Here is a 57671-nt window from a genome sequence, read left to right on the forward strand (position 1 = left end):
GTCGCCGGTACCGCCAAGAGCGTCACCGACCCGGTGGCCAACATCACCGCGGCCGCCAACTACGCGGCCCACCGCTACGGCTCCATCGACAACGTGAACTCCGCGTACTGAGCCGACGCACCCCAGCACCGGAAGGCCGGTGCCGGCAGCGACAACCGCTGCCGGCACCGGCCTTCCCGCGTCACGGCGGTCAGACGTCGTCCGGTGTGCCGAGGCCGGTCAGGGCGCCCACCGGGTCCAGGTCGGGCGTGCCGCGGGGCCACCAGTCGTCCCGGCCCGGCTCCGACTCGTACGCGTACCACAGGCCGTCGCGGCCCAGCCGGAGCTGGACATGGCCGCGGGGATGGGTGAGGCGGTTGCGCCAGGGCCGGAACGCCGGAAGGTCGGCGGCGAGCAGCAGCGGGCGGGCCCGGTCGAAGCGGCCGGCCGGGGGGTCCCACGGCTCCTCCAGCACGGCCAGCCCGGCGGCCCCGCCCTGGCGCCAGGCCGCGACGGCCCGCGCGAGGTCGGCCGGGGGGCGGCCCACGGCCGTGGCGAGCGTGGCGTAGAGGGTGCGGGTGGTGGCCGTGAGGCCGGAGCCGGGGCGGGCGGCGGCCAGGCGCACCGCGTCCTGCCACAGGGTCAGCTCGCCCACCGGATCGCGTCCGGTGCCGAGCAGCGCGTGGGCGCGGGCGGCGGCGTCGGTCGCGAGCTGGTCCAGCGCGAAGGGGTCGGGACCGCCGGGCGCCGCCGGATAGACCGGGGGCTGCTCGGGGTGCGGGGGCGCCGGCAACGGCGGGGGCAGCGGCGGGAGTTCGCGCGGGGCCAGGACGTCAGCGGCGCGTACGCCCGGCAGGGACTGCGGCTGTCGCCCCTGGGCGGCGCGGGCCGCATGGGCGGCGCTGCGCCGGGACAGCGCGTCGAGCAGGCTTCTCTCGCCCCGGCCGCGCAGCAGGAGCAGCACGAAGGGGTCGGCGTCGAGCAGCCGCGCCGTCTGGTAGCAGAGCGCCGCCGCGTGCTTGCAGGGGTGCCCGGAGTCGGGGCAGCTGCAGCGCGGCACGAGGTCGCCGGGGCCGGGCAGCAGGGGCACCCCGCAGTCGGCGAGGGACTGGGGCAGTTCCTTGTCGAGCAGCGCGGCGATGTGGCCCGGCCGGTCGGCGGCCGCGTCCAGGAAGCGCGCCCAGTCCGCGTCCTCCAGCGTGCGGACCCGCACCTGCACCCGGTACGGGCGGGGTCGGCTGCCGCGGACGTACGCCAGCACGAGCCCCGGTGTCACGGTGATCGCGTCGACATGCCCCTGCTCGGCGTAACCGCGGCCCCGCGCCAGCCTCTTGGGGTCCAGCGCGCCCTGCTCCAGCGCGGCCACCCAGGCATTGCCCCACCAGGTCCCGGCGAACGGCGCGCCCTCAGCGGTGGCCACACGGGGCGCGAACTCCGGGAAGGTGCGCCGCAGTTCGGAGTCGCGGTGCGGGGTGGCCATGGTGGCGGGCAGGTAGGGGGACGCCTGTGCGGGGGCCGTGTGGTGCGGTTCGGTGGGAGTGGCGAGGGTGGCGGGGGGTGTGTGCGGGGACACCGGCTCGTCCCGCGTCGGCCCCGATCCCTCGGGAGTGGGGTCCGGCTCGCGGGGGGCGGTGCCGGGGCGCGGCTCGGCGGGGGGCGTGCTGTCGTCGCTGCCGCTGGTGCCGGTGCCCGGGGGCTCGTCCTCCGGGGTGTCGGACCACGTCGGCATCCGGAAGGCGTTGGCCAGGTAGTGCCGGATCTCCTGGGCAGCCTTGACGCGGGCCGCCGCGGATTCCGGTCCGGGGCCGGTCGCGGGGCGCGGCACCGCGGCGGCGGTGCCACCGGTCGCGCGCGTCCCGCGTCGGGTACGGGGGTCCTGCGACCGCTTGCCGCGCGCCTCGGCCTCGGCCTCGGCCTCGGCACGCAGCGCCTCCCGGCGGGCGGCCCGGAGCGCTTCCCTGGCCACGTCGGCGGGACGCACCCCGGGCCGTCCCGCCCGGGCGCCCCCGGACACGTCTCCCTCACCGGCACGGGCGGCGCCGGGCACGTCTGGCGCCCCAGCACGGGCGGCGCCAGGCACATCTCCCTCTCCCGCACGGCCGGCACCGGGCACATCTCGCGCTCCGGCACGGGCGCCCCCGGGCACGTCCCCCTCTGCCGCACGGCCGGCGCCGGACGCGTCCCGGTCTCCCGCACGGCCGGCCCCAGGCACGACACGGTCCCCCGCGCGGGCGCCCCCGGCGCCCGCATCCGCGGACCGCTCCGTGGCACGGGTCCCGCCTTCGTCGGCGGGCCGCGCGGCGGCACCGAGTGCGCCTTCGTCGGCAGGCTGTGCCCGGGCCTCCGTTGGCCTGCGGTCTGCGGCGGCGGAGTCGCCGGGTCCGTCCGGCGTGCCGGGCGTATCCGACCCGGCGGGCACGGGGGGCATGGCCGTCGCCCGGAGGGCGGCGCGCGCGAGGTCCGCGGGCCTCGGTTCCGCGGTGCCCGTCCCGTCGACCACGCGCCCGGACGCCGCCTGCTCCTCCGCGGTCTCCCGCCCTGCTTCCGCCCGCTCGGCCTCCGCGCGCTGCCGCGCCTCCCGCAGGGCGCGGCGCGCGGCGTCGCCGGGGCGCTGTTCGCCGGTCGTCACGACGGCCTCCGCAGGGAGACGAGGTCGGACAGTTCACGGTCGGTCAGTTCGGTGAGGGCCGCCTCGCCGGAGCCCAGGATGGCGTCGGCCAGGGCGCGCTTGGCGGTGAGCATCTCGGCGATGCGGTCCTCGACCGTGCCCTCGGTGACCAGGCGGTGGACCTGGACCGGCTGGGTCTGGCCGATGCGGTACGCGCGGTCGGTGGCCTGTTCCTCGACCGCCGGGTTCCACCAGCGGTCGAAGTGGATGACATGGCCCGCGCGGGTGAGGTTCAGGCCGGTGCCGGCGGCCTTCAGGGAGAGCACCAGGACGGGGGTCTCGCCGCTCTGGAAGCGGTCGACCATGCGCTCGCGCTCCGGGACCGGGGTGCCGCCGTGCAGCAGGTCGATCGGGATCGCGCGTGCGGACAAATGCGCGGTGATCAGGCGGGCCATGCCGACGTACTGGGTGAAGACGAGCGCCGAGCCGTCCTCGGCGAGGAGGGTGTCCAACAGTTCGTCCAGCAGGGCGAGTTTGCCGGAGCGGGCCAGGAGCCGGTCGGCGTGCGGGTCCTCCTTCAGGTACAGCGCCGGGTGGTCGCAGATCTGCTTCAGGGCGCCCAGCAGCTTCAGCACCAGGCCCCGCCGGGCGATGCCCTCGGCGGTCTCGATGGCCAGCATCGACTCGCGCACCACCGCCTCGTACAGCGCGGCCTGTTCGCGGGTGAGCGGCACCGGGTGGTCCGTCTCGGTCTTGGGCGGCAGCTCGGGGACGATGCCCGGGTCGGACTTCTTGCGGCGCAGCAGGAACGGCCGTACCAGACGGGCCAGGCGCTCGATCGCCTCCTGGTCCTCGCCGTTCTCCACCGCGCGGGCGTGCCGGGCGCGGAAGGACTTAAGGGGGCCCAGGAGTCCGGGGGTGGTCCAGTCGAGCAGGGCCCAGAGCTCGGAGAGGTTGTTCTCCACGGGGGTGCCGGTCAGCGCCACTCGCGCGGGGGCCGGGATGGTGCGCAGCGCCTTGGCGGTGGCCGAGAAGGGGTTCTTCACATGCTGGGCCTCGTCGGCGACGACCATGCCCCAGGCCTGTTCGGCCAGGCGGGCCGCGGCGGAGCGCATGGTGCCGTACGTGGTGAGGACGAAGCCGCCGTCGAGGCCGTCCAGCGTCCGGTCGGGGCCGTGGAAGCGGCGGACGGGGACACCGGGGGCGAACCGGGTGATCTCCCGCTGCCAGTTGCCCAGGAGGGACGCGGGGCACACGACCAGGGTCGGCTCGGTGCGGGCGCGTTTCAGGTGCAGGGCGATGAGAGTGACGGTCTTGCCGAGGCCCATGTCGTCGGCGAGGCAGCCGCCGAGGCCGAGGGAGGTCATCAGGTCCAGCCAGGCGAGTCCGCGCAGTTGGTAGTCGCGGAGGGTGGCAGCCAGCCCCGCGGGCGGTTCGGCGGGGTGCAGGCCCGCGGTGAGCCGGTCGCGCAGGGCGGCCAGCGCGCCGACCGGGACGGCCTCGACGGTCTCCCCGTCGACCTCGGCGGTGCCGGTGAGCGCGACGGACAGGGCGTCCACCGGGTCGAGCAGGCCCAGTTCGCGCTTGCGGGCCTTGCGGACGAGGGCCGGGTCGACCAGCACCCAGCGGTCCCGGAGCCGGACGACCGGGCGATGGGCCTCGGCCAGGGCGTCCATCTCGGCCTCGCTGAGCGGATCCCCGCCGAGAGCCAACTGCCAGCGGAACCGGAGCAGTTCCTCGCTCTCGAAGAAGCCGGTGCCGTCGGTCGCCGAACCGGGCGCCGGGCGGACCACCGCGGCGGCCGTCAGGTCGCGGGCGAGGTCCCGCGGCCAGTGCACGGCGACGCCGGCGGCGGCCAGTCGCGGGGCAGCGACGCCGAGCAGCTCGCCCAGCTCCTCCTCGGACAGGGCGAGCACATCGGGCACGTCCTGTCCGGCGAGCCGGTCCAGGGGCGGCCACACGCGGGCCGCGCGCCGCACCGCGAGGGCGGCGTCCACCCGCGAGCGGGGGCCGAACGCCGTGTCGGCCTCCCCCGCCCACAGGGCCGCCGCGTCGGCCACCAGGGTGGGGTCGGCGAGGCTGTGCACCTGCACGATGGCGGCCCCGGCGGCGCGCGCGCCGTCGTGCTCACCGGCATCGAAGACGTCGTAGGCCGACAGGTCCAGGCGGAGCGAGATCCGCACGCCCGCGTCCATGCCGGCGGCGACCTCGGCCGCCCATTCATGGGCCTGGGGCAGCGCCACGGGCTCCCGGGCGGCGAAGGGCCGGCCGGAGGTGTAGGGGGCGGCCGGGGTGCGGGGCAGGGTGTCGGCGACCGCGTCCAGGAAGGAGCGGATCAGGGCCTCCGGCTCGGGCAGCCGGAGCGGGCCCGGGTCCGGGAGCGGTACGGCGTGGCCTTCCGGGGGCAGGGCCGCGGCGACCGCGCGCAGGTGGGCGATGTCGGCGGGCTCCAGGGGGCCGGCCCGCCAGGCGTCGTGGCCGGCCGGGGTCAGGCCCGGCAGCAGGCGGCCGCGGGCCACCAGCCGCAGCGCGTGCAGCGCGGCGGCGCCCCAGCAGGCCGTGGCCGGATGGGCGGCCGGGTCGCGGCGGGCCCGGACCAGCAGCGGCAGGGCCTCGGCGAGCGGGAGGGCCAGCGCGGGCACCTGCCGGCGGCGCACGCCCGCACCGTGGCGTCGTACGACCGTGATCTCGGTGGTGTCGCCCTCGACGGACCCGCCGTCGGGGTTCCAGAAGGCGATGCGGCCCTCGCGCGGGAGGGGCGCCGGAAGGTAGACGGACGCGAGGCGCACCGGGAGCCGGTCCCCGGCCTGCCCGGATCCTCCCGCGCGCTCCGCCACCGCTGCCGTGCCGCCGCTCATACGTCCTGCCATCTCCCGCCCGTGCATCGGATCAGACGTCTTCGACTCTACGGGCGGGGTCTGACAATCGGCCCCGGGACCGCCCAGGGCCCGCGACTACGGGACCGTGCGGGAGACGACGTAGACCATCGGGTTCTTCGGGTCGGACATGTTCACGACCACGTCCTGGGTCGGCGCCGGGTTCTTCTGCCGGTGGGTCAGTCCCCACCAGGGCCCGGTGCCGGTGAAGCGCCAGCCGCTGACCTTCTGGTCGCGGGCGCCGATGGCGATGTCGGTCTTCTTCAGTTCGTCCCGGCGTGCGCCCATGGTCTGCAGGAAGCTGTCCAGGCCGGCGGCGTTGGTGCGGAACTGCACGTAGAGGCGGCTGGTCTTCCAGTTGTTCGTCTCGTAGGAGGCGATGTAGTCGGCCGGGTGCGGGACCGTCACCTGGTAGAGGCGGCGCTGCACGTTGGACGGCCAGCCCGAGGTCAGGCCGGTCGCCGAGTACTTCGCCTCCTTGTCCTTGCCGCTGTTGCGGCTCTGGTTCGCGGAGATCACCAGATAGCCGGCCGGGACGCCGATGAGCAGGCCGATGATCAGCAGGGTGAGCGCGCGGCGCCTGGCCTTGTGCCCGGGGTTCTCGGCGGGGCGGCGCGGCTCGTCCGGCGGGGCGGCCTGGCGCGGCAGGGAGGCGGTCATGCGGTGTCCCGGTTCCGGCGGGCCTCGGTGTACCGCTCGTAGCGTTCGAACCGCTCCACCCGTCGGCGCTTGGCCCGGCGGAACCGGCGGGCGACCAGCCGGGCCAGGTCGGCGGCGCCCACCATGCCGGCCTCGGGGCCGAGCTGGGCGCGGGTGATGCGGGCCTCGGGGCGGTAGCCGCGGCCGGTGAGGTGGCGCTTGAAGGCGTCCCGGGCCGGGCCGATGAGCAGGTCGTCGGCGGCCGAGACCCCGCCGCCGATGACGAAGCAGGAGGGGTCGAGGGCGGCGGCGAGGTTGGCGATGCCGACGCCGAGCCACTGACCGATGTCCTGGAGCAGCTCGACGCACATCGCGTCGCCCTCGCGGGCCAGCTCGGTGATCATCGGGCCGGTGATGTCGCCGATCTGGCCCTTGACGTGCTCGATGATGCCGTAGGCCACCGGGGAGTCGGCGGCGGCCAGCTCCTTGGCCTCGCGGACCAGCGCGTTGCCCGAGCTGTACTGCTCCCAGCAGCCGCGGTTGCCGCACGGGCAGCGGTGGCCGCCGGGAACGACCTGCATATGGCCGAACTCGCCGGCGACGCCGTACTTGCCGCGCTTGACCTGACCGTCCTCCAGGATGGCGCCGCCGATGCCGGTGCCGAGGGTGATCATGACGAGGTGGTCCTCGCCGCGTCCCGCGCCGAAGCGCCACTCCGCCCAGGCGGCGGTGTTGGCGTCGTTGTCCACGAGGACCGGCACGGAGAGGCGGCCGCTCAGGCGGTCGCGCAGCGGTTCGTTGCGCCACGACAGGTGGGGGGCGAACAGGACGCGGTTGCGGTCGGCGTCGACCCAGCCGGCCGCGCCGATGCCGACCGCGTGCACGTCGTGCCGGTCGGACAGGTCCAGGACCAGCTCGACGATGGTGTCCTCGACGACCTTGGGGCTCTTGGACTTGTCCGGGGTCTCCGCGCGGAGCTTCTCCAGGATGTTGCCGTCGGCGTCCACGACGCCCGCCATGACCTTGGTGCCGCCGATGTCGATGCCCACCGTCGGCACACGGGGTGCTGTCAGATGGGAGCGGCGTTCCCTGGTACCGACCGTACGGAGCACGGGGGCCCTGCGGGAGCCGATGGGGGCGGTGAGGTCGCGGTAGGTGCTCATCGTTTGTCGATTCTGCCTCACCGTGGGTGTGGGTCGCGTACGGGACGGGAGAGGGGGGTGCGCGAGCGTCGCCGACCGCGGGTGCGTTGTGGCTCGTCGCACGGTTCCGTGCGCCCCTCAACCACGCTGCAGTTCATGGCGCAGGGCGTCCAGGTCGGATCCTCCCGCCATCTGCCGGGTCAGCTCGTCCAGAGTGATCTCGTCCCGTGTGCAATTGCCCACCATTGTGCCGCGGCGCAGCAGGACGAATCTGTCCCCGACCAGGTACGCGTGATGCGGGTTGTGGGTGATCAAGACAACGCCCAGGCCTTCGTCGCGTGCCGCGGCCACATATTTGAGGACCACACCGGACTGCTTCACCCCCAGTGCCGCCGTCGGCTCGTCCAGGACCAGGACCTTCGCGCCGAAGTGGACCGCGCGGGCGATCGCCACGCACTGGCGCTCGCCGCCGGAGAGGGTGCCGATGGGCTGGTCGACGTCCCTGAGGTCGATGCCCATGCGGAGCAGTGCCTCGCGGCTGGTGCGGCGCATGAGGTCGGTGTCCAGGCGCTTGAAGGGGCCCTTGCCCTTGCGGGGCTCGGAACCGAGGAAGAAGTTGCGCCAGACCGGCATGAGGGGGACGACCGCCAGGTCCTGGTAGACCGTGGCGATGCCGCGGTCGAGGGCCTCGCGCGGGGAGGAGAGGGTCGTCTCCTCCCCCTCGATGCTCAGGGTGCCGCCGTCGTGCCGGTGCAGACCCGCGACGATCTTGATCAGGGTGGACTTGCCGGCTCCGTTGTCGCCGAGGACGCAGGTGATCTCGCCGGGGTGGACCTCCAGCGAGACGCCTTCGAGGGCGCGGACGGTGCCGTAGTGCTTGCTGACGTCGGTCAGCTCGACGAGAGTCACTTGCTGACCTCCGCGCGCTTCTTGACCCAGGCGTTGAGCAGGGTGGCGAGGAGCAGCATCGCTCCGAGGAAGAACTTGAACCAGTCGGGGTTCCACTCGGCGAAGACGATGCCCTTGCTGGTCATGCCGAAGAGCAGGGCGCCCACGGCGGAGCCGATCGCGCTGCCGTAGCCGCCGGTGATCAGGCAGCCGCCGATCACGGCCGCGATGATGTAGATCAGCTCGTTGCCGACGCCCTCGCCGGACTGGACGGCGTCGAAGGAGAAGAGCAGGTGCTGGCCGGAGATCCAGGCGCCGAAGGCCACGCCCATGTAGAGCCCGATCTTGGTCCTGGCGACCGGGACGCCGACCGCGCGGGCCGCGTCCTGGTTGCCGCCGACGGCGAAGATCCAGTTGCCGGCGCGGGTGCGCAGCAGGATCCAGGAGGCCATCGCCACCAGGCCGAGCCACCACAGGATCGTGACCTTGAAGTCGACCCCGCCGATCGTGAGCGTCGAGGCGAAGAGCGCGTGGGCGGAGGGGAAGCCCTCCATGTCCCCGATGGTCTTCGTCGACACCGTGCCGTCGATCAGCTTGGTGAAGCCGAGGTTCATGCCGGTCAGCATCAGGAAGGTGCCCAGCGTCACGATGAAGCTGGGCAGCTTGGTGCGGGTGAGCATGAAGCCGTTGAACGCGCCGATGGCCAGCGTCACGAGGAGGGACACCCCTACGCCGACCCAGGTGTTCGCCGTCATCTGGTAGCTGAACATCGAGGAGACCAGCGCCGAGGACGTCACCAGGACACCGGCCGACAGGTCGAACTCGCCGCCGATCATCAGCAGGGCCACGGGTACGGCCATGATGCCGATGGTCGAGGAGGCGTACAGGATCGTGCTGAGGCTGGCGGCGCGCAGGAAACCGTCGGCGGCGCAGGCGAAGAAGACGAAGACGGCGAGGGCGCCGACCATCGAGCCCAGTTCCGGCCGGGAGAGCAGCTTCTTCGCCGGCGAGCTCTGCAGAACCCTTTCATCAATGGTTGCGCTCATCGCGTGCCCCGCTCGGTGTACGCGGCCAGCGCGGCGGCCTGGTCCTTGGTGATGATCTGCGGACCGGTCAGCACCGGCCGGCCACCGCCGAGGACGTCGCCGTTGTACTTGTAGGCCCACAGCAGGTCGACCGCCTCGTAGCCCTGGAGGTACGGCTGCTGGTCCACGGCGAAGCCCAGGGTGCCGTTCTTCAGCTCGGCGGCGACCTGTGCGTTGAGGTCGAAGGTGTCGATCTCGGCCTTGCTGCCCGCGTCACCCCTGGCCTTCACGGCGGTGTCGGCGTACGGGGCGCCCAAGGTGACGACCGAGTCGATGGAGTCGTCGGCCTGGAGCTTGGCCTCGATGGCGGACTGCACGTCCGGCATGTCGGTGCCGTTGACGTACAGCTTCTGCAGCGTGCCGTGGAAGGTCTTGGCGACGCCGTCGCAGCGCTGCTCGTGGCCCACGTTGCCCTGCTCGTGCAGCACGCACAGGGCCTTCTTCCTCCCGCGCTTGTTCAGCTCGTCGCCGACGGCCTCGCCGGCGATCGTCTCGTCCTGGCCGATGTGGGTGAGGGCGCCGAAGGCCTTGGACTCCGTGGAGCCGGAGTTCACCGTGATCAACGGGATTCCGGCCTTCTCGGCGCGGGCCACGGCTGCCTTCACGGCGTCCGGCTTGGCGAGGGTGACGATGATGCCGTCGACCTTCTTGTCGACCGCCGCGTCCACCAGCTGCGCCTGCTGCTGGGCCTGGTCGTCGTGCGAGTACAGGAAGTTGATGTTGTCCTTGACGGCGGCCTGCTTGGCGCCGCTCTGCACGATGTCCCAGAAGGTGTCGCCGTCTCCCGAGTGGGTGATCATCGCGAAGGTCCAGCGGGGCGTGTTCACCGCCACCCTCCCCTGGGCCGCGGCGGCCTTGCGGGCGTCCTCGGCCCGCTTGCCTCCCGTGCTGCTGCATGCCGCGAGGGACAGCGAAAGTGCCGCTGTCAGCGAGATGACCGCCCAGGTCCTGAACCGTGCCACGAGGCCGTGCCCCTTCTTGCTGTGTTCGTACGTGCGGAAGGGGCCGGTGATCAGCTCAGCGGCCCCAAACGCTCCAGTATCGAACACGGGTGACACTCATGACACAGCGGGGGAGCACGCATCCGTCCTAATGTCCGGACATTACAACGAACGCGGTCGCCGGTCAGGGCCGGACGAGCAGCTGGAACTCGAAGGAGTAACGCGTCGGCCGGTAGGTGTGGTCGCCGAACTCGACCGCGCGGCCGGTGTCGTCGAAGGTGGTGCGCTGCATGGTGAGCAGCGGGGCGCCCTCGTCCTCGGCGAGCCGCTCGGCCTCGGCCGCCGTGGCACCGCGGGCGCCGATGGACTGGCGGGCGCTGTGCAGGGTGATCCCGGCCGAGCGCATCAGCCGGTACAGGCCGGTGGCCTCCAGCTGGGCGGTGTCCAGGTCGAGCAGGCCGGGCGGGAGGTGGTTGATCAGGTACGCCATCGGCTCGCCGTGCGCGAGGCGCAGCCGCTCGATGCGGTGCACGTCGCCGCCCTCGGGCACGCCGAGCGCGGCGGCGACCTCGGCGGAGGCCGGTACGACGGTGTTGACCAGCACCTTGGTCGCGGGGCGCTGACCGGCCGCCTCCAGGTCGTCGTACAGACTGCTCAGCTCCAGCGGGCGCTTGACCTGGCTGTGCACCACCTGCGTGCCGACGCCGCGGCGGCGCACGAGGAGCCCCTTGTCGACGAGGGACTGGATGGCCTGGCGGACGGTCGGCCGGGACAGACCGAGCCGCGCGGCCAGCTCGATCTCGTTGCCCAGCAGGCTCCCCGGAGTGAGGCTGCCGTGCTCGATGGCGGCCTCCAGCTGCTGGGAGAGCTGGAAGTACAACGGCACCGGGGAGCTACGGTCCACATGGAGGTCGAGCGACACGGTGGGGTCCACATCTGGTTTCGGCACGGCCCGAGCGTAGTCCCGTGGCCGGTTGACGGGAAGTTGTGTAGTCCGATTGTCCGGACATACGCATTGACAGGGCACGGGCTCCGCCCTCACTTTGTTTCCATGCGCATCGGGGTCATCGGTACGGGCCGCATCGGCAGCCTCCACGCGAGAACGCTCAGCCGCCACCGGGAGGTCGGGTCGCTGATCCTGACGGACGCGGATCCGGCGCGGGCGCAGGGACTGGCGCACCGGCTGGGTGAGACGGCGGCGCCGGGTGTGGACGAGATCTTCAAGTGGGGCGTGGACGCGGTGGTGATCACCACGGCGACGTCGGCCCACGCCGAACTGATCGGTCGGGCAGCCCGCTCGGGCCTGCCGGTCTTCTGCGAGAAGCCGATCGCGCTCGACCTGCCGGGCACACTGCAGGCGCTCGCCGAGGTGGAGACGGCGGGCACGATTCTGCAGATGGGGTTCCAGCGGCGCTTCGACGCGGGATACGCCGGCGCCCGCGAGGCCGTGCGCTCGGGACGCCTCGGCCGACTGCACACCGTGCGCGCGATGACCTGCGACCAGTCCCCTCCCCCGGCCGACTGGCTGCCGCTGTCCGGCGGGCTGTTCCGGGACACGCTGATCCATGACTTCGACGTGCTGCGGTGGGTGACGGGCCGTGAGGTGGCCGACGTCTACGCCACCGGGTCCGACGCCGGGCCCGCGATGTTCCGCGAGGCCGGGGACGTCGACACGGGCGCGGTGCTGCTCACGCTGGACGACGGCACGCTGGCCACGGCCACGGCGACCCGGCTGAACGGCGCCGGGTACGACGTGCGCATGGAGCTGGCCGGGGAAGCGGACACGGTCGTGGTGGGCCTGGACGACCGTACGCCGCTCGCGTCCACCGAGCCGACCGGGCCGCCGCCCGCGGACAAGCCGTGGCCGGGCTTCCTGGAGCGGTTCGGCCCCGCGTACGAGGCCGAGCTGAACGCCTTCCTGGAGGTGGTGCACGGCGAGCGCCCCAACCCGTGCGACGGCCACGAGGCCCTGCAGGCTCTGCGGGTGGCCGAGGCCTGCGAGCTCTCCCGCCGGGAGCGGCGCCCGGTGTCCCTGGCCGAGATCCCGGACCGGGCACGGCCCTCGTAGCCGATGCCCGGCACGGGTGCCCGGCGGCCGAAGAGCTACCAGCGCACCGGCAGGGTGCGGACACCTCTCATCAGGAGGCCCGGAAGCCACTCGCCGGGTGCGCCGTCGAGGGTGAGGGCGGGGGCGCGGCGCAGGAGGGTGCCGATGGCCGTGCGGCCCTCCAGGCGGGCCAGGGGTGCGCCCAGGCAGTAGTGGACGCCGTGACCGAAGGCGAGATGGCCACGGGGGTCGCGGCGGATGTCGAAGCGGTCCGGCTCGGCGTAGCGGGCGCCGTCACGCTGGGCCGCGGTGAGGCCGATCATCACATGCTCGCCCCGCTCGATCCGGATGCCGCCGATGTCCAGGGGCTCGGCGGCATACCGGAAGGTGGCGGTCTCCACCGGGCCCTCGTAGCGCAGCATCTCCTCGATCGCGCCGTCCAGCAGGCCCATGTCGGCGCGCAGGGCGGCGAGTTGGCCGGGATGGGTGAGCAGCGCCAGGACGCCGTTGCCGATGAGGTTGACCGTGGTCTCGTGGCCGGCGATCAGCAGCACGAAGGCCATGCCGCGCAGTTCTTCCGCCGAAAGCCGGTCGCCGTCCTCGGCGGTGGTGCGGATCAGGTCGCTGAGCAGGTCGTCGGCCGGACCGGCGCACCGCTTGTCCTCGATCAGTTCCGTCAGGTACTCGGCGAGGCTGACCACCGCGTCGTACTCGCGCTGCGAGCTGGTCGGGGCGACCACCTCCGTCGACAGTTTGCGGAACTCGTCGCGGTCCATCTCCGGGACGCCGAGGAGTTCGCAGATGACGGTGATGGGCAGCGGGTAGGCGAGGGAGCCGATGAGGTCGGCGCGGCCGGCCGGGAGCATCTCGTCCAGCAGGTCGTCGGTGACCTGCTGGACGCGCGGGCGCAGCCGCTCGACCCGGCGCATGGTGAAGGCCCGGGCGACGAGGCCGCGCAGGCGGGTGTGCTGCGGCGGGTCGGTGGCCAGCAGGTGCCGGCCGATCAGGTCCTCGTCGAGGAAGGTCACGCCGATCCTGCTGCCGTCCTTGGCCAGACGCGGGTCGGCGAGCGCGGCGCGGGCCTCCTCGTACCCGACGACGAGCCAGGTCTCGTAGCCGTCGTCGGAACCCGGTGGCCGGACGCGGTGGACCGGGCCGCGCTCCAGCAGGCGCGCGTACACCGCGTGCGGGTCGCGGCGCAGTTCGTCGCCGTACTCCCCCAGATCGATCAGCTCCATGACCTTCCCGTCCTCCCCTTGCGGCCCCCGAGGCCAGGACAGCAGCACCCTGTGTCCGGACAACGCCCCGGACGGCCGGTTAGTGCCCGTCGTCCCCGAGGAGCCCGGCGTCGTAGGCGAGCAGGGCGATCTGGACGCGGTTGTCGAGGCCGAGCTTGGCGAGGATGCGGGAGACGTGGGTCTTGACGGTGGCCACGCTCATGAACAGCTCAGTGGCGATCGCCGCGTTGGGCAGGCCGCGGCCGACGGCGACGGCGACCTCGCGTTCGCGGTCGTTGAGGACGGCGAGCCGTTCACGTGCGCGTGCCTGGCGCGCGTCGGCGGCGCCGCCGGCCGCGTGCCGCATCACCTGCCGGGTGACGGCGGGCGACAGCACGGGGTCGCCGGCCGCGACCCGGCGCACGGCGTCGACGATCTCGGTGGGCGGGGTGTCCTTCAGCACGAATCCGGCGGCGCCCGCGCGCAGGGCGTGCAGCACCTGGTCGTCGGCGTGGAAGGTGGTGAGCACCACGACCTGCGGGGCGTCGGCCCGCGCACGCAGCCGCTCGGTCGCGGTGAGCCCGTCCACCGACGGCATCCGGATGTCCATGAGGACGACGTCCGGCCGGGTGCGCGAGACGAGTTCCTCGGCCTCGGCGCCGTCCGCGGCCTCCCCGACGATCTCGATGTCCTCGGCCCCGCCGATCATCAGGGCCAGTCCGGCCCGTACGAGCGGATCGTCGTCGACGAGGAGAAGTCTGATCGGGGTCATGGGCCATACGTAACCACGGTTGGGCGCCCCGCGGTGCCGGGCCTCGGCACCGGGGCGGGGCGGCGCGACCTGATGCCGTGCCGGGGCGGGTACGACGATGACGGCAACCTGGTGCGCGAGGTCACGGTCGGCACCCACCGGCCGACCGTCACCACGGCCACGCCCGGCTGCGGCGGACCGGCGTACGAGGGGTAAGTACGCGGGGCGTGCTCAGCCCGTCGGTGCCGGCCGGTCCCAGGGCAGCCAGGCCCGTACCTCGAAGCCGCCGTCGGCCGTGGTGCCGTGGTCCAGTCGGCCGCCGGTGAGGGTCGCGCGTTCGGTGAGGCCGATCAGGCCCTGGCCCGAACCCGGCACGGGCGTGGGCTCGTTGGTGGGCGGCGGGTTGGTGACCGTGACGGTGAGGCCCTTGCCCGGGGCGCCGGTGAGGTGCAGGGTGACCTCGGCGCCGGGGGCGTGTTTGCGGGCGTTGGTCAGGGCCTCCTGGGCGATGCGGTAGGCGGTGCGGCCGACGGAGGCGGGAACGGCGGCCGGGTCGGCGACGCGGTGCTCCAGGGTGACCTTCATGCCGGCCTCGCGGCACTCGGCGACCAGGTCGTCCAGCGCGGCCAGCGTCGGCCGGCGCCGCTCGCCGGCGGCGTCCTCGGCCTCGTCGGCCCGCAGCACGCCGATGATCTCCCGCAGGTCCTGGAGCGCCTCGTGCGCGCTCTCCCGGATCACCCCGGCGGCCCGGGCGACCTCCTCGCGCGGCGCGTCCGGACGGAACTCCAGCGCACCCGCGTGCACACTCAGCAGCGTGAGCCGATGGGCGAGGACGTCGTGCATCTCCCGGGCGATGGCCTCGCGGGCGAGCCGCTGCGCCTGCTCGGCACGCAGCCGTGCCTCGGTCTCCGCCCGGCGGGCCCGCTCCCGCAGACTGAGCATCAGCAGCCGCTTGGAGCGCACGAACATGCCCCAGCCGATGACGGACACCGCGAACAGCACGGCGAACACGACGGAACCCGCGTAGGGCAGATCCCGGTCCGGGCGCAGCCAGTAGTAGACGGGTACGAGGGCGAGGTCGGCCCCGCCGATCCAGGCGACGTGGCGGAAGGGCCGGTGCACGGCGAGGGTGAACAGGGCGACCATGGCGGCGCCGCCCGCGGTGGAGGACACGAAGCCGACGACGACCATCGCGGCGGCGAGGCCCACGGGCAGGCGTCGGCGCAGCCAGACGGCGCCGCAGGACAGGGCGCCGAGCAGTACGTCGACGGCGGCGAGGCCCCGGGGCGTGTGCTGTTGCCGGAGCAGGACGGTGGCGGTCGCGAGGAACAGGAACACCGCCAGCAGGAAGCAGCAGGTGTCGACGACCCAGTCCCGTGCGGTGCGCCGGAGCCGCCGGCCGGCCGGGCCGGAGTCCGGGTCGAGCCCGTGCAGCAGCGCGGAGGGCAGCATCCACCGGCGCAGCTCCGCCCCGCGCGCCACGGTGTGGTCGAGCCCGTTGTCTGTCACGGTCGACAAATCTACGGTCGGCGCGAGGTGCCTGACGCGCCGTGGACGTGATCGGCTACCAAAGTCGCGGACTCATGGACTTTCGGCGGACGTGGACACAGCAGAGCACACACGCCACGCCTGGTTCGAAACGACGTGTGGGAGCGACGTGGTGACGCCAGGTCGCAAGTTAACTCCGCGAAAACTCATCGGACTGGACGGGAAACTCTCGGAGTTGTCATTGACATGCCACCTTCTACGCGCGTCATCATGGCGGCATGAGATTCCCCCCACGAATCACCCGCATCGGCGCCGCAGCCGCCGTCCTGTCCGCCCTCCTCATCGGCGGCACCGTCACCGCCACCCCGGCGTCCGCCGCAGTCGGCAGCATCTGCTACAGCGACCTGCCCTCCCAGGCGCACGACACGCTCGACCTGATCGCGTCGGACGGCCCGTTCCCGTACTCGCAGGACGGCACCGTCTTCTCCAACCGCGAAGACGTCCTGCCCAGCCAGTCGTCGGGCTACTATCACGAGTACACCGTGATCACGCCGGGCTCCTCCACGCGCGGCGCACGTCGGATCGTCACGGGTGAGGAGTCCCAGGAGGACTACTACACCTCCGACCACTACGCCACGTTCGATCTCATCGACTTCGGTTGCTGAGGTCTGGCCGTCCGTCACCAGAACCGGCTGGAGGCCCGGTCTGCGCTCAGCCGGGCCACCAGCTCATTGCTCTCAGCGGGGCCGATGACGCTACCGGGGCCCTCCGTGGTCATGGGCCCCGGTCAGTGTGCTGCCGTGGGGCCGGGTCAGCTCGACAGTTCCATGAGACGGCTCATCAGGCGCTGTTCCTCCTCGGCGGCCTCGTGCACCAGCTTCGACGCGCTGTGGAGGGATTCCCGCGACGACGCGACCCCCGCCTCGTGCAGAAGCCCGGCCACCCCGGTCCACTTCTCCGACACCTCACGGTACGCGTCCGAGATCTCCCTGAACCCGGCGACACCGGTGAGTTCGGCGGTCTCCGCCAGGAACTCCGCCCACATCATGCGGAACAGGCCCCCGCCCGTTCCCGCGTCCTCCATGATCGTGGCGATCTCGGGAAGGCTGTCCGCGGGCGATTCCAGGTCGTCGAGCCACTGCGGCATGAGGTCGGCGACTTTGTGCATGCCCTTGAACCCGAAGTTGGAAATCGGCGGATTCAAAAAGTCCTCTGCCGCCCTTTTGACGCCTTTTCGGGCGGCTTCCCCCAGGTCAGGAAGGCCGCCCTTCAGACGATCGACGGTGAAGGCGCGGTTACGTGAACTCATCGGGCCGCGTGCGTTTCGCGCGGTCGCGAGGGATTCGCCGGAGGCCCATTTCAGGCCGAGCGGCTGAGTTTCGACCAGGGCGAAACGGTCGTCGTCGTGCCCGACGCAGGCGACATAGTGTGCCGCGAAACGGAAGTCGTCGGTGGAGTAGTCGAGGAAGTAGCGGTCGAGCTTGAGCCCGACAACGGTTCCGGAATCAAGCTCTGCCAGCAGCTGTTCCCTCGCCCGTTTCACCGAGGAGGTCTCGTGAACGGACAGCCGCAAGTTCAGCGCATTCGCGAGATTGGCGGAGAGCGTGTCGGGTTTGACGCGGCCACCGACGAACGGCGTCGGCATCTGCTTCGTCCGCCAGTAGATGAACGACAGGCCACCGGCAAGGCCGAAGACGAGTGACTCCGACAAGTTGATCTCTTGCTGCCGCAACAGATTCACGAGGGTGGTCGACTCGCAGTGTTTGCCGACGAACGGATCTGCCTCTAAAAGCGACACTTGCTCACCTGTCCCTTCCTTCGCGTGGATCGTAGCGCAGCCTCCTTGAGTGCGGTTGCGGGTGGCCAGTACCGGAAGGGATTTCACTCGCTCACATCGCGCGCGACACCAGGAAGTTGCCGAGGAACAGGTGATCCATCTCCGTCTTGAGGAAGCAGGCCAGAGCATCCTCGGGTGAGCAGACGATGGGTTCGCCGGCGACGTTGAACGACGTGTTGATCAGACAGGGAATCCCGGTGAGCTCGGTGAACTCACGCAGCAGTTCGGCGAGCAGCGGATTGCTCTGCTCGGTGACCGTCTGGATCCGCGAGGTGCCGTCGACGTGGCAGGCCCCCTGGATCATCTCCTGGTACTCGGACCGCACCGGAACCACGAAGGTCATGTACGGCGAGGACTTCTTCTTGCCGAGTTCGAAGACGTCGGACGCCAGGTGTTCGAGGACCACGGGGGCGAAGGGCCGGAACTGCTCGCGGTGCTTGATGCGTTCGTTGATGATGTCCTTGATGTCGGGGAACTTCGGATTGGCCAGGATGCTGCGGTTGCCCAGGGCGCGCGGTCCGTACTCAAGACGCCCCTGGAACCACCCGATGACGCATCGCTCCTGCATCAGGGTCGCGGCCTCCCGCGGCACGTCCTCGGCGTCCAGTTCCCGCCAGGTGACTTGGCCGGCGTACTGCCGGAGGGCCGCCTGGATCTCCTGGCCGCCGTAGCTGGGGCCCAGGTACGGCGACGTGCCGACCCGGGGCGGTGTGCCGGCCTGTTGGCTGGCGAACAGAGCCGCCCCGATGGCCACGCCGACGTCGCTGGCGCCAAAGCTGACGTCCATCTCGGTGAAGCGAGAACGCTCCAGCAACTTGCTGTTGTTGACGCAGTTCAGGGCGAGTCCGCCCTCGAAGATCACACGTGGGAGGTCGCTCCGGGCTTCGAGCGTGCGGATCTGGCCGGCGGTCACCGTTTCGAGCATGTGCTGTGCCGCACTGGCCACGCGCACCCGGTAGTCGAAGTCCTCCCGGCATTCCGCGTCTCCGCCGAAAATACGATCGAAGAGTTCGTAGTAGGCGGGTACGGCGTTCGCCGGATAGGGAATCAGGTAGGTGCCGTCGGGGCACACCTCGACCACGTGGGTGAGGAACGGGTTCGGCTCGGGAGGCGCGCCATAGCCGGCCAGCCCCATCACCTTGTACTCGTCGTTGTTCGGGACGAATCCGAGGTATCGCGTCACCACGGAGAAGAGCATCGCCAGCGAGTGCCGCGAGTCGATGGTGACGTCGTCGAATATCTTCGCCTCGCCTTCGCGTACCTCGCCCATGATCGACGACAGCCATTCGGCGCGACCGTCACTGACCAGGAACGCCGCGTCCCCACCGCCCGACAGGTGGTAGCCGGTCATCAGGTGCGCGATGTGGTGCGGGACCCGGACCAGCTTCTCCGGGTTCAAGCTGTGGCCCGTGTGCTCGAGGAAGTCGGCCTGCGTCGCGTCCTCGCTGAACATCGCCGCATGGGTCTCCGCCAGGCGCTGCAAGCGCGCGAACTTCTGTTCCACGGTCGCCGCGCCGTCCTCGGTGATCTCGGCGATCATCTTGTTCACCACGTCCTGGGAGAACTGCCAGGAGAAAGCGAAGGTGTCGACGTCGTCGAAGGAGAGCCCGGCCGATTCCAGGCACCAGCGCATCGCCTTGACCGGGAACTTCGACGTCTTCTTCTCCCGGTTGAGCCGTTCTTCCTCGACGGCGGCGACCAGCTTTCCGTCGATGACGAGGGCGGCGGACGAGTCATGGCCGTACAACAGGTGACGGTCGATGCCGGTGGCGCGAAAGAGGCGCCCGAAGATTTCCGCAGACTTGCCAAATCCGTTGTAGCCCAGAATGATCACGAGGGGCTCCTTTCGCTATGGCCAGATCGTGAGGTAGTCCGATATCACAGCCGACCGCCGGAAACTCGCGTCCAGCACCGCGCCGGTCAGATCAGCACCGCTGAGGTCCGCGCCCTCCAGGTTCGCGCCGACGAGCCGGCAGTCGTTCAGCTCGGCCAGGATGAGGTACGCCTCGCACAGATTGGCGCCTTCGAGATTCGCGCCCCGCAGGTCGGCGGACATCAGGTACGACTCCGTCAGCACGGCGTCGGTGAGGTCCGCGCCGGCGAGTTCGGCGCCCCGCAGGTCGGCGCCGTGCAGCGCCGCCTTGCGCAGGTCGGGCCGGAAGGGGCCCTGCGCCCGGCGCCGGCGGGCATGTTCGTTCCAGCGTTCGGGGCCCTGGAGCAGTACGGACTCGTCCTCGGTGGGCATGTCTCGACCTCGCGGCTACAGGGTGGTGAGCGCGGTGAGCGCCCGCTTCTCGATGTCCATCGCGGACCGCGCCGTGTCCGCCACGGCGTCCACGAGCGTCTTGAGATCGTCGCGCGCGGTGGCGGTTGCCCCAGCTGTCAGCAGGGCGGATCCCAGGTTCGACCACAACCGGCCGCTCTCGAGGAACTGCCCGGCCGCATCGGCGTAGCGTGCGTCGCCGGTGCTGTCGGCCATCCTCGTCAAGTAGCGGCCGATCATCGGGCGGAACAGCCCGCCGCCGGTGCCGAACGACTCGATCTGCCGTCCCAGATGCAGTAGTTGGCGTGCCAGTGCGTCGGTCCGCACCACGTGGCCGGCCAGGTCCACGTCCTCGACCTCGCCGTGCTTGGACTGCGGCCATGACGCCGCCGTCGTGGCCAGCAGCCTCATCCCGGCAATGCCCAGGTGCCGGCTGCCCGGTCTGAGGATCTCGCGGCACAGGTTCCGGACGGCCACCGGCCCGACGAGGTTCAGCTGCGGTGTCCTCCGCGGCGCGCCGAAGACGTACACCTTCCAGTCCGGGTTCAGCGGCGGTGAGTTGCGGCTGGAGCGGGCCGCCTGCAACTCGGCCGCACTCACGGACACGGGCTCGTCGAACGCCGGATCCGACACCTCGAACGCGTCGGCCCCGAGGGGGCGGACCACGTTGACGAAGTACCCGCCGAAGGAGGAGCGCCCGTCCAGACCCCAGTACGGGAGCAGACCGAGGTCCACCCGGGTCATGACAGCCGGCGCCGACTCCAGCAGCTTGGCCAGGCCCACGCCGGACTTCGGCGTGTGCACGGCGACCTCGACGCCCATCAGCCGTGCCGCCCGAAGCGGCAAGATCGCCTGCTTGCCGACGGCGATGTCCGGCGCGTTGCCGTTCGCCGGGAAGAACGAGAAGCCGAAGCCTCCGTCCAGTCCGAACACGACCTCCTCGTCGACCGTGTATCCGCCCGCGGCGAGAAGGGCGCATTGGCAGGCCGTCTCGCAGTGGATGCCCCGACGGTGGACGTAGCGGCCGGTCGCGTTCATTGCGTCACCCCTGTCCCAGTGCCATCAAGGACCGCCGCATCCGCGGGTCCATCTTCTCCACCGCGTACCGGAAGGTGTCGCGGGGCATTTCGGTGTGCCAGGTGCGCAGGAACTCGGCCACCTCGGCGGGATGGACCTCTGCTGTGACCTTGAGCAGCCAGCCGCAACCCTTTTGCACATAGACGTCGTGGTCGTGCATCAGCCGGACGCAGTTGTCGAAGACGTGCGACGGCGGCAGTTCGAAGACCGTCCGGCCCACCTTGCGCCGGACGAACTTCACGACCGCCACGTTCGCGGCACGCCTGGCCCACGGGGAGGTGGACTCGACCCAGCGCCGCGTCCGCGGGATCAGTTCCAGATGCCCGAGGAAGAACGGATACAGCAGTTTCAGGCACATGTCGTCGCACTGCGCCCAGTTGGACACGTAGGTCTGCAGCCAGTGCTCGCAGCGGTCCAGCAACTCGTCGCCGAATCCGGTCCTGGCGACCTTGTGCAGGACAGCGAAGCCCAGCAGCACCTCCTCGTGGTACTCGGCGCGCGCCAGCACCGCCTCCGCCAGGAGCAGCCGCGTCGCCGCGGAGATGTCGCGCCGGTCACGGAAGTAGTCGGTGGCGATCTCGGCGACCGCGGTGTTGCCGACCCCGAGCGCCCGGATCTCGTGCGGGAAGTACCGCTGCATTCCCGCCGCGAAGTCCGGATCCGCTCGGTCCGTGAGCGTCTTCAACAACTCTTCGGCGATCGCTGGAACGTCTGTCATGAGGTGCCGATCGTGAGTTTGAGCGGCTGGGTGGTCATGGGCCGTGGTGCGCGTTCCAGCCGCGGCTTGCTCTGCATGACGTACTCGTACTCCTGCTGCATCTCGGCCACGGCCCGGATCGTGTCCTGCGAGCGGTCCGCCAGGTTCTGCCCGCCCAGGCCCCACCACAGGTACCAGTTCTTGTGGCTCAGGTAGGCGTTGCGGACGAAGTCGAGCGTGTCCCGATCGGCGAGGATGGCCGGCTCCACATAGAAGGCGGGGACGAAGGTGCCCTGCCCCTCCCGCAGGATCCCCGCCTTGACGGCCTGGCGCTGCAGCTTGGTGCCGCTGAGTATCCGGATGCCGAGGTTGGCGTAGATCTGGGCCGGATTCAGATGCCGCTCGGTGAACCGGATCGACTCCCTCAGCGCCTGGGGGGTCTCCCCCGGCCCGCCGAGGAAGATGCAGTGGGTGTGCTCGATCGGGCTGGCCGTGAAGAGGCGGTCGATTTCGAGGACCCGTGCCATGTCGAAGCCCTTCATCAGGTCCGACAGGGCTTCGTCGGTGAGCGCGTCGGTGCCGAGGTCCACCCGGATGCAGCCGGCCGCGTGCAGCAGCTCGACGAACTCCGGCGTGACCGCGTTCGGCGTCAACTGGCAGTACCAGGGCACGTCGAGCTTGGCGCGGATCATCTCCTCGCACACTTCGGCCGCGTACTCCATCGGGTAGTTGAAGGTCGCGTCGACGATCTCGAACTCCCGCACGGCCGGGTTGTCCGCCATGGCCCGCTGAATCTCGCCGACGACCTCGGCCGGGTCCTTGAACCGGTCGCCCTTGCCTTCGGTCTTGCGGATGATGCAGTACGAGCAGAACAGCTTGCAGCCCCGCTTGGTCTGCAGGGTCTCGATGGCCGGCTGGTGGTCTCGGGTGAGGTCGGAGGCCGCCGAGACGCCCTCCTCGAAATACCGGGGGTCGTAGACGGACCGGTCGGGCTCCAACGCCCCCAGGTCGAAGGCGGAGTTCGACTGGTTCTGGCAGAACCTCCCGTTCTCGTCGAGGTAGCAGAGGCCCGAGATCGACTCCAGACGCCCGCCGGACTGGAGGTAGTCGAGCAGTTGGACGATGCCGGCCTCGCCCTCACCCGCGATGCCGTAGTCCGGCTGGGCGTACTCGAAGAACGACAACGGCTCCACCGAGAAGCCGGATCCGCCGAGGACGACCGTGGCACTGGTGTACTTGCGTACGCACTGGACGATCTTCTCGGTCATCGGGCCGAAGAAGACCGGGTCGATGAACGTGAGGTTGTCCAGGTTGCGTACGGCGATGCCGACCACGTCGTACGTGCCGGTGGTCAGCCTTTCCCGGACCGCCTTCAGCTCCCGGGACTCCCAGAGGAGGTCCAGGACGTCGACGTCGTGTCCGGCGTGCTTGAGGGCGGCGCTGATGTAGGCCATGCCGATCGGCAGCGCCGGCCGCGGCACCCTGATCTTGTTGGTGGAGATGAGCAGCACTCGCATGGGATGTCACTCTCGTTCGAGCTGCCAGTACGTCGCCGGCTGCAGATCGCCGCGCAGGGTGGCCTTCGTGCGGTAGCGGCGCATGCGGTCCAGGTCGATCTCGACGACGCCGACGCCCGCCTGCTTGCCGAGGTCCACCATCCGTTCGTCGCCGTCGACGAAGTCGAAGCGTTCGGCCTCGAGGAACAGCGGGTCCGCCAGGATCTGACTGCACCCCATGTAGCCGAATCCGGCGTACAGATTGGTGCCGATCCCGGACGCGAACGCGACGATGCATTCGGCGTCCACCGCCCGGACCGGCAGTCGCATGTTCGCCACGTACGCGAACATCTCGGGCACCAGCGCGGAGCACACGATGATGTCGACTCCTCGGCGGCAGTACTCCCGCGCGACCTCGGGGAAGTTGATGTCGTAACCCTGCATCAGGCCGAGACGCCCGAACTCGACGTCGAAGACCGGGTATTCGGATCCGCAGGCGAGGTAGCGGGCCTCCAGTTCGTGGCAGTGCACGCGCCGGTAGCGGCCGAGCAGGGTGCCCTCCGGGCCGACGAGAACCGATGTGCTGTAGTACTTGCCGTCGTCGCCGCGCTCCAGCAGGCCGGCCACGATGTGCACGCCCGCCTGCTTCGCCTGCTCGCACAGGAAGTCGGTCTCCGGCCCCGGGACGGGCACGGCCACGTCCGCCACCTCGAGGATGTTGCCGGAGGTGGAGAAGGCCTCGGGCAGGCAGATCAGGTTGGCCTTCCGCTCGACGGCCTCGCGGATGTACCGCTCGGCCCGGCGCAGGTTCTGGGCCGGCTTGCCGAGCTTCGACTCCATCTGGATGACGGCGATCGATGTCCCGGGCATCACGGGCTCACCGGCTCTAGGGGGCGCGAGGAGATCACCAGGCCGAGATCCTCCTCCACCACCTGCCAGTCGGTCAGGCCGGCCTCCTGGAGCAACTCGGCTGCCTCCTCGCGGGTGTACGCGGCCTGCAACGACCGCATGAACTCGTCACCACCCTCCTTCACGAACTGCAGGATGAAGGTGATGTGCCCCTCCTCGGCGTGCCGGTTCATGTCCTCGATGATCACGACGCCGTCGGGTTTGCAGATGCGGGCGCATTCCTTCAGCGTCTCGACCGGCCTGCGCCAGCGGTGCAGCGAGGAGAACGAGAACACGATGTCCGCGGAATCGTCCGGGAACGGCAGCCGGTTCAGCTTGGCCATCTCGAACTCGACGTCGCCGGCGGTGTTCGCCCACACCGCCAGCGTCAGGTTGTCCTCGGCGACGTCAACGAGGTTCTGGTTCTCCTCCACCCCGGACACGGCCAGGTCCGGCAGTTTGCCGGCCACGTGCAGCGACAACAGGCCGGTGTTGAAACCGACCTCGACCAGGTCGGTCATCCCGTCGCGGACGTTGGCCAGGATGCGGTCGCTGGGCCGCTTGTACGCCATCAGCGCGGACCGGCGCATGCCCAGGTCGTAGAAGCGCACCTTCTCGATGTCCTCGTGCGGGGACGGCTGCGGCACTCGGTCGGTCAGGTTGAGCAGTCGGGTCTCAGTGGTCATGGCGGGCCTCCTCGGCCTTGGGCCGGGGGGTGATCTGCACGGGGATCGGCTGCTGGGCGATGAAGTTGGAGATGTCCGCCCCCAGATGCTGCGGGTAGCGCCGGTACTCCGGCGAGTAGAACGCCTTGGAGATGTTGTCCAGGTAGTACCAGCCCTTCGGGCCGGTCACCTCGATGCCGTCCTCGTCGGCGGTGATCAGGCCCTTCTCGATCAGGTCGTCGATCTCGGCGCGGAACATCTCCATGAAGTCGACGCCGTGGATCCGGCGGAACCGGTCCCGGTTGACCCGTCCAGCCTTGACACCGAGGACCATCGATCGCCGGATCGCCTCCGACTTGGTGATGTGCTTGCCCATGGAGATCGGCAGCCGGCCCTCCATCACCGTCTGGATGTAGCGGCCGATGTCGGGCTCGTTGAAGTACCAGTGGTCGCGCAGGTGCCCGGTCGCGGTGGGGCCGAGCGGGATGATGGGGACGTCCTCGCTCCACGACGTCTCGCCGTACTTCGGCTGGTAGCCGGGTTTGGCGAAGCAGTCGCCGTAGTAGCCCAGGAAGCCGCTCTTGGAGAGCTTCTCCGCGGCGAACAGGAACATCTCGTCGACCACGGCCTTCTCCGGGACCGGCGGCAGCTTCCTGCGCTTCGTGGAGACCTGCGCGAACTCCATGTACGTGTAGAACGAGATGCAGGTGACCCCGAGCTCGATGGCGGTGTCGAGGCTGTGCTCCCAGCTCTCCATCGTCTGCCCGTTGATGCCGTGCATGAGGTCGATGTTGATGTTCTCGAATCCGCACCGGCGCAGCAGCCGGATGCTCTCCTTGAGCATCTCCGGGTCGTTCGGGCGGCCGATGTTCTTCAGTTCCTCCGGCACGAAGGTCTGCACGCCGAGGCTGATGCGGCGCACTCCGCGTTCCAGCAGGACGTTGGCCTTGCGCTCGGTGATGTCGACCGGCGTGGTCTCGATGGAGAAGTCGGCGTCCTCGTCGACGTTCAGGCTGCCGAACAGGTGGCCCAGCAGTTCGTCGAGCTGCGGGGCGGTGAGCGCGGTCGGGGTGCCGCCGCCGATGTAGCCGAGGGTGATGACGTGGTCCTGGATGTACGGCCGGTCGGCGTAGTTGGTGATCTCCGTCTTCAGCGCTTCCAGGTACGTGCGGGTCAGGTCCCGGTCGGTCTGGTGCTTGATGTACGGGCAGCTGAAGCAGAGCCGGTTGCAGAACGGGATGTGGACGTACACCCCCATGGGCTTGCGGGCGAACACCTCCTCCTCGTTCACCGGCACGTGCTTCGTCGGGTACTGCCGCACCCACTCGTTGTCGCGCTCCGGGTATTCCTTCCAGAACGGCATGCTCGTGGTCGTGGTGGTGATGCTCATGCGATGTCCCCCAGTTCGACTTGATCGACGATGGAACGGACGACGTCCGCCAGGGTGGGCTGGAAGTAGGACGCGGAGCGCAGTGCGAGGCCGGCGGCGTGGGCATCGGCGACCATCTCGGCCAGAGTGCCTTGGTGATCACCGTCGGACAGGTCGAGCTTCACGCCGTGATCGACGTCGTGGACGGAACGGATCAGGCCGCAGGTCGTCGCCTGCCGCTGCGCCCAGTCGTGCAGCTGCGTGAGGTGCGCGTCGGTGAAGGCCTCCAGGATCAGGCTGGAGCGCTCCCCCCAGCGGGTGACGGCGTCGAGCGAGGCATCCTCGACCTGGTGGCCCTGGTGCAGAACCACGACCGAGTCGGCGAGCGCGAGGAGTTCGTCGCGGTGATGGCTGGCGAACAGCACACCGACGCCGTCCTTCTTCAGACCCCGTAGCAGTTCCAGCAGCGTCTCGCGGGCCGTCGGGTCGAGGCCCGTGGTCGGCTCGTCGAGGATCAGCAGGTCGGGCCGGTGCGCCACGGCGCAGATGACGTGCAGCTTGCGCTGGCTGCCGCCGGAGAGGCTGCGGACGTACTGGTGGCGGTACTGCTCGAGGTCCGCCAGCGCGATCAGCTCCTCGTAGCGGCCAGGGTCGGCCCGTCGGAGCTTGAGCTGATGCTTGACGTACGTCTCCACGGTGACGCCGTCCGGCAGGTCCTTGGCCTGCTGGACGTACCCGATGTGGCGGCTGACCTGCCCCCAGCGGCGGGGCGGGGTGCCACAGATGCGCACCGCTCCGTCGGCCGGGCGCAGCAGGCCGGCCACCAGCCGGATCAGTGTGGTCTTGCCGGCGCCGTTGGTGCCGATGATGGCCACGCCTTCGCCTGCGTCCACCGTGAATTCGACGGAGCGCAGGGCGAAGTCGGGGCTCACCCGGTAGTCGAGTCGGGAAACCGACAGCACCGGCGTTCCGGCGCCCGTGGTGTCAGCCATGGCCGATCCTCCTGCGAAATGCCCATGAGGCGACGCCGACGGTCAGGAACGAGTAGACGACCGCGAGGGCCGTCGACGACCCGGAGGCCGAGACGTGCGGCGAGGTGGCGGCGCGGAAGATCTCGACGTGCACCGCGAGCGGAAGCTTGGCGAAGACGTCGCCCAGCGTCCCGAGGTTGGCGAGCGGGAAGAAGATCCCGGCGAAGTACATGAGCGGGATGACGATGATGTTCACGACCGCCGGGAAGGAGATCTCGTTGGTGTATGTCGCGACGAGGATCCCGATCCCGGCGAAGGCCGTGCACGCGGTGAAGAAGCCGAACAGGAACAGCGGCACCGACTCGATCCGGGCGTCGAAGACCCCGACGCCGAGCACGACCACCAGGACGAACTGGAACAGGCACTTGAGCACGACGCCGACGACCCGGGCGAGCAGGAACCCCGAGTACGACAGGGGCGACAGGATCAGGTCCTCGATCGTCCGGCGGTTGCGATCGATGATGACCGTGTAGCCGACGGTGTAGGTACAGCTGAACATGATCCCGGCGCCGATGATGCCGGGGAAGACGAAGCCGAAGTAGTTGGCGGCCGTCGGCGCCGGACTCACCATCTGGTCGGTCGCTGCCCCGAAGGCCAGCACCATCGACACCGACGTCAGCAGCGTCGAGATCGCGAACAGGCGGTTGTCGAAGAACTGCCGCATGTCGATGGCGACCAGCCCGAGCACGTCGCCGAGCCAGCTGGACTCCGGTTGCACACGCATTGCTGTCATCGAACGCGACTCCCGTGGCTCGTGGTCCAGGTCGAGCGCAGGTCGTCGTGGAAGGGCAGGGCGGCGCGGATCTTCCGCCGCTGCCGCCAGTGCACTTCCGCGTCGATCACCGTTTCGCGCGTGCCCGGGCCGGCTTCGGCGAGGATGTCCGCCTCCGGGTCCTGCCGGGCGTCCTGCACCAGACCGTCGACGATCATGCTGCGGCCGAGGTAGCTCATGTTCGCGAAGCGGTTCTCCCCGACTCCGCTGGCGAACACCAGCGCGCACTCGTTGTCGGCGGCCCGGGCGCGGCAGATGGAACGCAGCGGGTGCGAGAACGGCCCGAAGAGGTTCGCCACGCAGACGACGAGGTCGGCGTCCTGGGCGAGGTAGTGCCGGCTCGCCTCCGGGAACCGCAGGTCGTAACTCACCAGCAGGCCGATCCGCCCGACCGGGGTGTCGATCACCTCGCCCGGAGAGCCGGTGGACACGTACGCGGACTCGCCCGCCCACACACAGGCGCGGCGATACCAGCCGAGAGGATCGCCGGCGGGGCCGACGAGCACGGCGGCGTCGAAGACGTCACGCCCGGACGAGAGCAGCACACCCGCGGCGATGTGCATCCCGAGGGTGCGGGCCTGCTCGGCGAGGAACTGCACGACGGGACCGTCCTCGGCGGTCGCGTCGGTGCGCAGCGTGGGGAAGTTCAGGCCGGTGGCGAACGTCGCCGGCAGACACGCCAGGTCGGCCTCGCGTTCGCGCGCGGTGGACAGCAGCTTGGCGGCTCGCGCCAGGTTCTCGTCCCGCTGCCCGGGCTCGATCCGCATCTGCAGGGCGGCGAGCCGGGTACCGGGGCCACGGAAGAGGCTCATCGCAGCGCCACCTCGGCCGCGACTTCCCGACGGGCCCGTTCCAGCACCGGAAGGAACTCGTCCACCATCTCCGGTGTCACGTGCCGGGTGACGACCAGGCGCAGGGTTTCGCCGAACCGCTTCGAGGTGGAGACGATCCAGCCCCAGGATTCCAGCAGCTGCGCGATCCGGGCCGCATGCGGCATCTTGACCACCACGATGTTCAGCTGCGGTTCGGCGAACAACTCGTGTCCGGCCGCGCGCAGCCCGGCCACCAGGTGCTTCGTCACCTCGAAGTTGGCCCGGGTGATGGCCCGGAAGCCATCACGCCCGAGGTGCTCCAGGACCGCGTAGGTCGACACCGCGGCGGAGCCCGGACGGGTGCCGAGCAGCGTGTTGTGCACCGGTGTGTCGACGAAGAACGAATCGACCGCGAACCGTCCGGCGTCCTGTGCGCCCCGGAACAGGATCGCGCCAGCCGGGACGTTGGCCAGTCCGTACTTGTGCGGGTCGATGGTGATCGAGTCGACGCCCTCGACGGTGAAGTCGAACTGGGGCAGGTCGTGGCCGAGTTCGCGGGCGAACGGGATGATGAAGCCGCCGGTGGCCGCGTCCACGTGCAGGTGCACGTCCCGTGCGGACACCGCCGGTCCGATCTCGTCGACCGCGTCGACGACCCCGAACTCGCTGCTGCCCGCGGTCGCGACGACCGCGACGGTGTGCTCGCCGATGCGCCGGGCGGTTTCGTCGGCCGGCAACCGCAGACAGTCGTCGACCGGCACGACGACCGGGGTCAGCCCCAGCAGGCCGAAGACCTTGGTGAAGGAGAAGTGCACGGTGCTGCTGACGACGACTTCGGGCCGGTCGGTCAGCCGCCCCCGGGCGCGCGCCGACTCGCGGGCCACCAGCATCGCGATCAGGTTCGCCTCGGTTCCTCCGGACACCAGACTCCCCGACCCGCCGGGACGGCCCAGCAGATCGAGCAGCAGTTGGACGACCTTGCGCTCGATCCGCTTGGTACCGCGGAAGATACGCACGTCGCCGAGGTTGGTGTGCGCCGCGGCGGACGCCATCTGAACACCCAGCGGATGGGGTTCGGTGCAGATGGAGTTGAGTACCCGGTTCCACGGCACGTCTTCTGCGAGCTCCGTCGCGATCCGTCGTCGGACGTCGGAGGCGGGAGCGCCGGCCATTCGCATCTCAGCTCACCTGCGCCGTGAGGTCGGTGTACAGCTCCGTGCGGCGCGCCCACAGTCCGAACCAGAGCGTCTGCTGGAAGCGCAGGTCGGGTTCGCGCAGGTGCCGGATCCTCTCGACGTCCCAGGGCGTCTCGAGGATGCCCTCGTGGGTGCCCGCCTCGGCGACGAATCCCTCGGGCATCGCCACCGCGCTGCCCCCGCCGCAGCGCTCGCTCAGCGAACCGGCGAAGGCGACCGCGACGGTGTTGAGGGTCGCGATACCCCACACCGCGGCGCGCTGCGCGGCCTGCTGCGTGCCGTCGAGGGACCCGGCCACCAGCAGCAGTTCCGCGCCGGCCAGGCATTCGATGCGTGGCGGTTCGACCAGCCAGAAGTCGGGTCCGAGGAGCACTCCGACATGACCGAACGGCGTCTCGACGACCGGGAAGTCGTCGCCGGTGCCGGTCGTCCGGTCGGGCAGGACGGCCCGCTCCACCTGGGCGCACACCGATCCGCTCGGGTCCAGCAGCCGGGCCACCTGCGTCAACCCGCCCGGCCGTTCCTCCGGCCAGGAGCCGGTGAGCACGTAGGCGCCATGGGTCCGCGCCAGTGCCGTCAGGCGGTCCAGGCACTGCTCACGCAGCCGCGGGGAGAGCGCCGAGACGTCGTCGCCGGTGGTGAACGCGTTCTCGGGGAGGACGACGAACGACGCCTCGTCGGTCACCCGGCTGTCGAGATCGTCGAGCACGGCAGCGGCCGTCGCCTCGGGGTTCGCCCGGCGGGCGTGTTGCGCTACGAAGATGGTCACGGACGGGTCCCCTCACTTGCACTGGTCGCGGCGACGGTCCGGCCCCGATCCGGGCCGCCGCCCCCGGTCAGGCTCGCCCGCAGTTCCGCGGCGAGATCCCGGTTCACTCCGATGTACGGGGTGAGCAGCGCCTGGTAGGCGTCCGGCCGGCGCAGCTGCTGCCAGCGGCGGCCGTCTCCGGCCGCGGGCTCGTCGATGTCGACGACGAGCACCTCCGGCTTGTCGCTGCCGGCCTGCGCGATCACGCCCTCCGGGAGGGCGACCAGGCTGGTGCCGGCGAAGTGGATCTCCACCAGCCTGTCTCCGCGCTTGCCGCGGACGACGCCGACCGAACTCGCGTAGACGATGTTGACGTCGTTCAGGTACGCCGCCGTGCGCAACGCGTTCACCATCAGCGGCTGGTTCTGCCCCAGCGTGCCGCCCGGCACGAAGATCGTTCGGGCGCCGGCCAGCGCCAGCATGCGGATGACCTCCGGGATCCAGAAGTCCGAGCACACGGCGATGCCGATCTTCCCGAACTCGGTCGACATGACGCCGAGCGAGTCCGCCTGGCGGCACACCACCATCTCGTTGCCGAAGGCGTGCGCCTTGATGGCGCGTCCGGTGATGACGCCCTGCCGTCCGATCAGCAGGGACGTGTTGCGGTACATGCCGTCCTGCAGGTCCTCGACGATCGAGCCCAGCAGGATGTGGGTGCCGAGCTCGCGGGCCAGAGTCTGGAAGCCGTCGACGACCGGCCCTGGGATCGGCGTGTCGGTTCGCCCTTTCAGGCCGTCCTGGCCCGGCATGTACCACGGCGGGCCGAGCAGGAACTCGGGAAAGCACACCAGGTCGACGTCGCCGCCGCTGCAGACGTCCTCGATCGCCTGGTACGCGTTGCGCAGGCCGTCCTCATGATCGTCGACCCATTGGGTCTGTACTACCGCTACCCTCATACGTCTTGTCTCCTCGAGATGCCACCGGGGGATGGGCCACCGCGACGGCTCGCCGCGGCCGGGTGCAGGTCATGACGTGGCGGTACTCCAGTCCTTCGCGTCGACGATCGTGACCTCGGCCTCGACGCCGAGCGCGTCGACGATCTCGCTGCGGAGCAACCGCTGCATCGCGCCGTCGGCGACCGATTCCGGGTCGGCCACGGCGCAGGTCACATGGAAGGTGCCGTCCCGGACCTCGCAGGCGAAGTGCGGCGCGAGCCCGGCGTGGCCGAACACGATCCGCTCCACGTCCACCGCCGAGACCGGGGCGTCCGGTCCGGGCAGCGCCGCGGCCACGCTCCCGAGCGGAACCAGGACCCGGCTCGCGGCACCGCAGTCACATCCGCGGTCCGCCGGCCACAGCTCGACGAGTTCGCCGGTCGGTGAGCCCTCCAGCACCAGCTCGCCGCGCCGACCGCCACGGACCTCGGCCCGTAGCCGGTTCTCGCACAGGTGCAGTGCGCCGTACTCGCAGGCGACGGCCGCCGTCGGCGTCGACGGCGTCCCGTAGAGGGTGGAGGTCTTCGCCGCCCAGGCGGCGCCGATGCGATCGAGGCGCTCGGCGGAGCAGGCCTCCCCCGCGCAGATGATGGTCCGGATCGCCGAGTGCTGCGGCCACTGCCCCAGCGAGACAGCGAGGCTCGCCAGCTCGGCGGCGAAGCTCGGCGAGCACACCAGGGCCGTCACCTCGTACTGCTCGATCAGCCCGAGCAGCCGCTCCATCGGGCAGATGGTCCCGCTCGTCCCGACGCTGATCACCGAGGCGCCGACCATCTCGATCACGCGGTCCATCTCGGCGCCGACGAAGGACAGTTCGTACGGTACGGCCGAGACCACGACGTCGTCCTCGGTCAGCAGCCGGCCCAGCGCCAGCGCCAGGTCGATCTGATTGCGGATCCACTCTTCGCGGCTCATCACGATCGCCTGTGACCCGCCCGAGGAGTCGACCCGTTCGCCGTAGCGCGCGTGGACCGCGCCGCGGCCGTCCGCCGTGTCGCCGGTATCGCGGGTGAGCAGTTCCAGGAACTGCTCGTAGTGCGTCGCGATGGGCGTGGTCGTCGTCACCTGACCTCCGTTTCCCGGGCGAACCGGCGCCACCCGTGGTCGTCGAGAGCGCTGTCGTCCCGTTCGGCGCGAAGCAGGGGCCGGCGGTCGGTGCCGGCGTCGATGTCGACGTCGAGGACCTTCGCCAGGACGAACTGGTGGTCGCCGATCTGATAGGTCGACTCCACGGCGCAGTCGATCGTGCCGACGGCGCCGGGGAGCCGGGGGCAGCCGTTGGGGGACGGGGTCCACGAGAGGGTGTCGAAGCGGCTGTCCGGCCTGCCCTGCGAGAACGCGTCGGACAGGTCCTTCTGATCCTCGCCGAGGATGTTGACGCAGAACCGGCCGGTGTCCGCGATGGCGACCCAGCTGGTGCTGCGCGAACGCACCAGGAAGCCGATCAGGGCGAGTTCCTCGGAGACGACGGTGAGCGAGCCGATCACCAGTCCGTACGGCGACGGCCCGTTCTGCCCGGACTGCCGCGCCGTCCCGGCGACCACCGTGACGGCTCGCGGCAGGAGCTCGCCGATGACGCCGAGGTCCGGCACCGCACTCGGCTGCCCGCCTCCGGCGGGTTCGGGCCCGGGCGTGATCGCGCCGGGTTCGTCGCGAAGCCGGCGTACGAACCGGCCGGTCACGCTGGCCGGGTTGTCGGCGAGTTCCTCCGGGGTCCCGCTGTGCACCACCCGGCCACCGTCGCGGCCCGCACCGGGCCCGAGATCGATCACCCAGTCGGCGATGGCGATCACCTTCACGTTGTGCTCGATGACCACGATGGTGTTGCCGGTGGATATCAACCGCTCGAACAGGGCCAGCAGATGGCGGATGTCGGCGGCGTGCAGGCCGCGCGTCGGCTCGTCGAAGATGAACAGTGTGCGGCTCCGGCGTTGCTTGAGCAGTTCGCCGGCCAGGTTGAGCCGCTGCGCCTCGCCACCGGAGAGCGTGGTCGTCGAGCAGCCGAGCTGCAGGTAGCCCAGGCCGAACTCGCCCAGCACGCCGAGGGCCTGGACGACCTTGGGGTAGCTCTTCGCGTCGAACCATTCGAGGGCGTCCTCGACGGTCATCGACAGCACGTCGTAGATGTTCTTGCCGCCCAGCCGTACCTCGAGGACGTGCTCCTGGAACCGGCGGCCGTCGCACTCGGGGCAGACGATGAACTCGCTCTTGAACAGGGTCATCTCGATCTCGGCCAGTCCGAGTCCCTTGCAGGACTCGCACCGCCCGCCGGCCACGTTCGGGCTGAACTCGGCGCGGCCGAGGCCGCGTTCGGCCGCGTCGGGGCTGGCGGCGAAGGCGTCGCGGAGGTGGTCGCTGATGCCGATGTACGTGACGAGTGTGCTGCGGCTGGAGCGGCCGATCGGGCGCTGCTCGACGTAGATGACGTCGTCCAGGGCTTCGGCTCCGTCGATGCCGGTGCTGCCGGCCGCCGTGCCCGTCGACCGCTGGGCGATGGCCCGGGAGACGGAGTCGTGGATGCCGGCCACCAGTGAGCTCTTGCCCGCGCCGGACACGCCGGAGACGCAGGTCAGCCCGCCGAGCGGGAACTTCGCGGTCAGGTCCACGACGTTGTTGCGCGTGATGCCGCGTACCTCGAGCCAGGGTGCGCCGGTGAGGTCGGCCTTCGCCCGCGACGGCCCGTTCGACAGCATCGCGGTCGCCGTCGGCGAGTCACCGGAGTTCAGCAGGTCGGCGTACCGGCCCTCGAAGACGATCTCGCCGCCGCGGGTTCCGGCCCCGGGCCCCAGTTCGACGATCCAGTCGGCGGCCCGGATCACCGACTCGTCGTGCTCGATGACGATGACGGTGTTGCCGAGATCGCGCAGCCGCCGCAGTGAGTTGAGGATCTTCCCGGTGTCGGCCTCGTGCAGACCGGCGGTCGGTTCGTCGAGGACGTACATGACCCCGGTCAGGTCACTGGCCAGGTGCTGCGCCAGCAGCAGCCGCTGCAGTTCACCACCGGACAGGGTGGTGACCGGCCGCCGCAGCTGGAGGTGGCCCAGGCCGACCTCCTCGATGTTCGCGCTCTGCCTGGCGATCGCGGAGGCGAGCTCGCGGACCTGCGGCGGCAGGTCACCGGTCGAGAGCGCGTCACGCAACCGGCTGATGGAACCCGACAGTTCGTCGCTCTGGAAGTCGTGGAAGGTGTGCCCGGCCACCGTCGCCCTGAGCGACTCGGGGCGCAGCCGTCCTCCGTTGCACGCGGAGCAGACCTCCCGGCCCAGGTAGTTGGTGAAGGCGTTCTTGCGGGCGGCCGACGACGCGTTCCGGTAGGCGCGTTCCAGGAAGTCCAGGATGCCCTCGAAGCGGAAGTCGTTGGTGACCTTGCGGATCTTGAGCGTGTAGATCGTGTCCGAGCCGTGCAGCACCCGCTCGGTCTGCTCCGGGCTCAGCTTCTCGAAGGGCAGGTCGAGGTCCAGGCCGATGTCCGCGGCCATCGCCTCGAAGGCCTTGCGCACGTTGGGAACGGCGAACGTGCCGGGGTCGGCGCCGTCCCAGATCTCGGTGAGCGTCTTGGACCGGTCGGGGATGATCTTGTCCAGCGAGAAGCCGACGAGTTCGCCGATGCCGTCACACGGAAGGCACTTGCCTTCCTTGCGGTTCGGGCTGAAGTGCTTCGCGGAGTGTGGTTCCGCGAAACAGCCGCAGTCGTCGCAGAACAGGTCCGGGCCGGTCGGGCCGAGACAGGCCGGGCAGACCGGCCGCGAGCCGGCGCCGAACAGCAGCCGGTACAGCCCGTCGAGGCCGGTGAGCGTCCCCACGGTCGAGCGGGGATTGGAGTAGCCGCCGTCGCGCTGGCGCAGGGCCACCGGCGGCTGCGTCCCCGCGATCCGGTCGAACTGGTAGTCGCCGTCGCCCATGTCGAGGGACTTGCTGGACAGGGCACCCAGGTACAGCGTCTTGGAGTGTTCGAAGAGGGTGTCGATGACCAGGGACGACTTGCCCGATCCCGAGACGCCCGCGGCGACGACCAGCTTCCCCTTGGGGAAGGAGACGTCGACCGACTTCAGGTTGTGGGTCGTGACTCCCTCGAGTCGAATGCTGTCGAGACTCATGTGTTGTCGTTCCGCCCTTCGGCCAGCTTTCGGGCCTGGGTTTCGCAGCGCTGCAGGTCGGGATAGCGGGCGTAGAGCATCGAGCGGACCCGGGCGGGATCACCGCGGTTCCACGTCTCGTAGAGCTCCTGGCGCATCCCGAAACGGTCGACGACCAGATCGGCGGCGAGCCGGAAGAGCCTGGCCTTCTCCGCCACCCGCATCTCGCGCCCGCACATGTAGGTGTCCAGCACCGAGCGCAGCTCGGGCGTCGCCAGATCGGCCTCCGAGGGCTGCACGATCAGACCCGACGCGCCGATCTGCCGGATGATCGCCGAGCCTCGCGTGGAGAAGCCGCCGGCGACGGCGTCGAGCGCGGCCGTCGAACCTGGGGCGAGCAGCCCCGAGGGGGTGGGGCGGCACTCGGCGTCGATGGCGGCCAGGCCGAGCCGTACGATCTCCACGTACGAGGTGAGTTCGCCGAGAAGGTCCGTGACCTGCCGGAACTTGTCGACACCGATCGCCTGGGCCAGCAGCGACGCGACGCCGAGCATGGTGCGCAGCCGGTGGTAGTAGCGCAGTTGGCCGGTGTAGAGCGACCACTTGTTCAGCTCGGCGAAGCCACGGACGGCCGTGTCGGAGTCGTCGAGCAGGAAGACCCGGTCCATCGGGATGAACGCGTCGTCGAACACCAGCATGGCGTCCTGCTCGTCGTAGTGCGCGGAGAGTCCGCCGGAACCGTCGGCGTAGGACTGGCGGCACAGGACGCGAAGGCCCGGCGTCGCCAACGGAGCGGCGAACCAGCAGACGTAACTGGGGTCTTCGCGCAGGTAGTTCGCGGGCGAGAGGTAGATGAGCACCTCGTGGGCGTACGGCGCCAGGGTGGCGATCTGCTTGGCTCCCCGCACGACGATCCCGTCGGCGCCGCGCCGCACCACCCTCAGCCCCAGTTCCGGCCGGTCGGTGAGGGTCGAGGAACGATCGATCTGCGGGTCACCCAGGCCATGGGTCAGCGTGAGGTCGTTCTCGCGGCAGTAGCGGTAGTAGTTCTCCGCGTTGCGCCCGAACCGCGGGTCGACCTTGGCCAGTTCGAACCGGAAGTCGTACAGGCCGACCACGACGTTCGACATGAAGTCGGGCACCCGGGAGAGCTGGCCGTAGGAGGACTCCACCCACCGGTGGGAGTTGACCCACTTGCGGCTGAGCTCGTCCCGGTCGGCCGGGGCCAGGTACGACAGGCTGACCAGGTTGCCGGAAGTCTCCGACCGGTAGAGCATCTCGTCCGCCCGGTCGGGCAGATGCTGGGCGTCGTAGAGGCCGGCCAGTGTGGACAGCATCGGCTGAAAGCTCGGGTCGCCGGTCACGTCGACCCGGCGCCCGTCGCACCAGACTTCCCGCTCGTCCTTGATGCTGGCCACGTACTCCGGCCCGCGCCAGGCTCCGCCGGAGAAGCCGGGCAGAAGGGCTGTCTCGTCAGTGGGCATGACGCCGTCAGAGGCGTGAGGTTCTCGGGTGGTCACCGTCCGCGCTCCTACGGGTTCCGCTCGGCCGCACCGGAACGGAACGGCTGATAGCTCTGCTCTTGCACCTGGGGGAAGTACTCGCGTGTCGCCTCACCCACGATCCGCATCAGCTCGGAGTCGAGCGAGCTCGGATCGGTGATGAGCTTGGCCAGTGGTGAGTCCGGCACGGCGTTGGCCAGGCTCGTCCGGCGCGCCCGGTGGATCGCGGCCAACGAGTGCTGGGCGTTGGCCGCGTCCCGCATCTTGTAGACCGCCTGGGGCCCGTCCGGGACGCCGATCATGGACTTGGTGCCGCCACTGCCCAGGCAGTTGCGGGGCATGTGCAGATGCTCATGCCGCCACTGCTGGTGGGCGGAGTGCAGTTGGAACGCCTGGTCGACCAGGGTGTGCCGCAGCCATGCCTCCGGGTCGTCGTGGCGGCGTGCGTCGATGTCCCGCACGGTCTCCTCCAGGGAGGACCCACCGAGCGAGCACAGCCAGGCCTGGAGGTCGTTCCACATGTGCTTGAACAGGTCCCGGAACATGTGCTGCTTGATCGACAGCGAGTGCGTGCCGCTCGCGGGTCCCAGATTGGTCCGGAACTCGTGGTACTCGCCGGTCGCCAGGTGCTCGGCCATCACGCGCTGCGCCTCGACCACCGGATCGAGCAGCCACCGGCAGGCCGTAAGGTGCTGCGCCGCCTGGCTCAGAGCCGACGCCCGGATCGCCCGGATGGCGACCTCCAGGTGGTCGTTCGCCTCGGCGCAGAGGATCTCCGGGACCTGGTGCAGGGCGACGAACTCGCCATGCAGGGTGCCCCCGTTCAGCTCGGTCGCGGCGACCGCTCGCGCCAGCGTCTCGGCGGAGATCAACTCATCGGTGCTCCGGCACACCCCGATGGGTACGGCGGTGAGGTCGCTCTCCCACTTGGTCGCGTCGTGACATCCGATCCGGATGCCGTGCAGCAGGCGGTACAACGAGTCGTCGATGCTCTTGGTGGCGATGGTGGAGCGGGTCACCTCGGGGGCGCCGGCCAGCAGCGGGCCCCTGGCCGCCTCCTCCAGCCCCCGCAGCGCGTCGACGTAGGCCGCGTAACCGGCGGACTCCGAGATGCTCAGGGCCGAGGTCCCGGCGGACACGCCGGATCCGAAGACGCTGCGGGCGTGGAACATCACGGTGCCGAGCTTGCGCAGCAACCGGTGGAACCCGACGGCCCATTGGACATACCGGGAGGCGGCCGGGATGTCGTCGGCCAGCACCCGCGCCTGGGTCCTGCCCGCCAGCCGGGCCAGGTTGAGCAGGCACACCTCCGACGCTTGGAAGACCGCGCACACCGTGGAGTCGTACGTGCCCTCCGGCACCGCTCGTGCGGCCCGCGCCTCGGCGAGCAGGTCGATGCGGTGCAGCTGGTCGTAACTTTCGGCCACCGGCCCCAGTTCTGTCGTCTGCCGCGGGCCGGCGCACGTGTCGGCTGTGGCCGGGTCGTCCAGGCTTGACATTGCGCCATCACTCCTCAGTAGGCCCCGCTGTGTACCGGATCGATTCGGTGGGACAGGATTCGAATGCGTCGAGGACCCGTTCCAGCTCGTCGGGCGTCTCGGGCTGTTTGCACACGTAGTGGACGTCGTTGTCGAGGTCTGCGTCGAAGTTCTCGGGCGCCAGGTCGTTGCAGAGCTTGCAGTCGATGCACGTGTCATCGATCTCGAAGCGGCCTGCGATCGGAAGGCGCGTGGGAAGCGGCAGCTCCACCCTCACCGTCAGCTCCTCCCTCCCACGTAGGCGCTGAAGTTGCGCATCGTCGGTTTGGCCGAGGTGCGCAGCGCCGTCTCGAACCGCTCGGTGTCCAGTCGGCGGAATCGTGTGGACGCGCCGAGGCGGTCACGGACACCGGCCGCGATCGATGTCCGGGTCGCGTCGTCGCCGCTCGACGGCGGCAGGGCGATCTCCAGGGCGTCCCCGTCGACGTCGAAGGCGAAGTAGTACGGCGCGGTGGTCATGGCGCCCAGGACGATGTCCTCGATCTCCAGCTGGGAGGTCCAGCGGTCACCGACCGGGATCCGGTCACCGATCCGGCCGCGGTGGCGCAGCCGGCGCAACGGGGAACCACAGCCGCACGGCGCCGCCTCGATCTGGCACACGTCACCGGTCCGGTACCGCAGCAGCGGCATGGCCCGGCTGGCCAGCGTCGTCACGGCCAGCTCACCGACACAGCCGTCCGGCAGCCGCTCGCCGGATCCCGGATCCACCACCTCGAAGAACGATCGTGTCTCGACCAGGTGCAGCTCACGGTCCCGGCAGAACATGGCCAGCGTGTTGGTCTCGGTCATGCCGAACATCGAGTACGCCACGGCGTCCCACTGATCGGCCAGGCGCCGCTTCTTGGCCGGCGACGCGCCCTCCCCCGCCATGAGGATCTTCGAGACCGCGAGGTCGCGGCGCGGGTCGATGCCGCGGCGGCGGGCGATCTCGCCGAGGAACAGGGCGCGCGTTCCGGAGCACACCAGTGTGGTGGCGCCCGAACGCAGCAGGGCGTCGACCATCCGGTCCGGAGTGCAGGACGGTGAGGCCGCGCCGAGCGGCACGATGGTGCACCCGAGGATCTCGATGGCGCGGTCGAGGTCCTGGCCCACCCCGGCGAGCTCGTACGGCACGGCGATGGCCGCGACGTCCCGTTCGTCCAGCACGGCGGCGAGCAGGCCGGCGACGGTGAGGTTGTTCTCCAGCCAGTCCGCCATCGTGAAGAACGCCGCGATCGGGCGTCCGTTGCCGGTGCCGGAACTCTCGTCGAACCGGATGACCTCACGCCGCGGCACGGCGAGCATGCCGAGCGGGTAGGCGGCGGAGAGATGTTCACGGGTCGTGAAGGGGATGGCCTCGAACGCGTGCGGACGGCCCTGCGCAACCGCCCTGGCGACATCGGCGGGAACGAAGTCGGCGTAGAACGGCGAGTTGTGGCACGCGTGCTCCACGGTCGCGGTGAGCGCCTCCGCCGCCCACGCGTCGAGCGCCTGCCGGTCCAGTGACGTCACCGCGGCGACCTTCCGTGCGATGTCGACGCGGGAGAGGAGGGTGTCGTGCAGCCTGCTTCGCGGGTCGTGGCCGGCCGGCCGGGCGAGCGCGGTCATCGGGACGCCTCCTCCAGCCGCATCATGGCCGTGCGCTCGTCGGCCGCGAGACCGTTGACGATCGACGCCGCCTCGTCGAGTGCTCGCCGGGCACTGGCGTCGTCGGCGTCGCGCAGCAGGTTCGCCACTTCCGTCCACCGCTTGGAGATGCGGCGGTACTCGACGGCGAGCTCGTCGTAGGCCTCGATGCCGGTCAGCTCGTGCGCCTCTTCCAGGAATTGCGCCCACAGCGTCCGGAAGAGTCCGCCGCCCGTTCCGCCTTCCTCCATGCTGGTGCCGACGGTGCTCATCGCCTCGGCGGGACGGTCGAGCCGGTCGCGCCATGTCGGCAGGAGCGAGCCGGTCTTCGCGATCCCCTTGAATCCCATGTTGGTGATCGGCGGGTTCAGGAACTCCTGCGCGGTGGCCAGAATCGATGACCGGCAGGCCTTCGCGAGGATCGACTCGTCGTACCCGCGCGGGTCCACTCGGACCGACAGGCTGCGCGAGCACATCGGCCCCCTGGCGGACCGGGCCCGCGTCAGGCTTTCCCGCGATGTCGACTGAACGCCGAGTGATCGGGTCTCGACGAGGACGAACCTGTCGTCCTCGTAGCCGATGCAGGCGACGTAGTGCGCGGCGAAGTGGTGGTTCTCGTGTGCGTAGTCGAGGTGGTAGCGGTCGAGCTTGAGTCCCACCACGTCGCCCTCGTCGAGGGCCTTGAGCAGGGTGGCCTCGGCCTTCGACGGTGACGCCGTCTCCTGCGTCTGCAAGTCGAGGGTGAGGGCGTCCGCCACGTTGCGTATGAGATGGTCCGGCTTGACCCGGCCGGCGAGGAACGGGTTGGGCATCTGCTTGGAGTGCCAGTACAGGAACGACAGGCCTTGTCCCAGCCCGAAGATCAGCGGCTCGCTCAGCTCGATGTCATGGTTGCGGAGCATGTTGAGCAACGTGGTGGATTCGCAGTGGTCACCGGAGTACGGCGAGATGTCAATGACTGCCATCGCTGTGCCCCATCCCGCCGCGCGGCGACTCGTACACGATCTCGAGCACGGAGCTGCTGTCGTTGTTGCGCAGGTGCCCGTAGGTGTGGCCGAGTTCGTCCGCCTCGGTGAACGCGATGTTTTCCAGGTGGTCGACGCTCCGATCCAGGACCTCCAGGACGTAGCGGACGTCGGCGTCGGTGTGCACATCGATGGCGACATGCGACATGAGCCGTCCCCGCTCGTCGGCGGAACGCTCCGCCCACGGGCCGAATCGGCGGCAGGCGAACATCTCGATGGCACGTCCGTCGGGGAGGACGATCGAGTTCCACCATCCCGGCGTGCCGTACTGCCGGGGTGAGATGTACGACGGCCCCATCTCGATGGTGGCGATCCGACCGGAGGCGCGGAGGTCGTTGAGGTAGGCGTGCCAGTCGAACACCTCGTCGTCACTGTCATAGTCACCCATGTAGATGCCGACGTGATTGACCCCGGCGAACCTCTCGACGACGTCGTCCGGCGCGTATCCGCACCACGCCGACAGGTACTGCCCGCAGTCGAGGTCCTGCCACATGCTCGACGTCTCGAGGATCTCGTCCCAGGAGCGGCCGAATCCGGGACGGTCGGGGAAGCGCCCGTCACGAGTGGCGGTGATGGCCGGCAACCTTCCCGCGAGTGCATTCATGGCGCGTCCTTCCTGCCCGTGATGACGATTCCCATCTGCACTTCCGTCACGGTGGCCGTCGCGAGCGCGGTGCCTTTCAGCATTTCCTCGACCTCGCTCTTGATGTACGAGGACCGGATCGAGGTCCGGAAACCCGGGCGCATGTCGGCCGCGATGTTCGCCTTCATGAACTGAAATGTCGTCCGGTCGACGTCCCTGCGCAGATCGGAGATGACATACCGTCCGCCCGGCCTGAGCACGCGATGCATTTCCGCCAGGGCGGTCACCGGGTCCGCCCATTCGTGCAACGAGGAGGCGCTGATGGCGTGATCGAAGCGCTGGTCCCCGAACGGCAGCGCCAGCACGGTGCCGCATTCATAGGTGCATTGACCGGTGACGCCGTAGCCGTCCGCGTTGGCGCTCGCCCGCCGGAGCATCGCCGGCGAGATGTCGAGGCCGACGAGCCGGGCGGAGCCGTCGGCCTGGGCGATCCATTCCAGGCCGAGATAGCCCGGACCGCATCCGAGCTCCAGGACCTCCCCGGAGTTGATCCCTGCCTGCAGGATGTCGTCGACCTTCTCCTGGAGCCAGCCGTTGTCCCGGATGTGGCGCTGCATCTCGTCGTACTTGAAGGCCAGTTCGTCGCCCTGCAGGCCTTCGTCGGTCTCCGGCACGCGGGCGTCGACGGTGCCTCGCGCCCTAGCCACGGCCGGGCTCCAGTCGCCGAATTCCCACTGCTACACCTCTCATCGTCGCGCTCCCCATATGCACGTCGGAACGGTCGTTGTTCGTCACGAGATTGACCGAGGATCTGAGCGACTCATCGACCGAGGACTCACTCGGATACCACCAGCCGGCGTCCGCCATCACGACGTTCGGTGCGACGGAATCGGAGATTCTGACCGTCATGCGCACCCCGCGCGCACCGGCCCGCGAAAAGAGGTACACCTCTTCACCGTCTGTCAGTCCTTCCCGCTCCGCGGTCTTCGGATTGACGGTCACCCGCGCCGTCGTCTGATTGCGCGATGTGGTCGGCAGCTGGTGGAACTCGGTGTTGTAGAACTGGCGCGGGTGGGCGCTGGTCATGACGTACGGCAGATCCGGGTCCGCCTCCGGCGGAAATCGGAAGGCCGGGAACGGCTCGTAGCCCATGGCGCGCAGCCCGTTGTTCAGCAGGTTCACGCGTCCGGATCGAGTGGCGAATCCGCGGTCGCGATACTTGTGATATCGCTTTTCGTTGCGGATGTAGCCGATCTTCTTGAACTGTTCCCAGGTGAGTTCGAGGCCGGCCAGCTTGGCGTCGAGAGCGGCTTCCAGCGAGGGGAAGAAGTGCCGGCTCAGGCCGAGCCGCTTCGCGAGTTCGAGGATGATCTCCTCGTCCGAGCGGCAGCCGTCGACAGTGGCGATCTTCTGCCGGGCCGCGATGTAGGAGTTGAACTCGACGATCTGGTCCCGCTCGAGCCAGCTCGAGGTCGGCAGAATCACGTCGGCGTGCCGGGCGGTCGGCGTCATGAACAGGTCGCACACGACGACCAGGTCCAGCTTGGCGATCGCCTTGCGGACCAGCTCGGTGTTCTCGTGCGAGGTCAGGATGTTGCTGCCGAAGATCACCATGGAGGTGATCGGGTACGGCGACCCGGTCACGATGGCCTCGTGCAGGTCTCCCGGCGCGACCCAGCCGGACATCGACAGGATCTTGTGCTTGTCGCCGCCGATCCGCTTCTTCGCCTGTTCCTCGGGGAGCAGATCCGAGCGGGGAAAGGCACGCCGGCCCTCGATCGGCATCGGGTCCCAGATCACATCGCCACCGGGAGCGTCGATGTTTCCGCAGAGCGCGGCGAGGATGGCGATCGCGCGGTGCGTGTCGAAGGAGTTCTCGTTCTGCGACAGCCCGGTTCCGGCCTCGATGCACGCCCGTGACGCGAGGGCGTAGGCACGGGTCGCGTCGTGGATGAGCTCGGGTGCCAGGCCGGTGATCCGCGCGACCCGGTCGAGGTCGTACGCCCGCACGTGCTCGGCGAGTTCGTCGAATCCGGAGGTGTGCGCGGCGACGAAATCGCGGTCGTACCAGCCCTCGTCGATGACGATCCTGATCATGCCGAGTGCCAGTGCGCAGTCGGTTCCCGGCTGGACGGCCAGATGCAGACTGGACCGGGCCGCGGTCTGCGTCCGTCGCGGATCGACAGTGATGACGCGGCTGCCCCGTTCCACGGCTCGCAGCAGCTTGACACCGATCACGCCGTCGGAGTGGGTGCTCGGCTTGTTGCTGCCCCAGAGCAGGACCACCTCGGGATCGCCCTCGTAGTCGCAGAAGGTGAATCCGCCGTACGTCATGATCGAGGCCATGACCCGGGGGTAGAAGCACACGTGGGCCGGACCGACCACGTTCGGCGTCCCGATCGCGTTCGCGAGCCGGAACACCCACTCCTGGTAGTTGCGGTCGGTCCCTTGGCCGAGGACGACGGACTCGGGGCCGTGCCGGCTGATGGTCGCGGCGAGTTCGCCGGCGATCCGGTCGAGGGCGGCTTCCCAGCTGACTGGCTCGAACGTCCCCGAGCCGCGCGGACCGGTCCGCACCAGCGGCGTCGTCAGCCGGTCCGGGCTGCGCAGCAGGTCGAGTGACGCCTTGCCCTTGATGCAGAAGTAGCCCTCGCTGGTGGGGTTGTCCGGGTCCCCGTGGATGTCGGTGGGGACGCCGTCCACGAGTTCGACGATGGCGCCGCAGCCGCCGTGGCACATGCGGCAGACGGACTTCACCTGAGTGCTCGTCAAGCCGGCTCACCCGCCCATTTGGTGGCCGGCACGAGCAGCCTCTCGAAGACGGACTGTTCGGCGTCGGCGATCGCGTTCAGCCGGGCCGCTACGGCTTCCAGCTGCCTTCGCCCGTCGTCCGCACCGCGGTAGGCCATCAGCATCTCGATCGCCTGGTCCCACTGCCGCTGTACGTCGCCGAAGTCATCGACGAACGGGTCGAGTTCGGCGTCGCCGCAGCGCTGCCGCGCCTCGAGCAGGAAGTCGCGGTAGAGCTTGCGGAAGTTCGCTCCGCCGGTTCCCGCGAAGCGCCAGAAGCGGCCGACGCCCGGCACCATCTCGTCGGCGGAGGTGAGTGTGTCGCTCCATTCGGCGATCTCGGAAGCGGCCCGCCGCAGGGCGCCGATGCCGAATCGCGGTCCGCGGTCGGCGATCATCCTCTCCGCGGTCGGCCGGATGGCCTTCCAGATCTGCTCGCGCAGGACGGCATCGGTCGCGGTGGTCAGCCGCGCCGGCAGCTCCTCCACGTACATCTGCAGATTCGGCGACGGCATGAACCCCTCGTCGGAACCGCGGGCCCGGCGCAGCGACTCCTCCGGAATCGTCTGCGCCCCACCCTGCTGATCGGTGTCGACCACGTAGGCGAGGGAGTCGTCGAGCCCGTACAGCGCGATGTAGTGCGCCGCGAAATGGCTTCGGGAGGAGAAGTAGTCGAGGTAGAAGATGTCGACGGACATTCCCACGACATGTCCGGCTTCGAGCAGCTTCGCCGCCGCGGCGCGAGCCGATTCCGGGTCGGGCGCCCGCGATTCGCGCAATTCCACACCGAGGGCCGAGCAGGCGTTGCGGGACAGCAGGGCAGGACCGATGCGGCCGGTGAGCATGGGTGTGCTTCGCCCAGGATCGGGGGCATCCCAGTACTGGAAGTCGATGCCCTGGCCGAGGCCGAACAACATGGGTTCGGAGATGTCGACGCCGGCATGGTGGATCATGTTCCGAAGGGTGGTCGTCTCACAATGAACGCCGAGCTGGGGCTGAAATGTCGCCAAGTGCATATGGCTTCCCAATCGCAAGGTGCGAAGACGCCGTGAGATGGTGGCGCGGCTACGGGTGGTGTGGCCACGTGTGGTGTGGCCACGTGTGGTGTGGCTACGCGTCGAGCAGAACTTCGTCGTAGCCCTGCAGATCGAGGAAACCGGAGCCACTGGCCAGGACGACGATCACCGGTTCGAGGTCTTCCGCGTCGGCCTTGGCCACGACATCCAGGGCCGCGGCGACCGCGTGACTTGCCTCGGGTGCGAGCAACAGGCCCTCGGTCTGCAGCAGGAGCCGACCGGCCTCCAGCGCCGTCCGCTGGTCGAAGGCGACGGCATCCAGGACGCCCTCGCGTCGCAGCAGGCTGACCAGGGCGGAACTGTGATGGTTGCGCAGGCCGCCGACGTGGTTGGGCGGTGGGATGAAGCTCTCCCCCATCGTGTAGCCCAGCACCTCGGGCGTGAATCCGCCCAGGTCGGTGCGGCCGTACTCGTATACCCCCCGGGTGAGCCGGGGCGCCGCGGTGGATTCCGCGGCGAGGAAGCGAAGGTCCGCTCCGTCGGCCCTGGCCCGCAGGTGAGGGCCGATGAGACCGCAGAGATTGCTTCCGCCGCCCGAGCACGCGATGAGGTGGTCGCCGCGCCCTTCGACGCCGAGGTCCTCGCCGTGGGTCTCCTTGAGTTGCTGCGCGACCTCGAGCCCGAGCAACGTCTGGTGGAGGTAGACGTGCGGCATCCCGCTGCCGGCGAGATACGCGGCGGACGGATTGCCCAGGGCATGCTCGATCGCGTCGCTGATCGCGGTGCCGAGGCTGCCGGGGTGGCCCGGGACCTCGCCCAGGATCTTTCGTCCGATCGCCGTGTGCGTCGACGGCGACGGCCGCACCTTGGCCCCCAGGAGCTCCATGTAGTGGCGCCGGTAGGGCTTTTGCTCGAGCGAGCACCTCACCATGAAGATCTCGGCCCGCAGACCGAACATCTTCGCCGCCAGCGCGACACTCATGCCCCATTGACCGGCTCCGGTCTCGGTGACGAGGGTGGTCCGCCCCTCCTCGGCCGCGTAGTACGCCTGGGCTATCGCCGTGTTCAGCTTGAAGCTGCCGCTGGGAAGGACGTCTTCACGCTTGAGGTAGATCCTCGCGCCCGTACCGAGATGCTCCTCGAGCCGGTGCGCCCGGTGCAGCGGTGTCGGCCGGCCGCATTGCCGCAGCCGCTCCACGACCGGTTCGGGTATCGCGATCCATTGCTCGTTCGGACTGTTCTGTTCAACGAGCACTCGTGGCCGGACCTTCGCGGATATCTCCGCGGCGGTAGGGCTTCCGGAGTCCCTGACCTCGGGCATGGGGCCGGGCAGATCTCCGAGGAAGTTGTACCAATGTGTGGGCATCCCCGGTGATGGCGTATCGCTGCGAGTGGTGGGTTGAGGCGCGGTCGACTGCTCATCCCCCACACGGTTTGGGCTGTACGAAGTCACGTTCCCCCGCTTCGAATTTGTGAGAGCCATCGTATGAAAGCGAACGGATCGAAATCAGCGGATCTCGCGGGAAAATGCCAACGGAAGAGTCTGGAAGAAGTAGGACGACGATATCGGCGGAATCAACCGGAGGTGCCGCACCGAAGGTGTCGGAAACGGCACCTGCCGAACCGGCCGAAAACCTATGCGTCAGTCTCTCGGGAATTAATCCGTTCCGTCAACGACTCCGCCAGGAGCTGCCAGCTCTCGGCGTGGTGCCGAGCCAGCTCGGCGATCAATGGCGCGCAGTGCATCGGGAGGCTGCCGGCCATCGCCGCCCAGTCGTGCGGCTGCGTGGCCGAGGGGTCGAGTGTCCGCAGCAGCTTCCGGCCGACCTCGGTGAACCGAAGCGAGGGATCGGCCCGCAACCGCCGGACCGCCAGTGACAGGTCGGCACACGTCGGGTGCGCCCTGGGACGTTTCACGATCGCGGGGTGGCAGGGTCCGCCCTCCTGGACCGACCCGACAGTCGGCTCGACCGCGGGGTGACCGGCTCCGCACTCCTGGGCCGACCCGTCGTCCGGCTGCATCGTCGTCCGGGGTTCGCCTTGGGCAGCGCGCGCCCGCTTCCGCGCATCCTTCGCCGTGGTGAGCGAGATGCCCGCGGCACGCGCCAACTCCTGCGCGGACGCGTCGGGATGCGCGGCGAGGTACACCAGCGCGCGGCTGCGGCCCTCGCCAGCCGCAAGCGGGTAGGCCACCCCGTCACGGCCGAGTCGCACGGCGGTCGGGTGCGGAAGTTCCGCACCCGACCGCCGCCTGAGCGCCGCGACTGTCTTGTCCGACAGACCGACGACCCCCGCCAGCCGCCGGTTGGACCACTCCGGGAAGTCGGCAAGCATGTGGAGGGCCGCGGCCTTGCGGTCGGCCAGGGAGAGGGGGAGTCCGTGGTTGCTGTTCAGCTTGACCGCAAGCACGAAGGCTTCACGCTCGTCACCGTTGAACAGCACAGCACTTATGTGCGTGGCGCCGCTGTTCTCCACCGCCCTGAGCCGGTGCACGCCGTCGATGACGGTCATCGTCTTGCGGTGGATCACGATCGGCGGGAGTTCGGAGCACACTTCGGCAAGCGCATCGATGTGCCGTGGATCAACCCCGCCAGCACGGAGTGAACCCCCGACCGTGATTCGGCTTATCGGTACCTGGATGATCTCCGATAAGAGTCCACCGGGGTACGAGTCCGGACGCCGGAAGTGACGTTGTATCGGCTTGTGTGTGGATGCAGAGATTTGGTCCATCGCTCTTCCTCCCCAGCGAACTCCCGGGCGGACCTACCAGCTGTCGTACGACGCATCCAGCTGCGAATGATCAGACAGCTCGGCGAACCACGGATCAAGGAAGGGTAAAGCGGTCATGAGCGATCGGAAAGGCATAGCACATCGAGTCCCCCCGCGACGCAATGTCGAGAACCGACCATCGAACACTGTCAGGAGGTTCGAGTCGACGCAAGACCTTGGCCATGTGGTCCTTTGAGAACGTCGATTCCTCTTCTTGATTGTTTATTGAGAAACTAAGCGAGCACAAAGCTCCCCGGGAGCGGAATGATCGGCTCCCCGGAGGCGGACGTGGGATATACCCGCTGACGAAGAGAACTCCACACCTGATCTTGCCGTCCTGCGCCCCCACGCGGTGCCCATGAGTACCAGCGCACCGCCCGCGAGAGCGAGCGCGCCGAGCCGTTCCCCGCCCAGCGCGATCCCCGCCGCGGCGGCCCACAGCGGCTCGGTGCCGAGCAGCAGGCCGACCCGGGAGGGCGAGGTACGGCGGACCGCCCACATCTGCACGAAGAAGGCGAACACCGTGCACAGCGCGGACAGGAAGAGCAGCCCCGTCCAGTCCCGGGCGGTGAACCCGGCCGCGACCCGCCAGGGCGCCGGACCGCCCGAGACGGCCGACAGCAAGGCGAAGACGGCGACGGACGCGCCGAGTTGGACCGTGGTCAGCGGCAGCGCGTCGGCGCCCTGTACGGCCCTGAGTCGGGACATGGCGAGGACGTGCAGCGTACGGGCGAGCGCGGCGAGCAGCATCAGCAGATCCCCGGTGCTCGGCCGGGTGAAGCCGCCGCCTTGGGTGAGCAGGACGACACCGAGCACCGACAGCAGTGCCGCGCCGAGGAAGGCCGGGGTGGGCCGGGTGCGGGTGACGGCGGCCTCGGCGAGCGGGGTGAAGACCATGGTGAGGCTGATGATCAGACCGGCGTTGGTCGCCGAGGTGTGGACCACGCCGTAGGTCTCCAGCAGGAAGATTCCGCTGAGGATCAGGCCGAGCAGGGCCGCGCCGCGCCACTGGGCGCCGGTGAGCGTCCGCAGGGCGCGGCGGCCGGCGATGGCCAGGACGGGCACGGCGAGCGCGAACCGCAGCACCAGCACCGCGAGGACCGTACGGGCGGTGGTGATGTCCTTGGCCGCGAGATAGCTGGCACCCCAGCAGACGGCGACGAGGAGGACGGGCACGTCGGTGCGCCAGGCACGGCGGGGCGCGACGGCGGCACCCGGTACGGCGATCGACGACATGGGGCGGCTCTCCCGGTCTCCGGAAGGGGGTGCGGAGACGGCGGCGGCTCGCACGGGGCGCGATCACCGTACCGGCGAGGACGATCTTCGGCTAGGCGTTTTCCGGGAGGTCGTAGGTGCCGTAGCGCGGCCTCCCGGCCAGGTCGTAGGACTGGATGGAGACACCGGCGGCGGTGATGCGGCCGCCCGCGTGCCGGAACCTCGTCGGCAGCGCGCCCTCCGCGAAGAAGCGGAGGCCCGAGCCGAGCACCACCGGGAAGGTCAGCAGGTGCAGGGTGTCGATCAGGCCGAGCGCCAGCAGCGACTGGACGAGGGCGCCGCTGCCGTGCACCTGGAGCTCGCCGTCGATGCGCTCCTTGAGGGCGGTGACCTCCTTGGCGAGGTCGCCGCCGAGCACCGTGGTACCGGACCAGGAGGGATCGGTGAGGGTGGACGAGGGGACGTACTTCGGCAGGGCGTTCAGCTTGGAGGCGATGGGGTGGGCCGGGTCGGTCACCTTCGGCCAGTACGCCGAGAAGATGTCGTAGGTACGGCGGCCGAGGAGGAACGCGGCGGGGCGGTCGAAGACCTCGTTGATGAACCGGCCGAAGTCGTCGTCGCCGAACGGGAAACTCCAGCCGCCGTGCTCGAAGCCGCCCCGGGTGTCCTCCTGGGGGCCGCCGGGCGCCTGGTAGACGCCGTCGAGCGTGACGAAGATCGTGGAGACGAGCTTGCCCATGACGGGTGCCTTCTTCCTGGTGCGGGGTCTGTGTCACCACCTCAGACCCCGTCCGCACCCGCAACTCATCGGTGGTCCGTACGGCACCTCACCCGGCGTGCGTCGAGAACAGTCCGCCGGTCGGGCCCTGCTTGTCGCCGCCCTGGGCCTTCTTCAGGGCGTTGGCGAGGCTCTCGATGGTGAGGGACTGCAGGATCACCCGGCCGTTTCCCTCCAGGGTGGCCAGGGACAGGCCCTCGCCGCCGAACACCGCGTTCATGATCCCCTGGCGGTTGAGGCCGCCGACGCGCTGGACGCCGTACTGGATGCCCTCCTCGAAGGCCACCACGCAGCCGGTGTCCACCTCTATGCGCCCGCCGAAGTCGGCCGGGTTGAGGTCGATGAAGTTGCCCGCGCCGGCGATGATCACCGTGCCGTACCCGGTGAACTTCTCCAGGATGAAGCCCTCGCCGCCGCTCATGCCGGTTCGGGTGCCGACGAAGGCGATGCCGAAGTCGACGGTGGACTCGGCGGCCACGAAAGCGTCCTTCTCGGCGAACCACGCGCGTGTGCCGTCGAGTTCCAGGGCCCGCATCTCGCCCGGGAGCACGCCGGCGAAGCCGACCGTGCCCTGGCCGCCCTGGGAGGTGAAGTACTGGAACGCCAGCGACTCGCCCGCGAGCATGCGCTGGCCCACCTGCATGGCGGTGCCCATGGCCTGGCGGAGCAGTCCGCCCATGCCGCCGCCCCCGCCGCCCTGGCCCTGCTGCCCGCCGTTTGCGGACGGGCCGGACAGACGCGTCTCCATGGTCACGTTCGTCGTCTTGAACAGGAACTTTCCGGCCTCGCAGTACACGGTCTGGCCGGGCTGCAGGTTGACGACCGCCATCTGCATGGCGTTGCCGACGATCTCTTGCTGAAGGGTCACGCGGGGAGAACGCGGGAGACGGACCCGTAAGTTCCAGGGGGCCGGAAACGGGCCCTTGTGGGTGACGCGCGGAGCGCCCCGGTGCTGTCCGGGCCGGGGCGCCCCACGCGGGTACGGGGTGGGTCAGCCGCCCAGTTCCTGGTGCCGGGCGGCGAGGCCGGCCGCGCCCTGCTCGGTCAGGGAGCCGAACAGGCGCAGGCGGGAGATGCCGCCGTCGGGGAAGATGTCGATCCGCGCGTGCGTGCCGACCGCGGGCTCCGGGAGGACGAAGCGGTGGTTGGTGTCGGGCTGCAGGCGGGTGCGCGGCAGGATCTCGGTCCAGTCGCCCTGCTCGCCGTCCTTCACCGACACCGACGCCCAGCCCGCGCTGTTGCCCTTCAGACAGGCGGTGTCGATCTCGATCGCGCGGATCTGCGACCGGGCGGCCAGCTGGTAGCGGATCCAGTCGTTGCCCTGGTCGCGGCGGCGGCGGGTCTCCCAGCCGTCGTCCATCTTGCGGGAGCGGCCCGGCTGGATGGTGTTGGTGGCCGGGGAGTAGAAGAGGTTGGAGGCGTCCTCGACCCGCCCGCCGTTCTCCAGCGCAACCACGTCGAAGGTGCCGAGGACCGCCAGCCACTCCGGGTCCGGGACCACCTCGCCGTACACCCGCAGACGGGCGATGCCGCCGTCGGGGTGCTGCTTGACCCGCAGGTGGGTGAAGCGCTGCTCGACGGTGACCTCGAAGCCGTTGGCCGCGTGACCGCCGACGGCGGTGCGCGGGACGATCGTCGTCCACTTCACGCCCTCGCCCAGCAGCTCCTCCGGGGACGGCGAGCCGGGTACGGACGTGCCCTCGATCGAGACGGCCTGCGGGTAGTTGCCGCGGAAGTGGGCGGTGTCGACGACGATCCCGCGGATCACCCCGGGCGCGCCGAGGCGGACCAGCGCCCAGTCGTGGTCCTCGGCGGTCGGCCAGGGGTGCTCGCCGGAGACCCCGCGCCGGCGGCGGGTCTCCCAGCCGTCCATGACCTTGCCCTTGTGCCCGTAGTCCGCGACGTCGAACTCGGCCGGCTCGGGCACCAGCAGGTTCTCCCGCTGGGCGAAGAACTCGTCGTTGGCGGCGATGACACCGGCGCCGAGCTGCCGGTCGGCGAGGTTGGCGTACTGGGTGAAGGGGAAATCGGCGGTGCGGTAGTCCGCGTACGGGTCGCCGCCTCCGTAGGGGTTCGCGTCGCCGGTGAAGCGAGCCGAAGAAGATTGATGCAGCGCCGTCACGGTGATCAGGGGGTCCTTTCGGGAGTCGGCCGGTTCGGGTGGTGGGGGTGGCTTACTGGGGGCGGGCGAGCAGGGTGCCCTTCGGCTCGGTGAACTCGCCGTCCACGACGATGCGTTCGCCGCGCAGCCAGGTGGACTTCACGACGCCGTACAGGGTCTTGCCGGCGTACGCGGTGACCCGGTTGCGGTGCTGGAGGCCGGCCGGGTCGACGGTGAAGGTCTCGTCGGGGGCGAGGACGGCGAAGTCGGCGTCACGGCCGGGGGCGATGGCGCCCTTGCGCGCGTCGAGGCCGACCAGGGCGGCGGTCTGCGCGGACATCCAGCGCACGACGTCCTCCAGGCCGTAGCCACGCGCGCGTGCCTCGGTCCACACGGCGGAGAGGCTGAGCTGGAGGCCGGAGATGCCGCCCCAGGCGGTGGCGAAGTCGTCGGTCTTCAGGTCGGCGGTGGAGGGCGAGTGGTCGGTGACGACACAGTCGATGGTGCCGTCGGCCAGCGCCTGCCACAGCAGGTCCTGGTTGGCGGCCTCGCGGATGGGCGGGCAGCACTTGAACTCGCTGGCGCCGTCCGGGACTTCCTCTGCGGTCAGGGTGAGGTAGTGCGGGCAGGTCTCCACGGTGATCCGGACGCCCTCGGCGCGGGCGGCGCGGATCAGCGGCAGCGCGTCGCTGGAGGACAGGTGCAGCACGTGCACGCGCGCGTGGAGGCGGCGGGCCTGCGCGATGAGGTTCGCGATGGCCGTGTCCTCGGCGTCGCGCGGGCGGGAGGCGAGGAAGTCGGCGTACTTGGGGCCGCCGTGCTGCGGGGCGGCGGCGAGGTGGTGCGGGTCCTCGGCGTGCACGATCAGCAGACCGTCGAAGCCGGCGATCTCCGCCATGGACTGTGCGAGCTGGTCCTGCTCGAGGTGCGGGAACTCGTCCACGCCGGACGGGGACAGGAACGCCTTGAAGCCGAAGACACCGGCGTCGTGCAGCGGGCGCAGGTCCTTGACGTTGTCCGGCAGGGCGCCGCCCCAGAAGCCGACGTCGATGTGCGCCTTGCCGGCGGCCACCTCCTGCTTCACGCGCAGGTTCTCGACGGTCGTGGTCGGCGGGAGGGAGTTGAGCGGCATGTCGACCAGCGTGGTGATGCCACCGGCCGCCGCCGCGCGGGTGGCGGTCCAGAAGCCCTCCCACTCGGTGCGGCCCGGGTCGTTGACGTGCACGTGGGTGTCGACCAGGCCGGGCAGCAGCACGTGGTCGCCGAGGTCCTCCAGCCGGGCACCGGCCGGGGCCTCCGCGTCGTACGGCAGGACGGCCGTGATCCGCCCGGCGGACACGGTGACCGTGGCGGCCCGCGCCCCTTCCGGAGTGATGACGCGCGTCGAACGCAGGACCAGTTCAGCCTCGGACACCCGAACCCCTCTCTGTACCGCCGTTTTACGCCTCGGAAACGGGATGTACACCCACGTAACGAATTTCAACGTTCTGTTGAAGGAGTCTTCACTCCCGCTCTCCCGCCGTCAAGGGCACACTTCTGGGCAGCGCCCGACCCGCACCCACTCTGGATGTTTCCACAAAGCGGAATTACAATTCCAGTAGGCAGAACGTAGCTACGTACAAGCAGGGAGTCAACCGGCCGCCGGGTAGGCTTCTCATCTCTTGCCAGTCCCGAAAGGAACGCGCCGTGCCGACGTCCAGCGCCAGCACCACCGACTCCGCCAAGTCCTCCGCCGCGGGCGGGGTCCAGTCCCTGGAGCGCGCCTTCGACCTGCTCGAGCGGATGGCGGACGCGGGCGGCGAGGTCGGCCTGAGCGAGCTGTCCGCGACCAGCGGGCTGCCGCTGCCGACGATCCACCGGCTGATGCGCACGCTGGTCGCCTGCGGCTACGTCCGCCAGCAACCGAACCGGCGCTACGCGCTCGGCCCCCGGCTCATCCGCCTCGGCGAGTCGGCGTCCCGGCTGCTCGGCACGTGGGCGCGGCCGTATCTCGCACGGCTGGTCGAGGAGACCGGCGAGACGGCGAACATGGCGCTGCTGGACGGCGACGAGATCGTGTACGTGGCTCAGGTGCCGTCGAAGCACTCGATGCGGATGTTCACGGAAGTGGGCCGACGGGTGCTGCCGCACTCGACCGGCGTGGGCAAGGCGCTGCTGGCGGGGGTGCCGGACGACGAGGTGCGGGCGCTGCTGTCCCGTACGGGGATGCCCGCCGCGACGGAGAAGACCATCACCACGCCCGAGGGGTTCCTGGCCGCGCTGCAGGACGTACGGCGGACGGGGTACGCCGTCGACGACAACGAGCAGGAGATAGGGGTTCGGTGCCTCGCGGTGTCCGTACCGGAGTCCCCGACGGCTGCGGCGATCTCCATCTCCGGGCCGGCCGGGCGGGTCACCGAAGAGGCGACCGAGAAGATCGTGCCTGTGCTGCAGCAGATCGCTCGTGAGCTGTCTCAGGCACTTGCGAGTTCGGGCGCCTAGGCAGGCGCACTCACCCCCGCTGCATCGGCTCCCCGAAGAGGTCCACTGCCTCCCGGACCCCACTCAGACCTCTCGCCAGGGCGCTGACCGAGCCGATTGCGCCCGCGATCAGTAACAGGGAGCTGCGCAGGCGGGGGATCTCAGGGCGGCCGCCCGCGGCCATCGCCGCGAGGGCCGCCAGTTCGTCCTCGGCTATGGCCCGGTCGGGGAAGTCGGCCGGGAGCGCGGCGAGTTCGCGGCGCAGTCGGGACACCGCGGTCCGCAGTTCCGCCACTCGCGGGTCCTCATCGCTGCCGGTCACTGGCCTCTGCCCCAAGCTCCGCAACACAGCCCTCCCCCTCACACGCCGTCGTGCGCGGGCCAGTAAACGCCACCGTGTCCGGGAGCGCCACCGCGCGGACCGAAATTCAGCCCAAGGAAACCGGCCGCCGCCTCCCCCGTCAGGTATGCAGGACGCATGACGGACAACCATCGTGGGGAGGTCGCCGGGCTGCTGCTCGCCGCCGGCGGGGGCAGACGGCTCGGCGGGCGGCCCAAGGCACTGCTGGAGCACCGGGGGCGCCTCCTGGTCGAGCACGCGGTCGGAGTGCTGCGCGCGGCCGGCTGCGGCCGGATCCACGTCGTCCTGGGAGCGCGGGCGGAGGACGTCCACGAGCGGGCCGACCTGAGCGGCTGTGTGCTCGTGGACAACCCCGACTGGGCCGAGGGCATGGGCTCCTCGCTGCGGACGGGGCTGGCCTCGCTGGCCGGTACGGGGGCCAGGGCGGCACTGGTCAGCCTGGTCGACCAGCCGGGCATCGGGGCGGCGGCCGTGGCGCGGGTGCTCGGCGCCTACGAGGACGAGAAATCGCTGGTCTCGGCCGCCTACGACGGCATGCGCGGGCATCCCGTCCTCTTCGGCGCGGCCCACTGGGCGGGCATCTCGGCGAGCGCCACGGGGGATCGCGGGGCGCGGGACTACCTGAAGGAGCACGCCGGCCGGATCCGGCTCGTGGAGTGCGCGGACGTGGCCGAGCCGTACGACATCGACACCGAGGCCGACCTGCGCCACCTTGAGTGAAGGGGGTGGCACTGGGCGCCACCTTGCCTCGACTCAGAGAATCTCGACATCAACAAACCATTGAAGTTCCACAATGAGGAAACTACTATCCACTGTTCAGAAGCGCCTGACCGCACAGCGGGCGCTGTTCGCCCTATTCGTGCCACTAGGCACCCGGTGCCACCGCTGAAGGAAGTGACAGCTCATGTCCGCACCAGCGCCGTCCCCGCTGGCCATCGTCGACGCCGAGCCCCTGCCCCGGCAGGAAGAGGTCCTCACGGACGCGGCGCTCGCCTTCGTGGCGGAGCTGCACCGGCGGTTCACCCCGCGCCGTGACGAACTCCTCGCCCGCCGGGCCGAGCGCCGCGCCGAGATCGCCCGCACCTCCACGCTCGACTTCCTCCCCGAGACGGCCGCGATCCGCGCGGACGACTCCTGGAAGGTCGCCCCGGCCCCGGCCGCGTTGAACGACCGGCGCGTCGAGATCACCGGCCCCACCGACCGCAAGATGACCATCAACGCGCTCAACTCGGGCGCGAAGGTCTGGCTCGCCGACTTCGAGGACGCCTCCGCGCCCACCTGGGAGAACGTGGTCCTCGGCCAGCTCAACCTGATCGACGCCTACACGCGGAACATCGACTTCACCGACCGGCAGTCCGGGAAGTCGTACGCCCTGCGGCCGAACGAGGAGTTGGCGACCGTCGTCATGCGCCCGCGCGGCTGGCACCTCGACGAGCGGCACCTGGCCGACGCCGACGGCACGCCGGTCCCGGGTGCCCTCGTCGACTTCGGCCTGTACTTCTTCCACAACGCCCAGCGGCTGCTGGACCTCGGCAAGGGCCCGTACTTCTACCTGCCGAAGACCGAGTCGCACCTGGAGGCGCGCCTCTGGAACGACGTGTTCGTCTTCGCGCAGGACTACGTCGGCATCCCGCAGGGCACCATCCGCGCCACCGTCCTGATCGAGACGATCACGGCGGCGTACGAGATGGAGGAGATCCTCTACGAACTCCGCGACCACGCCTCGGGGTTGAACGCCGGCCGCTGGGACTACCTGTTCTCCATCGTCAAGAACTTCCGTGACGGCGGCGCCAGGTTCGTCCTGCCGGACCGCAACGCGGTCACCATGACGGCCCCGTTCATGCGGGCGTACACCGAACTCCTCGTCCGCACCTGCCACAAGCGCGGCGCGCACGCGATCGGCGGCATGGCGGCGTTCATCCCGTCCCGCCGGGACGCCGAGGTCAACAAGGTGGCCTTCGAGAAGGTCCGCGCCGACAAGGACCGCGAGGCGAACGACGGCTTCGACGGCTCCTGGGTCGCCCACCCCGACCTGGTCCCGATCGCCATGGAGTCCTTCGACAAGGTCCTCGGCGACAGGCCGAACCAGAAGGACCGGCTGCGCGAGGACGTCCACGTCGAGGCGGCCGACCTGATCGCCGTCGACTCGCTGGAGGCGAAGCCGACGTACCACGGTCTCGTCAACGCCGTCCAGGTCGGCATCCGGTACATCGAGGCCTGGCTCCGCGGGCTCGGCGCGGTCGCCATCTTCAACCTGATGGAGGACGCGGCCACCGCCGAGATCTCCCGCTCCCAGATCTGGCAGTGGATCAACGCGGGCGTCGAGTTCGAGAACGGCGACAGGG

The 57671-nt window shown here is 70.0% G+C and carries 51 protein-coding genes (1 of these 51 running past the window's edge); 6 read left to right on the forward strand and 45 right to left on the reverse strand.

Annotated features, from left to right (window positions below; translation table 11 throughout):
• Positions 1–190 precede the first annotated feature (190 nt).
• From ACFYOH_RS37840 to ACFYOH_RS37875, 8 genes are all read right to left on the reverse strand, one after another.
• The gene (locus ACFYOH_RS37840; RefSeq protein WP_388635486.1) at positions 191–2407 is read right to left on the reverse strand and encodes an SWIM zinc finger family protein; all 2217 of its coding nucleotides are present in this window, start codon (positions 2405–2407) and stop codon (positions 191–193) included.
• Between the two features lie 197 nt (positions 2408–2604).
• Positions 2605–5445: an SNF2-related protein gene (locus ACFYOH_RS37845; protein WP_388635353.1), complete on the reverse strand. Its 2841-nt coding sequence runs from the start codon at positions 5443–5445 to the stop codon at positions 2605–2607.
• 96 nt (positions 5446–5541) lie between these two features.
• Positions 5542–6123, reverse strand: coding sequence for a sugar kinase (locus ACFYOH_RS37850; RefSeq protein ID WP_388635355.1), 582 nt, complete (start codon positions 6121–6123; stop codon positions 5542–5544).
• A complete protein-coding gene (locus ACFYOH_RS37855) occupies positions 6120–7265 on the reverse strand; it encodes an ROK family glucokinase (protein ID WP_388635357.1) in 1146 nt (381 codons plus the stop codon). Before ACFYOH_RS37855 ends, ACFYOH_RS37850 begins: the two co-directional genes overlap by 4 nt.
• A gap of 117 nt (positions 7266–7382) precedes the next feature.
• A complete protein-coding gene (locus tag ACFYOH_RS37860) occupies positions 7383–8153 on the reverse strand; it encodes an ATP-binding cassette domain-containing protein (protein ID WP_388635359.1) in 771 nt (256 codons plus the stop codon).
• Positions 8150–9178, reverse strand: a complete 1029-nt coding sequence (locus tag ACFYOH_RS37865) for an ABC transporter permease (protein ID WP_388635361.1) — start codon at positions 9176–9178, stop codon at positions 8150–8152. The genes ACFYOH_RS37860 and ACFYOH_RS37865 overlap by 4 nt, the downstream gene beginning before the upstream one ends.
• Positions 9175–10179 (reverse strand): sugar ABC transporter substrate-binding protein, encoded by a 1005-nt coding sequence (locus ACFYOH_RS37870; protein ID WP_388635488.1) that lies wholly within the window; start codon positions 10177–10179, stop codon positions 9175–9177. Before ACFYOH_RS37870 ends, ACFYOH_RS37865 begins: the two co-directional genes overlap by 4 nt.
• Before the next feature lie 163 nt (positions 10180–10342).
• Positions 10343–11080: a GntR family transcriptional regulator gene (locus ACFYOH_RS37875; protein WP_388635490.1), complete on the reverse strand. Its 738-nt coding sequence runs from the start codon at positions 11078–11080 to the stop codon at positions 10343–10345.
• A gap of 129 nt (positions 11081–11209) precedes the next feature.
• On the opposite strand from ACFYOH_RS37875, the gene ACFYOH_RS37880 reads away from it, so the two are divergent.
• Positions 11210–12226, forward strand: a complete 1017-nt coding sequence (locus ACFYOH_RS37880; protein ID WP_388635363.1) for a Gfo/Idh/MocA family oxidoreductase — start codon at positions 11210–11212, stop codon at positions 12224–12226.
• A gap of 35 nt (positions 12227–12261) precedes the next feature.
• Here the strand turns inward: ACFYOH_RS37880 and ACFYOH_RS37885 are convergent, their stop codons facing one another.
• Both ACFYOH_RS37885 and ACFYOH_RS37890 read right to left on the reverse strand, forming a co-directional pair.
• Positions 12262–13443, reverse strand: coding sequence for a cytochrome P450 (locus ACFYOH_RS37885; protein ID WP_388635365.1), 1182 nt, complete (start codon positions 13441–13443; stop codon positions 12262–12264).
• 79 nt (positions 13444–13522) lie between these two features.
• Positions 13523–14194: a response regulator gene (locus ACFYOH_RS37890; protein WP_388635366.1), complete on the reverse strand. Its 672-nt coding sequence runs from the start codon at positions 14192–14194 to the stop codon at positions 13523–13525.
• Between the two features lie 33 nt (positions 14195–14227).
• Between ACFYOH_RS37890 and ACFYOH_RS37895 the strand changes: the two genes are divergently transcribed.
• On the forward strand, positions 14228–14389 hold the full coding sequence (locus tag ACFYOH_RS37895) for a hypothetical protein (RefSeq protein ID WP_388635368.1): 162 nt from the start codon (positions 14228–14230) through the stop codon (positions 14387–14389).
• A 15-nt stretch (positions 14390–14404) separates the two neighbouring features.
• On the opposite strand, the gene ACFYOH_RS37900 is transcribed toward ACFYOH_RS37895, so the two are convergent.
• Positions 14405–15625, reverse strand: a complete 1221-nt coding sequence (locus tag ACFYOH_RS37900; protein ID WP_388635492.1) for a sensor histidine kinase — start codon at positions 15623–15625, stop codon at positions 14405–14407.
• 314 nt (positions 15626–15939) lie between these two features.
• On the opposite strand from ACFYOH_RS37900, the gene ACFYOH_RS37905 reads away from it, so the two are divergent.
• Positions 15940–16326: a ribonuclease gene (locus tag ACFYOH_RS37905; protein ID WP_388635370.1), complete on the forward strand. Its 387-nt coding sequence runs from the start codon at positions 15940–15942 to the stop codon at positions 16324–16326.
• Positions 16327–16472: 146 nt separating this feature from the next.
• Here the strand turns inward: ACFYOH_RS37905 and ACFYOH_RS37910 are convergent, their stop codons facing one another.
• From ACFYOH_RS37910 to allB, 33 genes are all read right to left on the reverse strand, one after another.
• Positions 16473–17459: a BtrH N-terminal domain-containing protein gene (locus ACFYOH_RS37910; protein ID WP_388635371.1), complete on the reverse strand. Its 987-nt coding sequence runs from the start codon at positions 17457–17459 to the stop codon at positions 16473–16475.
• Positions 17460–17550: 91 nt separating this feature from the next.
• A complete protein-coding gene (locus ACFYOH_RS37915; RefSeq protein ID WP_388635372.1) occupies positions 17551–19332 on the reverse strand; it encodes a carbamoyltransferase in 1782 nt (593 codons plus the stop codon).
• A 15-nt stretch (positions 19333–19347) separates the two neighbouring features.
• Positions 19348–19743: a pentapeptide repeat-containing protein gene (locus ACFYOH_RS37920; RefSeq protein ID WP_388635373.1), complete on the reverse strand. Its 396-nt coding sequence runs from the start codon at positions 19741–19743 to the stop codon at positions 19348–19350.
• A 15-nt stretch (positions 19744–19758) separates the two neighbouring features.
• The gene (locus ACFYOH_RS37925) at positions 19759–20799 is read right to left on the reverse strand and encodes a DUF4872 domain-containing protein (RefSeq protein WP_388635374.1); all 1041 of its coding nucleotides are present in this window, start codon (positions 20797–20799) and stop codon (positions 19759–19761) included.
• Positions 20800–20803: 4 nt separating this feature from the next.
• Positions 20804–21556: a DNA alkylation repair protein gene (locus ACFYOH_RS37930; protein ID WP_388635375.1), complete on the reverse strand. Its 753-nt coding sequence runs from the start codon at positions 21554–21556 to the stop codon at positions 20804–20806.
• The gene (locus tag ACFYOH_RS37935) at positions 21553–23052 is read right to left on the reverse strand and encodes a B12-binding domain-containing radical SAM protein (RefSeq protein WP_388635376.1); all 1500 of its coding nucleotides are present in this window, start codon (positions 23050–23052) and stop codon (positions 21553–21555) included. Before ACFYOH_RS37935 ends, ACFYOH_RS37930 begins: the two co-directional genes overlap by 4 nt.
• A 6-nt stretch (positions 23053–23058) precedes the next feature.
• On the reverse strand, positions 23059–23901 hold the full coding sequence (locus tag ACFYOH_RS37940) for a carbon-nitrogen hydrolase family protein (protein WP_388635378.1): 843 nt from the start codon (positions 23899–23901) through the stop codon (positions 23059–23061).
• Positions 23901–24605 (reverse strand): class I SAM-dependent methyltransferase, encoded by a 705-nt coding sequence (locus ACFYOH_RS37945; RefSeq protein WP_388635380.1) that lies wholly within the window; start codon positions 24603–24605, stop codon positions 23901–23903. The genes ACFYOH_RS37940 and ACFYOH_RS37945 overlap by 1 nt, the downstream gene beginning before the upstream one ends.
• Positions 24595–25974 (reverse strand): coproporphyrinogen-III oxidase family protein, encoded by a 1380-nt coding sequence (locus tag ACFYOH_RS37950; protein ID WP_388635382.1) that lies wholly within the window; start codon positions 25972–25974, stop codon positions 24595–24597. Before ACFYOH_RS37950 ends, ACFYOH_RS37945 begins: the two co-directional genes overlap by 11 nt.
• Entirely contained in the window at positions 25971–26945 is a 975-nt protein-coding gene (locus ACFYOH_RS37955) for an ABC transporter ATP-binding protein (protein WP_388635384.1), read from the reverse strand. The genes ACFYOH_RS37950 and ACFYOH_RS37955 overlap by 4 nt, the downstream gene beginning before the upstream one ends.
• Positions 26938–27717 (reverse strand): ABC transporter permease, encoded by a 780-nt coding sequence (locus tag ACFYOH_RS37960; protein ID WP_388635386.1) that lies wholly within the window; start codon positions 27715–27717, stop codon positions 26938–26940. Before ACFYOH_RS37960 ends, ACFYOH_RS37955 begins: the two co-directional genes overlap by 8 nt.
• A complete protein-coding gene (locus ACFYOH_RS37965; RefSeq protein ID WP_388635388.1) occupies positions 27714–28568 on the reverse strand; it encodes a carbon-nitrogen hydrolase family protein in 855 nt (284 codons plus the stop codon). The genes ACFYOH_RS37960 and ACFYOH_RS37965 overlap by 4 nt, the downstream gene beginning before the upstream one ends.
• Complete coding sequence (gene mfnA, locus ACFYOH_RS37970; protein WP_388635390.1) at positions 28565–29746, reverse strand: tyrosine decarboxylase MfnA; 1182 nt, start codon at positions 29744–29746, stop codon at positions 28565–28567. Before mfnA ends, ACFYOH_RS37965 begins: the two co-directional genes overlap by 4 nt.
• Position 29747: 1 nt before the next feature.
• Positions 29748–30533 (reverse strand): carbon-nitrogen hydrolase family protein, encoded by a 786-nt coding sequence (locus ACFYOH_RS37975; RefSeq protein ID WP_388635392.1) that lies wholly within the window; start codon positions 30531–30533, stop codon positions 29748–29750.
• Positions 30530–31468, reverse strand: a complete 939-nt coding sequence (locus ACFYOH_RS37980; protein ID WP_388635394.1) for a carbon-nitrogen hydrolase family protein — start codon at positions 31466–31468, stop codon at positions 30530–30532. The genes ACFYOH_RS37975 and ACFYOH_RS37980 overlap by 4 nt, the downstream gene beginning before the upstream one ends.
• Positions 31469–31537: 69 nt before the next feature.
• On the reverse strand, positions 31538–32572 hold the full coding sequence (locus tag ACFYOH_RS37985; protein WP_388635396.1) for a phenylacetate--CoA ligase family protein: 1035 nt from the start codon (positions 32570–32572) through the stop codon (positions 31538–31540).
• Positions 32569–35604 carry a flavin reductase gene (locus tag ACFYOH_RS37990; RefSeq protein WP_388635398.1) on the reverse strand — a complete coding sequence of 1012 codons (3036 nt, stop codon included), beginning with the start codon at positions 35602–35604 and terminating at the stop codon, positions 32569–32571. Before ACFYOH_RS37990 ends, ACFYOH_RS37985 begins: the two co-directional genes overlap by 4 nt.
• Entirely contained in the window at positions 35601–37067 is a 1467-nt protein-coding gene (locus tag ACFYOH_RS37995) for a 4-hydroxyphenylacetate 3-hydroxylase N-terminal domain-containing protein (protein WP_388635400.1), read from the reverse strand. Before ACFYOH_RS37995 ends, ACFYOH_RS37990 begins: the two co-directional genes overlap by 4 nt.
• A gap of 47 nt (positions 37068–37114) precedes the next feature.
• On the reverse strand, positions 37115–38584 hold the full coding sequence (locus ACFYOH_RS38000; protein ID WP_388635402.1) for a hypothetical protein: 1470 nt from the start codon (positions 38582–38584) through the stop codon (positions 37115–37117).
• A 7-nt stretch (positions 38585–38591) separates the two neighbouring features.
• Complete coding sequence (locus tag ACFYOH_RS38005; protein ID WP_388635404.1) at positions 38592–38840, reverse strand: ferredoxin; 249 nt, start codon at positions 38838–38840, stop codon at positions 38592–38594.
• A 2-nt stretch (positions 38841–38842) separates the two neighbouring features.
• On the reverse strand, positions 38843–40210 hold the full coding sequence (locus tag ACFYOH_RS38010) for a phenylacetate--CoA ligase family protein (protein WP_388635406.1): 1368 nt from the start codon (positions 40208–40210) through the stop codon (positions 38843–38845).
• Positions 40207–41193, reverse strand: a complete 987-nt coding sequence (locus tag ACFYOH_RS38015; protein ID WP_388635408.1) for a BtrH N-terminal domain-containing protein — start codon at positions 41191–41193, stop codon at positions 40207–40209. Before ACFYOH_RS38015 ends, ACFYOH_RS38010 begins: the two co-directional genes overlap by 4 nt.
• Positions 41180–41857, reverse strand: a complete 678-nt coding sequence (locus ACFYOH_RS38020; protein ID WP_388635410.1) for a hypothetical protein — start codon at positions 41855–41857, stop codon at positions 41180–41182. Before ACFYOH_RS38020 ends, ACFYOH_RS38015 begins: the two co-directional genes overlap by 14 nt.
• Positions 41854–42510 (reverse strand): class I SAM-dependent methyltransferase, encoded by a 657-nt coding sequence (locus ACFYOH_RS38025; protein WP_388635412.1) that lies wholly within the window; start codon positions 42508–42510, stop codon positions 41854–41856. Before ACFYOH_RS38025 ends, ACFYOH_RS38020 begins: the two co-directional genes overlap by 4 nt.
• Positions 42511–42535: 25 nt before the next feature.
• Positions 42536–44608, reverse strand: a complete 2073-nt coding sequence (locus ACFYOH_RS38030; RefSeq protein ID WP_388635414.1) for a molybdopterin-dependent oxidoreductase — start codon at positions 44606–44608, stop codon at positions 42536–42538.
• Entirely contained in the window at positions 44605–45642 is a 1038-nt protein-coding gene (locus ACFYOH_RS38035) for a BtrH N-terminal domain-containing protein (protein ID WP_388635416.1), read from the reverse strand. The genes ACFYOH_RS38030 and ACFYOH_RS38035 overlap by 4 nt, the downstream gene beginning before the upstream one ends.
• A 94-nt stretch (positions 45643–45736) precedes the next feature.
• Positions 45737–47125 (reverse strand): TrpB-like pyridoxal phosphate-dependent enzyme, encoded by a 1389-nt coding sequence (locus tag ACFYOH_RS38040; protein ID WP_388635418.1) that lies wholly within the window; start codon positions 47123–47125, stop codon positions 45737–45739.
• 152 nt (positions 47126–47277) lie between these two features.
• The gene (locus tag ACFYOH_RS38045; protein ID WP_388635420.1) at positions 47278–48195 is read right to left on the reverse strand and encodes a ParB N-terminal domain-containing protein; all 918 of its coding nucleotides are present in this window, start codon (positions 48193–48195) and stop codon (positions 47278–47280) included.
• 438 nt (positions 48196–48633) lie between these two features.
• Positions 48634–49647, reverse strand: coding sequence for a DMT family transporter (locus ACFYOH_RS38050; RefSeq protein ID WP_388635422.1), 1014 nt, complete (start codon positions 49645–49647; stop codon positions 48634–48636).
• 91 nt (positions 49648–49738) lie between these two features.
• Positions 49739–50365 carry a dihydrofolate reductase family protein gene (locus ACFYOH_RS38055; protein WP_388635424.1) on the reverse strand — a complete coding sequence of 209 codons (627 nt, stop codon included), beginning with the start codon at positions 50363–50365 and terminating at the stop codon, positions 49739–49741.
• 88 nt (positions 50366–50453) lie between these two features.
• Complete coding sequence (locus ACFYOH_RS38060) at positions 50454–51272, reverse strand: AIM24 family protein (protein ID WP_388635426.1); 819 nt, start codon at positions 51270–51272, stop codon at positions 50454–50456.
• Positions 51273–51395: 123 nt separating this feature from the next.
• On the reverse strand, positions 51396–52535 hold the full coding sequence (gene alc, locus ACFYOH_RS38065) for an allantoicase (protein ID WP_388635494.1): 1140 nt from the start codon (positions 52533–52535) through the stop codon (positions 51396–51398).
• Between the two features lie 43 nt (positions 52536–52578).
• Entirely contained in the window at positions 52579–53919 is a 1341-nt protein-coding gene (allB, locus tag ACFYOH_RS38070; protein ID WP_388635428.1) for an allantoinase AllB, read from the reverse strand.
• A 272-nt stretch (positions 53920–54191) separates the two neighbouring features.
• On the opposite strand from allB, the gene ACFYOH_RS38075 reads away from it, so the two are divergent.
• On the forward strand, positions 54192–54986 hold the full coding sequence (locus ACFYOH_RS38075; protein WP_388635430.1) for an IclR family transcriptional regulator: 795 nt from the start codon (positions 54192–54194) through the stop codon (positions 54984–54986).
• A gap of 10 nt (positions 54987–54996) precedes the next feature.
• Here the strand turns inward: ACFYOH_RS38075 and ACFYOH_RS38080 are convergent, their stop codons facing one another.
• Positions 54997–55314: a DUF5955 family protein gene (locus ACFYOH_RS38080; protein WP_388635432.1), complete on the reverse strand. Its 318-nt coding sequence runs from the start codon at positions 55312–55314 to the stop codon at positions 54997–54999.
• A gap of 129 nt (positions 55315–55443) precedes the next feature.
• Between ACFYOH_RS38080 and ACFYOH_RS38085 the strand changes: the two genes are divergently transcribed.
• Positions 55444–56046, forward strand: coding sequence for an NTP transferase domain-containing protein (locus ACFYOH_RS38085; RefSeq protein ID WP_388635434.1), 603 nt, complete (start codon positions 55444–55446; stop codon positions 56044–56046).
• Between the two features lie 184 nt (positions 56047–56230).
• Positions 56231–57671, forward strand: the 5' portion of a protein-coding gene (aceB, locus tag ACFYOH_RS38090) for a malate synthase A (RefSeq protein ID WP_388635436.1). The gene runs 185 nt beyond the window's last position; only the first 1441 of its 1626 coding nucleotides appear in the window; its start codon is at positions 56231–56233; its stop codon lies beyond the right edge, outside the window.

This window comes from Streptomyces sp. NPDC007856 (assembly GCF_042868225.1).
GTDB lineage: Bacteria > Actinomycetota > Actinomycetes > Streptomycetales > Streptomycetaceae > Streptomyces.

Bases quoted from the DNA above. Each gene is read 5' to 3' on its own strand.
- ACFYOH_RS37840 (WP_388635486.1), bottom strand. From the start codon at position 2,407: ATGCCCCCCGTGCCCGCCGGGTCGGATACGCCCGGCACGCCGGACGGA.
- ACFYOH_RS37845 (WP_388635353.1), bottom strand. From the start codon at position 5,445: ATGAGCGGCGGCACGGCAGCGGTGGCGGAGCGCGCGGGAGGATCCGGG.
- ACFYOH_RS37850 (WP_388635355.1), bottom strand. From the start codon at position 6,123: ATGACCGCCTCCCTGCCGCGCCAGGCCGCCCCGCCGGACGAGCCGCGC.
- ACFYOH_RS37855 (WP_388635357.1), bottom strand. From the start codon at position 7,265: ATGAGCACCTACCGCGACCTCACCGCCCCCATCGGCTCCCGCAGGGCC.
- ACFYOH_RS37865 (WP_388635361.1), bottom strand. From the start codon at position 9,178: ATGAGCGCAACCATTGATGAAAGGGTTCTGCAGAGCTCGCCGGCGAAG.
- ACFYOH_RS37880 (WP_388635363.1), top strand. From the start codon at position 11,210: ATGCGCATCGGGGTCATCGGTACGGGCCGCATCGGCAGCCTCCACGCG.
- ACFYOH_RS37885 (WP_388635365.1), bottom strand. From the start codon at position 13,443: ATGGAGCTGATCGATCTGGGGGAGTACGGCGACGAACTGCGCCGCGAC.
- ACFYOH_RS37890 (WP_388635366.1), bottom strand. From the start codon at position 14,194: ATGACCCCGATCAGACTTCTCCTCGTCGACGACGATCCGCTCGTACGG.
- ACFYOH_RS37900 (WP_388635492.1), bottom strand. From the start codon at position 15,625: ATGCTGCCCTCCGCGCTGCTGCACGGGCTCGACCCGGACTCCGGCCCG.
- ACFYOH_RS37905 (WP_388635370.1), top strand. From the start codon at position 15,940: ATGAGATTCCCCCCACGAATCACCCGCATCGGCGCCGCAGCCGCCGTC.
- ACFYOH_RS37920 (WP_388635373.1), bottom strand. From the start codon at position 19,743: ATGCCCACCGAGGACGAGTCCGTACTGCTCCAGGGCCCCGAACGCTGG.
- ACFYOH_RS37925 (WP_388635374.1), bottom strand. From the start codon at position 20,799: ATGAACGCGACCGGCCGCTACGTCCACCGTCGGGGCATCCACTGCGAG.
- ACFYOH_RS37930 (WP_388635375.1), bottom strand. From the start codon at position 21,556: ATGACAGACGTTCCAGCGATCGCCGAAGAGTTGTTGAAGACGCTCACG.
- ACFYOH_RS37935 (WP_388635376.1), bottom strand. From the start codon at position 23,052: ATGCGAGTGCTGCTCATCTCCACCAACAAGATCAGGGTGCCGCGGCCG.
- ACFYOH_RS37940 (WP_388635378.1), bottom strand. From the start codon at position 23,901: ATGCCCGGGACATCGATCGCCGTCATCCAGATGGAGTCGAAGCTCGGC.
- ACFYOH_RS37945 (WP_388635380.1), bottom strand. From the start codon at position 24,605: ATGACCACTGAGACCCGACTGCTCAACCTGACCGACCGAGTGCCGCAG.
- ACFYOH_RS37950 (WP_388635382.1), bottom strand. From the start codon at position 25,974: ATGAGCATCACCACCACGACCACGAGCATGCCGTTCTGGAAGGAATAC.
- ACFYOH_RS37955 (WP_388635384.1), bottom strand. From the start codon at position 26,945: ATGGCTGACACCACGGGCGCCGGAACGCCGGTGCTGTCGGTTTCCCGA.
- ACFYOH_RS37960 (WP_388635386.1), bottom strand. From the start codon at position 27,717: ATGACAGCAATGCGTGTGCAACCGGAGTCCAGCTGGCTCGGCGACGTG.
- ACFYOH_RS37965 (WP_388635388.1), bottom strand. From the start codon at position 28,568: ATGAGCCTCTTCCGTGGCCCCGGTACCCGGCTCGCCGCCCTGCAGATG.
- mfnA (WP_388635390.1), bottom strand. From the start codon at position 29,746: ATGCGAATGGCCGGCGCTCCCGCCTCCGACGTCCGACGACGGATCGCG.
- ACFYOH_RS37980 (WP_388635394.1), bottom strand. From the start codon at position 31,468: ATGAGGGTAGCGGTAGTACAGACCCAATGGGTCGACGATCATGAGGAC.
- ACFYOH_RS37990 (WP_388635398.1), bottom strand. From the start codon at position 35,604: ATGAGTCTCGACAGCATTCGACTCGAGGGAGTCACGACCCACAACCTG.
- ACFYOH_RS37995 (WP_388635400.1), bottom strand. From the start codon at position 37,067: ATGCCCACTGACGAGACAGCCCTTCTGCCCGGCTTCTCCGGCGGAGCC.
- ACFYOH_RS38000 (WP_388635402.1), bottom strand. From the start codon at position 38,584: ATGTCAAGCCTGGACGACCCGGCCACAGCCGACACGTGCGCCGGCCCG.
- ACFYOH_RS38010 (WP_388635406.1), bottom strand. From the start codon at position 40,210: ATGACCGCGCTCGCCCGGCCGGCCGGCCACGACCCGCGAAGCAGGCTG.
- ACFYOH_RS38015 (WP_388635408.1), bottom strand. From the start codon at position 41,193: ATGGCAGTCATTGACATCTCGCCGTACTCCGGTGACCACTGCGAATCC.
- ACFYOH_RS38020 (WP_388635410.1), bottom strand. From the start codon at position 41,857: ATGAATGCACTCGCGGGAAGGTTGCCGGCCATCACCGCCACTCGTGAC.
- ACFYOH_RS38035 (WP_388635416.1), bottom strand. From the start codon at position 45,642: ATGCACTTGGCGACATTTCAGCCCCAGCTCGGCGTTCATTGTGAGACG.
- ACFYOH_RS38040 (WP_388635418.1), bottom strand. From the start codon at position 47,125: ATGGCTCTCACAAATTCGAAGCGGGGGAACGTGACTTCGTACAGCCCA.
- ACFYOH_RS38050 (WP_388635422.1), bottom strand. From the start codon at position 49,647: ATGTCGTCGATCGCCGTACCGGGTGCCGCCGTCGCGCCCCGCCGTGCC.
- ACFYOH_RS38055 (WP_388635424.1), bottom strand. From the start codon at position 50,365: ATGGGCAAGCTCGTCTCCACGATCTTCGTCACGCTCGACGGCGTCTAC.
- ACFYOH_RS38085 (WP_388635434.1), top strand. From the start codon at position 55,444: ATGACGGACAACCATCGTGGGGAGGTCGCCGGGCTGCTGCTCGCCGCC.